Genomic DNA, 57,197 nt, shown 5'->3' on the forward strand with positions numbered 1-57,197 from the left:
GGTCTTGACGAACGGATCGCCGCCCTTCAGGGCGTACGGATCGTCGTAATCCGCCGAAACGGTCGGTTCGTCATGGAGGATGAAGCCGCGGCCCTTGCAGGTCGGGCATTCCTCGGAGAACGCCTCCACCAGACCCTGGCCGATGCGCTTGCGCGTCATCTGCACCAGTCCCAGCGAGGTGACTTCGGCCACCTGATGCTTGGTGCGGTCGCGCGCCAGGCACTCCACCAGTCGGCGGAGCACCAAATCCCTGTTGGCCGGCATGACCATGTCGACGAAGTCGATCATCACCATGCCGCCGATGTCGCGCAGACGAAGCTGTCGCGCGATCTCTTCGGCCGCTTCGAGGTTGCAACGGGTCACCGTTTCCTCGAGGCTCTTGCCGCGGCCGATGAAACGGCCCGTGTTCACGTCGATGGTGGTCATGGCCTCGGTGCGGTCGATGACGATCGAACCGCCGGACGGCAGGTAGACCTGACGTTCCATGCCCTTACGCAACTGGGAGTCGATCTGCCACTTGTCGAACACGTCCTTGCCGTCATGTTCGGCCGGATCCCACTTCTCGAGCTTGTCTTTCAGGTCGGGGGCCATCGTGTCGAGGTATTCCTCGATACGCTCGTACACGCGGTCGCCTTCCACGATCATCTTGGAGAAGTCGTCGTTGAAGATGTCGCGAACCACGCGGATGGCCACGTCCGGCTCGCCTTGCAGCAGCTTCGGACGCTTGCCGTGCAGGAACTCGTCGCGCTTGGCGGTGATGCGTTCCCACTGGCGCACCAGGTTCTCGAGATCCTTGGTGATGGCCTCTTCGGAAGCGCCTTCGGCCGCGGTTCGGATGATCACGCCCATATCCTTCGGCGCGATCTTCGACACGATGTTCTTCAGGCGGGCGCGCTCACGCTCGCTCAGCTTGCGGCTCACGCCGGTCATGCCGCCGGACGGCACCAGCACGAGGAAACGGCCGGCCAAGGTGACCTGCGAGGTAAGCCTTGCGCCCTTGTGGCCGATCGGATCCTTGGTTACCTGCACCAGCACCGGATCGCCCGACTTGAACGCCAGTTCGATACGACGCGGCTGGCCTTCCAGACGCGCGGAATCCCAGTTCACCTCGCCGGCGTACAGCACGCCGTTGCGGGCCTGTCCGATGTCCACGAACGCGGCCTCCATGCTCGGCAGCACGTTCTGCACGCGGCCAAGATAGATGTTGCCGACGGTGGCCACTTCCTGGATGTCGGACACGTAATGCTCGACGAGCACATTGTCTTCGATCACGGAGATCTGGGTGTGGCGCTCACGTTCGCGCACCACCATCAGACGCTCGACGTGTTCGCGACGGGCCAGGAAGTCCTGCTCCATGAGCTGGTTCTGACGGCTGCGTTCACGACGGTTGTCGCGGCGGCGCTGCTTCTTGGCTTCCAGACGGGTGGATCCTTCGACGTCGGTGATTTCGTCGATGTACTGCTGCTTGCGGGAGCGACGGGACATCGTCTCGTCCGATTCCTCGGCCTTCGACCCTCCACGGCGGCGGCGACGGCGACGGGTCACCGTGCCCTCTTCCTCATCGTCATCCTCATGACGGCGACGGGATTCGCGTTCGGAGGTCTGCTGCTCGTCGGCTTCCTCATGGTTGCCGCGTCCGCGACGGCGGCGACGAGTACGCGTCGGCTGCTCGTCATCATCATCGTTTCCATTGCGGGACTCGTCATCGATCGGCGCATACGTGATGCCATCGAGGACCAGGTCCTCCTCGATCTGCTCCACTTCGGCAGCGGCACGACGTTCCTGCGCGTTCAGACGACGGGAACGACGGGAACGACGGGAATCGCCATGATCATCGTCTTCGGCGTCGTTGTTGCGGTCATTGCCATCATCACGGCCGCGACCGTCATTCGAAGCGTCCGTGCGGTCCGTGTCGGCCGTGTCGTGGCTGCGACGGCGGCGGCGACGAGTCGGACGGTCATCGTCGCGGTCATCACGGCTGTCACGGGCATCGTCCGAACCTCTGCGGCCCGTATCGTCAGCATCGTCATCGTCGGACGATCCGCGGCCCGCGGGGGCGGCCGGCAGAATCGGCTCCTGGAACAGCAGCGACGTCATCGGACGCGGATTATGACGCGTCTCATGGCCTTCCGGCAGCGCGCTGACGGCGTCGAGCGCACGGTCTTCGGATGATTCGTCACGATTGCCACGATTGCCGTAATTGTCACGATCGTCACGGTCATCACGCGGCTCGTCGCTGATACGGCGACGGCGACGCGACGGGCGATCGTCCTCGTCCTGCACGTCCACGGAGGAACGACGGCGACGGCGCGGACGTTCGTCACGCATCTCATCGTCGTCATCGTAACGGGTCACGCGACGACGACGCGGACGCGACGGCTCGGCGTCATCGGCATCATTGAAATCGGCGGAATCACGCGCAGGCTGGACAGGCTCAAGCTTCGGTTCCTCAAACAAGGGGGCTTTGGCATGCTCCTCGACCTTCAGCTCCAAAGACGCGCCCGCGGCACCTACGCCACGCACCACGCGGCGACCTCCACGACGGCGGCGCGGAGCCGGATCGGCAGACACAGAACCCGCACTGCTTGCCGCATTATTGGTTGAATTATCGGATGACACAACAGCCTCGACCTGATCGAGGCCCTCATTGGTAGTAGGCACAACGCTCCTCGGCAACGCGCTGCAATCGCATCGCCTTCACTCAAGCCCCAACGGTTCTCACACCACGCTCTCACCGTGGCCGCGCATCATGGCGCCCGTAGGAAGCAACTTCCGTCAAAAGTCTTCATCATGCGACGGCGGACACCTGCGCTCGCGACTCACAGAACATTCACGCGAGGGGATCAACGCCATCGGATGCGTCGGCGGTCTTGCAGAACCACCGTCTATAAGTATGACACAAAAAACAACGGAGCGTGACAGGACGGGAAATTTATTCCCCCTACACGCTCCGTTTTCCAATGATTCGCGTTGACACGCCGTGAATGAACGTGCGCCGGCATAGTGGTTCAGCAGCGGTTCAACGGTGGACCAATAGTGGTTCTGCGGCAAGCCCGCGGCAGCGAATTACCGGCGATTCAACGGCAGCTCAGCAACGACTCAACGGCGATTCAACGCAGCCAGTCCTCCAGCAGGTCGGCCATGAGCAGCAGATCGGTCTCCGGCAGCTGCTCGTCCTGCTTGTGAGCCAGCAGCGGGCTACCCGCGCCGAGATTCACGGCCGGAATGCCCAGAATCGCGAAACGCGCCACATCCGTCCAACCCAGCTTGGCAAGCGGGTCACGACCGGTACGTTCCTTGACAAGCGATACCAGCGATTGGGCAAGCGGCGAATTGAGGCCCGGACGTGCGCTCGGCGATTCGTCCTTCATCTCGATGCCGAAGCCTTCGAACACGCCACCAGTGGCCTGATGCTCGCCGTTGCCGAGTTTCGCGCCCGCATCCGCGCCGATCATCAGCGCCTTCGCCTCGGCGAGCGACTTGTCCGGCGCGAACCGGTAGTTGACGTGCACACGGCACTCGTCGGGAATCACATTGGTACCCTTGCCGCCGGAAATCAGCGTGGCGTTCAGGCCCTCCTGATAGGTCAGGCCATCTACTTCGATGGCGCGGTTCTCATGTGCGTTCAAACGGTTCAGAATCTCGGCCGCCGCGTGGATCGCGTTCTTGCCCATCCAGGCGCGGGCCGAATGCGCGGCAACGCCGTGCGTGATCACGTCGAATCGCATCGTGCCGTTGCAGCCGCCCTCGATGCCGCAACCGGTCGGCTCGCCGATGATCGCGAAATCGCCGGTGATCCAATCCGGATGCGACTCGACCACCTTGCGCAGGCCGTTCTTCTCGGCCGCGACTTCCTCATGGTCGTAAAACACGTACGTCAAATCGTATTTCGCATCCGTCAGCGTGGCCGCCAGATACAGCATGACCGCGTCGGAACCCTTCATATCGGTGGCGCCACGACCCCAGATCACACGCTCATGCTCATGACCGGCCGCCACGTCCTCGCGAATCAGCGGATCGCCCGGCTGAAGCCATTTCGGCGGGAAATTGTCGATCACCGGCACCGTGTCGAGATGGCCGGCAAGAATCACGCGGCGCTCGCGGCCGAAATCGGTGGATGCCACCAATGTGTCGCCGTGCCTGCGCACCGTCAGATGCGGCTGTTTTTTCAAAAACACCTCGACGGCGTCCGTCAGCGGGCCCTCGTCGTCGCTGACGGAGTAGGCGCCCATGATCTGTTCCATCAGCTCGTTGAGCTGTTCCTGCTTGGTGGCGGAAGCGGAAAATCCAATCGTAAGTTCGTTCATGCCGTCCATTATCCGGCAAAAGCCGGTGACAATCGCATTTCGGGCGTGCTTTTGAGACGGTCGGCCATGCTGTCGTGCGCTTGGTGACACACTAGGTAGCGGTCCGAGGCAACGGCCGCAGCGAAAAGGAGAGTGCAATGCCGGGTCTATTGAGCGCGATGGAAGGTTTCTGCGTCATCGGCATCGTCATCGCCACCGGCTATGTGGCCGCGCGCATGCGCATCGGCGGGCCGACCGCGCAGATGGTGCTCAACAGGTTCAGCTTCTTCGTGTCGAGCCCGTGCCTGATGTTCGCCATCCTGTCCAAGGAGAAGATCTTCGAGATTTTCCACTCCTCCATCGTCGTGGCGTTTTTTTCGGCGCTGCTGGTGGGCGTGGTCTTCCTGATTCTCAACCGGCTGTTCTTCCATATGAAAGCCGCGGACGCCACCATCGGCGCGCTGAATTCGCTGTATTTGAATTCCAACAACATCGGCCTGCCGATAGCCACGTACATTCTGGGCAATCCCGCACTCGTCGCGCCGATCCTGGTCATGCAGCAGGCGGTGTTCACGCCGATCGGCCTGACCGTGCTCGACGTGACCACCAAAGGCAAGGTCTCCGCGAAGGAGATCCTGAAACAACCGTTGCATCAACCGCTGCTCATCGGCTCGCTGCTGGGCATCGCCGTGTCCGCGATTTCCGCGAAGGTCGGCTATTTCGTGATTCCGAGCTTCATCTACGACCCGATCGATATGATCGGCGATTCCGCGGTGCCGATGATTCTGATGGCGTTCGGCATGTCGTTGCACGGCACGAAGCCGTTGCAGGACAAGTCGAATATTCCGGCGGTGTTCACGGTGGCCGCTTTGAAGAACATCGTGATGCCGACCATCGCGTTCCTGCTGTCGTATTTCGTGATGGGCTTCCGTGGCGCCACGCTGTACGCATGCGTGGTGCTTGCCGCATTGCCGACCGGGCAGAACGTCTACAATTACGCGGCGCGGTACAACGTGGGTCTGTCGTTCGCACGCGACGGCATTCTTTTCTCGACGCTGTCATCGCCGATTTTCATCGCAATCATCGCGGTGCTCCTCGGCTGACCTCGCCAGTCCTCGCCGCGGTATCCACGACCGCCGCGGCGAGGCCATCAATCGTCCATACGGTAGCCGGCATAACCGAGCCCGTGCGCCGCATGATTCGCGGCACACCCTCCGAGCACCATCAGCGCATAACACAAGCCGATTCCCGCGGCCAACGTAAGCAACGAAGCCGGATTGAGCAACGACGTTGCCAGAATCGGAAACAGCAACAACACCGAGCACCCCAATGAAACGGCCATCACCGTGTTGAGCGGGGTGATCACTTCCATCATGCGTGCCTTGTCGAGCGTCGCCTCATCCGTGCCTTCCAACGCAAGCATGCGGTACTCGTCGGCCTGGTCGTAGACGTTGCCCGTCTGCATCACGCCGGAACTGACGGCGGCGAGCACCGCGGCAAAGGCGAGCGTCAGGAAACCACCCATCGCTATATCGCGCATGTACAGCATAGATGGGTCGAACGGGTCGTGGTTGCCTCCGATTCCGGTGGCAAGCAATCCGCACACCGACGTCATCCCCGCGATGAACACAGCGAGCGCCACACCGGACACGTTGCGCCAAGCACGCTTGGGATTGTCGAGGATACGGCGCATGGCAATCATAGTGGCCGCGTCCTTCGGGTGTTTCGCACGCGATCTGGCGCGCATCGCCACCACCCAGGTACCGACGACGTTCACCATGGCGAAACCGAGGAAGAAGACGCCGAAGATGATGGCGTAGACCACCATCTGACCCAAGTGCGCGAATGCGGAGATGCTGTTGAGCAGCAGGTAGCCTACGGCCAACACGGCAAGGAAAATCAGTGCGCGCCATGCGGACGGCATGGGTTGTCCGGTACGTTGCGTCACGCCAAGCGGGGTGATGGCCACGCGGCGTAGGGCGACCAGCGCGGAGACCAAGGCAAGCAGCGTGACTCCGACGGTCACGGCCGCCAGAGCAGGCAGTCCCACCCACAACTGTTCGAAGGTGAAATGCTGGTTTTGGAAGTCGAGCAGCATGATCGCCGGTATCAGCGCGAAGTAGCCGGCCATGCCGACCAGCGCGCCAAGCAGAGCCTGGCCACCCGCATCGAGCGCGGTGAGTTTCGTGACCTGCGCGGTGGTGGCGCCCGCAAGTCGCAGTGCGGCGAGACGTGCGTCCCTGCGGGAGGCCGCGAGACGGGCCGCCGAGCCGGCGAGCGCCACGAACGGCACGATGAGTAGCAGACTGGCGAATGCGGCGAGCATCACATAGCCGTCGGAATAGGTGTTCATGACGGCTGTGGCCTGGTCGGCCGTCCAATGGCCGTCGCCGACCGTGGCGACGAGCTTGTCGACATGCGCCAGGGTTTTGGACCATGTTTCGTATGTACCGGGCGCGCACCTGTTGGAATTGATCATGCAACCGAACGTGTGGTCGGCGGAGGCCCGCCAGATGAAGCCATGCAGGCCTCCGAGCACGGTTAGGAAGACGGCGGTAGCGGATGCGAAGGCAACGATGGCCAGCGCAGAGGTGCGGCTGGATGTGCCGCGGGTGCCGGAGCGGTGGAACAATCGCCATAATCGGAACATGTTCATCGTGCGCCTCCGGCGGTAGGTTGGGATTGCTGCGGCGAGCTCAGCCTGCCGTCACGCATGGTAACGGTGGCATCGCAGAATGCGGCCACGTTCGAATCGTGCGTCACCACGACCACGGCCGCGCCGGTCTGTCGTGCGGTCCGCATGAGAATGCTCATGATTTCGTGGCCGGTGGTCTGGTCGAGCGCGCCGGTCGGTTCATCGGCGAAGATGACTGCCGGCTGCGCGGCGAGCGCACGTGCGATGGCGATGCGCTGCATCTGGCCGCCGCTCATTTCGCCGGGACGTTGTTGCGCGAGCTGGCGCAATCTCAATCGTTCCAGCCATAGCATGGCCGTGTCGGTGGCCTGCTGGTAGCTTGCGCCGCCCAGCATCATCGGCAACGCGATGTTTTCGATGGCCGGCAGTTCCGGCAGCAGCTGTCCGGATTGGAAGACGAAACCGAAGGCGCTGCGGCGCAGTTTGGTGCGGTCAGCGTCGCTCAACCGCGCCAGGTTGGCACCGCGAAACATCACATTGCCGGCTGTCGGGGTGATGATGCCGGCGAGTGCGTGCAGTAACGTCGATTTGCCGGAACCGGACGGTCCCATGACCGCGATGCTTTCGCCTGCCTGGATGCCGAAATCCACGTGATTGAGCGCCAGCATGTGTGCGGCGTTCGGTGTCGCCTGTTGGGTCGAATAATCCATGACCAGATCGGTCGCGTGAAGTATGTGTTCCATGTTTCCTACGGTACGGAAACGGATTGGTCCCGGCCATCAGACGGCGGGATGAACTTACAGGTTTCCTTCCGGCATGCATCATCCGCAAGGATTAGCGTAATCGCGGACTGCGGATGAGATGCCGTATGTCAGACGAGATGCCAGGAGAGGCGGTGCAGGTCGCTGGGCCCGAATTCAGCGATGGCGTCACGGTGTGCGGCCGAACCGTAACCCTTGTTGTGGGCCCATTCATAGGGTTCATATTGGGGTTGCGCTCCCAGTTCGACCATGAGCCGGTCTCGCGTGACTTTGGCGATGACGGCTGCGGTGGCCACGGTGGCGCAGTACCTGTCGCCCTTCACTTTGGTAGAGACTTCCGCAGGAACCGGCACGTCAGGCGCGTCGAAGGTGTTCAGCGCTTTGGTGATGTAGTCGTTCGGTCCGTCGAGGATCGCACCAACCTTCACCGGCTTGCCGTCAAGCATGCCATCGCCGTCGATGCCGAGTTTCTCTTCCGCTTGGCCGAGTGCGCGCAATGCGGCGATGCCAAGCGCATAGGAGATGCCCCAATCGTCGATTTCCGTGTTGCTGGCCGAGCCGACCGCCCAGGACGCGCACCACGATTTAAGCTCTTCGAATATGGCTTCGCGGCGGTGTTCCGTCAGCATTTTGGAATCGGCCACGCCGTCGGGCACTTGCAGCGGCGACGAACCGGCCAGGTCGCACGTGCGGATTGCGGCGGCGCCGACCATGACGGGACCGGCGAGCGAGCCGCGGCCGACCTCGTCGAAGCCGACGATCACGTCGTAGCCGGAGGCCGCGATCGCCCGTTCCATATCCAGCGTGGGCACTATGGAAACGGACATCAGTCGGCAGATCCTTCCGGCACGTCCCTGAACACGTCGTGATGCGCGTCCAGCGTGCTGATGTGGTTCAGCGGCCAATACTTGACCAGACCGACGCCGACCACGTCGGAAACCGGCACGAGGCCGTGCGAGGAATCGTCCTGATGGTAGCGGGAATCAGCGGAATTGGCGCGATTGTCGCCCATGACGAACACATGTCCCGCAGTCACTTTTTCACTGAACGCGAAGGAGCTGGGGTCCACGCCGGAGCGGATGTACGAAGTTTCGTCGATGGCCACGCCGTTGACCGTGACCGGCTTGCCGGGCCCCTCGCAGGCCACGGTGTCACCGGGCAGGCCGATAAGTCGTTTGATGAGGTAGTCGCCGCCGAATCGGCCGCTGTTCTCCTGCTGCAGCCAATGGTCAGGGTCCTTGAAGACCACCACGTCGCCGCGCTGAAGCTTGAAGACTTTGGGGGTGAGTTTGCTGGTGATGACCCGGTCGCCCGGTTCGATGGTGTTCAGCATGGAGCCGGACGGAATCACGTAGAAGCCGAACAGGAACATGCGCACCAGCAGCACGATGACGATGGGTATGCCGCACCAGATCAGGGTGTCTCGTAAGCCGAAGCTTTCCTCGCTTTCGACTCTTCTTCTGGCATGCTTCATGGGATTCCTTACCGTCCGGTTTCACGCACTGGCCCCTATCATAGCGGCCCAATATAGAAAATCGGCTCCTCGACGGGTTGCCGAAGAGCCGATTTCACGCTTTATTTGCGATTCGAACTCACTTCTCGGAGTTGTCGCGGCGCTCGACGATACGAGCGGCCTTACCGCGCAGGTTGCGCAGGTAGTACAGCTTGGCGCGACGCACGCGGCCCTTGCGGACCACCTTGATGGAATCGATGGCCGGGGAGTGCAGCGGGAAGCGGCGCTCGACACCGGTGCCGAAGCTGATCTTGCGGACCACGAAGGTCTCACGGACGCCGCCACCCTGACGAGCGATCACCACGCCGGTGAAAGCCTGCAGACGGGAGTTGTTGCCTTCCTTGATCTTCACGTTGACTTCAACGGTGTCGCCAGGACGGAAAGCCGGGATTTCCTCGGCCGGCTTCAGGTGCTTGGCGTCAAATGCTTCAATAGCGTTAACCATTGTGTTTCCTCGAGTCGCCGCCGCATATCAGCGCACAGGTAAGGGCTTCGTACGGCGTTCTTGCGATTGCCGGCTCAGCCTGTTCTTCCACTCCGCAGGTCTGCCTGCGAAGGGTTGCCGATCCGCCGGAAATATTGCGATTGCGCACGTCCGCAGCTACCTGCGGACGTTCCGGCTGGACCTGAAGAAAAGCGGGATTATGCGGCGTCCCGCCTTTCGGCACAGCAATAATCAAAAATACCCCATCCGTAAGACACGGATGGGGTATGCCACGTACGCGCTAGACGCCACGTTTCGATGGAAGATCAGAACTCGCGGCATGAACGGTCGCCAGACCGTTCACCAGACAACACCGTGCGGCGCGCGCAACCGTGAGTTCTGATGCAACGCAGCGGAATCAGAACTCACGGTTGGCGCGGTAGAACTTGATCAGGGACTGGGTGGACGGATCCTGGGCGGCCAGGGCGTCGTCATCCTTGGAGATGGCCGGGGTGATTTGCTTGGCAAGCTGCTTGCCGAGCTCGACGCCCCACTGGTCGTAGGAGTCCAGACCCCACACGGTGCCCTCGACGAAGGTGATGTGCTCGTACAGGGCGATGAGCTCGCCGAGCGCGAACGGGGTCAGAGCCACGCCGAAGATGGAGGTGGTCGGACGGTTGCCGGTGAACACGCGGGCCGGGACGATCTCTTCCGGGGTGCCCTCAGCGCGCACTTCGTCGGCGGTCTTGCCGAAGGCCAGGGCCTTGGTCTGGGCGAAGTAGTTGCCCAGGAACAGCTCGTGCACGTCCTGGTCGCCGTCCTTGGTCGGGTTCGGGGTGTTCACGAACGCGATGAAGTCGGCCGGGATGAGCTGGGTGCCCTGGTGGATCAGCTGGTAGAAGGCGTGCTGGCCGTTGGTGCCCGGCTCGCCCCAGAAGATCTCGCCGGTCTCGGAGGTGACCGGGGTGCCGTCCCAACGCACGGACTTGCCGTTGGACTCCATGGTCAGCTGCTGCAGGTAGGCCGGGAAGCGGTGCAGGTACTGGTCGTACGGCAGCACGGCGTGGGAGGCGACCTTGAAGAAGTTGCGGTACCACACGTTCAGCATGCCGAGCAGCACGACCACGTTCTTCTCGAACGGGGTGTTGGCGAAGTATTCGTCGATCTCGTGGAAGCCGTGCAGGAACTCCTCGAAGCGGGCAGGGCCGAAGACCACGGCCAGGGAGGTGCCGACGGCGGAGTCGACGGAGTAACGGCCGCCGACCCAGTTCCAGAAGCCGAAGGCGTTGTTCGGGTCGATGCCGAACTCGGCGACCTTCTCCAGGTTGGTGGAGACGGCGACGAAGTGCTTCTTGATGGCTTCGGCGTTCTTCTCGTCGGAGCCGTCGATGGCGCCCTTGGCCTTGAGCTCTTCGAGCAGCCAGGTGCGGGCTTCGCGAGCGTTGGTCAGGGTCTCCAGGGTGGTGAAGGTCTTGGAGACGATGATGAACAGGGTGGTCTCCGGGTCGAGGCCCTTGGTCTTCTCGGCCAGGTCGTTCGGGTCGATGTTGGAGATGTAGCGGGCGGAGATGCCGGCGTCGGCGTACGGCTTCAGAGCCTCGTACACCATGACGGGACCCAGGTCGGAACCACCGATGCCGATGTTGACCACGGTCTCGATCTTCTTGCCGGTCACGCCGGTCCACTCGCCGGAGCGGACCTTGTCGGCGAACGCGTAGATGCGGTCGAGCACCTCACGCACGTCCTTGACGGTGTCCTGGCCGTCGACGATGTACTTGCCCTCGTCCTCGACCGGGCGGCGCAGCGCGGTGTGCAGCACGGCGCGGTCCTCGGTGTTGTTGATGTGCACGCCGGTGTACATGGCCTTGGTGCGCTCGTCGAGCTTGACGGCCTTGGCGAGGTCTGCGAACAGCTGCAGGGTTTCCGGCTTGATCAGGTTCTTGGACAGGTCGAAGTGCAGGTCGCCCGCGTCGAAGCTCAGCTTCTCGACGCGCTCGGCGTCATCGGCGAACCACTGCTTGAGGCTGATGCCCTCGGACTGCAGCTCGTCGTAGTGCTTCTGCAGCGCGGCCCACTCCGGGGTCTTGGTGGCGTCAACGGGAGGATTGATGGCCATGTTGATAGGTCCTTTCATCATCACTGTGAAGCGGAACGTGACGGTGGAATCTCGTTCGATTTTCCACGGCACGAGCCGTTTTCTTCACCTCACAAGATACTCACAAAAGCCGACAGAACAACACAAAAATGTTTCCCGAGTTAACACATTCGGTCGGAAGCGCGATATACCGCGGTTCCGACCACTTTTCAGCGGCGACATGCCAGATAAACGACGATTACTGAAATCGTATGCAACGTTCAGCGGAAAAGCTTCAACGCACGTGAAAACGGCTGTCGTATGCAACGATCGCATTACGATTACGTACGCAACTTACGCACGACCACGCACGCGGCTTACGCAAGTCAGGCGATGGCGGCGAGCAGGAAGTGCGCGCCGGTCATCATGACCAGGCCGATGATCGCGGACACGGACAGCGAGAAGCCGGCGAGTTTCGCATTGCCGAGCACTTCGTCGGTGAACAGGGTGGAGAACACGGCGATTGGCGCGAGGCAGCACATCACCACGGCTTCGCGCACATTGGCGCCGAACGGCAGCACGAACCATGCGCAGACGGCGGACAGCAGGCCGAATGGCAGTCGCAGGCCGATGATCTTCAGCAGCTTCATCACATCGTCACGGCCGGCGGGCAGGTCCATCAGCATGCCGACCATCAGCATGGCGACGAACGAGTTGGCGTTGGCGAGCGGCTCAACGAACGTGGCCACGACGGCGGGGATCTTCACATTGGCAAGCATGAGCACGATCATGACCAGGTAGGTGTCGAACGGGATGGAGCCGAAGAAGCCTTTCGCCACGTTGCGTAGCAGCGCGTGGCGTGCCAGCCGGCGGGCATCGCGATCCTTGGGTTTCGTATACGGCAGCACCGGCGCATGCCCCTGGTACTGCTCGTCCAAGGTCTTGCCGGACTGGATGTGCAGGAGGGTCTGCGTCATGACGTTCGTGCCGGCCGCCACCATCACGCAGTTGCCGATGTCGAACATGGCCGCTGGCACGATCGCCGCGGTGCCGAGAAACGCCTGTGCCACGGGGAAGCAGAAGCAGCCGATGTTGAAGCCGGAACCGTTGAGCATGGTGAACGCGCGATCCTGCACAGGCGTGTGACGTGTGGTGAGGAAGATGAGCACGGGCGGGATGAACGCGACCACGAAGCCGAAGACGGAGATCCACAGCATGCTGGAATCATGCGGGTTCGTGGCGAACGAGTAGATGATGGCGCAGGGCAGAACCAGGTTGAACAGGGCGACCTGCATGATGCGGTAGTCGCGGTTTTTGAATTTGCCGGCGCGTTTGAACAGGTAGCCGGTGAGGATGATGGCCAGCAGCGCGATTGGCTGAATTAACGTGGACATGTGCGCGAGATGGGACTTGAACCCACACGTCAAAGACACAGGAACCTAAATCCTGCGCGTCTACCAATTCCGCCACTCGCGCAATCACCATCCGCGCACGGCGAAAACCGATATGCACGAATGCACATATGCAAAACCCTAGATGCTCGGAAAACCTCCGAACATCTAGGGCAGTGGAGCCACTTGACAGAATCGAACTGTCGACCTGCTCATTACGAGTGAGCCGCTCTACCGACTGAGCTAAAGTGGCGCAATGCCCGGTAAGCATACGCTAGCCGCGCACAAGAAACAAAGCATAGCGGAAAAACCGGACGAGCACAAATCGCACGCACGCCATCCAGTGTCGCGCGCCACGGCAAGCGCCCGTCGCGGCCGTCATCCGATGTTATTTGACCAGCGCTTCGATCGATGCGACCAGCGCGCGCAGCGCCTTGCCACGATGGGAGACCACGTTCTTCTCGGCCGGCTCCATTTCGGCGGACGTGAGCTTTTCGCCGGCGTCGACCGCACGCTGCGGCTGATCGTTCGGCACAAACAGCGGATCGTAGCCGAAACCGTTGGCGCCGCGCGGGGCACGCAGCAGCACGCCCGGCATTTCGCCGACTTCGACGGTTTCGCTGGCGATCGTGTACGGCTTATCATCATCCGCACCGTCCGTCTTGCGCCCTCCCGGCACGACCAGCGCGGCGGCGCAGCGGAACCGTGCGGTGCGCTTGCTGTCGGGGATGTCGGCCAGCTGCTTGAGCAGCAGCGCGTTGTTGGCCTTGTCGTTGCCGTGCTCGCCGGCCCAGCGTGCGGACAGAATGCCCGGCGCGTTGCCCATGACGTCCACGATCAGGCCGGAATCGTCCGCGACTGCCGGGCAGCCGGTGCGTTCGGCCACGTCGCGCGCCTTGATGAGCGCGTTCTCCTGGAAGGTCACGCCGTCCTCGACCGGATCGGGCAATCCCAGGGAGCCTGCGGAGACGAGCTCGATGTCGGCGGCGTCCGCGCCGAGACGTTCCTCGAGAATGCGGCGGATTTCCGCCAGTTTGCCTTCGTTATGCGTGGCGACGATGATCTTCATGCCTTACGGTTCCTTCCGTCGTTTTCCGACTTATATCTGTTTGCGTTGTTCCATGCGCGCCGAGTCGCCGGCATCGGACCGTCAACGTCCTACATTCAGCGCATGCCGTGCCGTCGATCGGCTCAGTCGAGCGCGAGCGCGGCGCGTTGGGCGGCCTGCAGCTCCCTGTTGCCTTTTTCGGCGAGGTCGAGCAGGGTGTTGAGTTCGGCGCGGTTGAACGGACGATGCTCGGCGGTGCCCTGGATCTCGATGAAATCGCCGGAACCGGTCATGGCCACGTTCATGTCGGTCATGGCCTGGCTGTCTTCGATGTACGGCAGGTCCAGCATCGGCTTGCCGTTGATCACGCCGACGGAGACGGCGGAGACCCAGTCCTTGAGCACGCGGTCGGCGGACTTGACGTGCTTGTGTTCCTCGGCCCAATGCATCGCGTCGACGAGCGCCACGTACGCGCCGGTGATCGAAGCGGTGCGGGTGCCGCCGTCGGCCTGCAGCACGTCGCAGTCGATCTGCACCTGGTTTTCGCCGAGCGCCTTCATATCGACGACGCCACGCAGGCAGCGGCCGATCAGACGGCTGATCTCGTGCGTACGGCCGCCGATCTTGCCGCGCACGGACTCGCGGTCGGTGCGGTCGGCGGTGGCGCGCGGCAGCATCGCGTATTCCGCGGTGACCCAGCCCAGGCCGGAGTCCTTGCGCCAGCGCGGCACGCCGGCTGTGAACGTGGCGGTGCACATCACGCGCGTGTTGCCGCATTCGATGAGCACGGAGCCTTCCGGAACGTCCGTGAAATGGCGGGTGATGCGCACCGGACGCAATTCGTCCACCTTGCGGCCGTCCGCACGCACCACGGTCTGGTCGCCCAACATATCCTTAATCGCTACCATTGCTGTTCTGCACTTCGCTTTCCGCTGATTTCGGCTTTTGCCGCCGTCCGATTACTCGTCTTTTCAGCATTCGACCCTATCACCAGCCAAGCACGCCGCGCCTCGAGACCCCTCCTGCACGTATGATGGGATGCAACCAAAGATTGGCCACCGTGGGTCCTACACTTATGGTCAGTTTCACCAAAAGTCAAGAAAGGCTTTGGAAATGCTGGATTATTCACCCGCACTCATGACCGACATGTACGAATACACCATGCTTGACGCATGCCTGAAGGACGGCACCGCCAACCGCAAGTGCGTATTCGAGATCTTCACCCGGCATCTGCCGCTGGGCCGCCACTATGGCGTGGCTGCCGGACAGGGACGCATCCTCGACGCGCTCGAGAAGTTCCACCTCGACGACAACGACCTGAAATTCCTCGCCGACCGCAAGGTGGTAAGCCCGGAAACCATCAAATGGCTGGAGAACTTCCACTTCTCCGGCTCCATCAAGGGCTACCGCGAAGGCGAGATGTTCTTCCCGAACTCGCCGATCCTGCAGGTCGAAGGCACGTTCGGCGAATGCACGCTGCTGGAAACGCTGCTGCTGAGCATTCTGAATTACGATTCCGCCGTCGCCTCCGCCGCGTCCCGCATGGTCAGCGCGGCGAAGGACCGCCCGTGCATGGACATGGGAGGCCGCCGCACCAACGAATGGGCCGCCGTCGCAGCCGCCCGCGCCGCCGTGGTGGGCGGATTCAAGGGCACCGCCAATCTGCTGGCCGCGCAAATGTACGGCCTGAAGGCCATCGGCACCGCCGCGCATTGCTTCACCCTGGTGCACGACGACGAGCGGAGCGCCTTCGAATCGCAGATCGCCGCGCTTGGCAAGAACACCACGCTGCTGGTCGACACGTACAACATCGAAGAGGCCGTGAAGACGGCCGTCGACGTGGCAGGCCCCGAACTGGGCGGCGTGCGCATCGATTCCGGCGATCTCGCCTCCCTCGCGCAGCGCGTGCGCAACCAGCTGGACGCGCTTGGTGCCACCAATACGAAGATCACCGTCACCAACGATCTCGACGAGTACGCGCTGGCCTCTCTGCAGACCGCTCCGGTCGATTCCTATGGTGTGGGTACCATGCTCGTCACCGGCTCGGGCGCCCCGACCTGCGCGATGGTCTACAAGCTCACCGAACGCGAGAACTCCGCCGGCGAAATGCAGCCGGTCGCCAAGAAGTCGAAGGACAAGGCCACCGTTCCGGGCCGCAAGCTCGCCTTCCGCTCCTACGAATACTCGCTGGCCGACTGCGAACACGTCATCTCCGGCTCCGAAGACAAGCTCGCCGCATACCAGCCGGAAGACGGCTGGAAGGACCTGCTCGTCGACTACGTCACCAATGGCGAGAACCACAGCGAATACCAGGGCCACGACGCGATCGTCAACGCGCACAACTACCGCGCGCAGGCGCTCGCCGAACTGCCGATCGGCGCACAGAGCCTGATGAAGGGCGATCCGGTCATCCCGACCGAAGTCACCGTGCTGTGACGTCCGTCATGGCGTGAACCGCCCTGTACAGCGCAAAAGACATAACAAAAACCGACGCCCGGTGAATCACCGGCGTCGGTTTTTGCATAACATACGACGTTGCGCCGCACTCGGTCGCCGCACCCAGCCGCCATATTCAATCGCCACGTTCAGCCACCGCAACCGGCGGCATGAATCGGCAACATGGTCGAACGGCAATCAGAACGAGCTGTTCATCATCTCGTCATAGATGCGCTTGCAATCCGGGCACACCGGGTAATGCGTGGGGTCACGCTTCGGCACCCACACCTTGCCGCACAACGCCACAACCGGACGACCCGTCATCTTCGATTCGGCGATACGGTCACGCGACACATAATGCGCGAAACGGTCGGCATCGCCATTGCCACCGTCATCAAGCTTCGTTTCCTCTTCAGGACGTTCCAGAACGGCGGTACCGGTACCCGCATCCGGGTTGGACAGCGGCGAAACCGGATCGTCGGATCCGAACAAGCCATCGAAAATCGCAAATGCCATAATTAAGACTCCTCACACAAGCCGCGATCGCGGCCCCACTGCCTTCCATCATAGCCGAGCCGCATTGCGCCGCCACCCGTGCGCACGAACCGCGCCAACACGGGCATACGCCGATGTTGCGCACGTTCTCAACCAATCGCGGTACGCTTAAGGTTATGACAATTGCAGTTTGCCCCGGGTCGTACGACCCAGTGACCGCCGGCCACCTGGACGTCATCGAGCGTTGCGCGCGCTTTTTCGACGAAGTGCATGTGGTGGTGGCCGTGAACGCGGCGAAGACGCCGATGTTCTCCGAAGAAACCCGTGTTGAGATCATCCGCCAGGCGCTCGCCAAGCGCGGTTGCACCAATGTGAAGGTGGCGTCGACCACCGGCCTGATCACCGACTATTGCACGAAAATCGGTGCGACGGTCATCGTCAAAGGACTTCGGCAGAACGGCGATTACGAGGCTGAGCTGGGCATGGCATTGGTCAACCGCAAACTCGCCGGAGTGGAAACGCTGTTTCTGCCTGCGGCCCCGGACCTGGAGCACATCTCCAGCTCCATCGTCAAGGACGTGGCACGGCACGGAGGCGATGTGACGGGCATGGTGCCCGATTGCGTGATTCCGCTGCTCGGCGAGGCGCTCAAGAACGAAAAGAGAGCATGATGAGTGAAGAGACCAACGATTTCAAGCCGCTTGCTGACGCCGATGACGCCACGTCGCAGCAGCCGGTCACGGCGGCGGCCGATTATCCGGCTACCGGCGCTGTTGCCGGTACCGCAGCGACCAACAACTCCGCAACCGGCAATGCCGCCGATCGTGCTACGGATGAGCCGGCAAAGCCCGCGAAATCGTCGAAACCGTCGATTTCCATGTCGGACCTGCCCGACCTTCGCGCCACGTTCGACCCCAACGCACCACTCGACGACAGTTCGGATCGCAGCCGCGACGAATTCACCACCGTCTACGACATCATCGACAGCATCGAAGAGGAATTGGACGAGGCCAAGCCGATTCTGTTCGCGCCGAGCTCGGTGCGCGTGGACCGCGAATCGTTCACCGGCAAGCTCGACAAACTCAAGAAGATGCTGCCAGTGCAGCTGGAACGCGCCTCCGCGCTGATGCGCGAATCGGAACGCCGTCTGGAAAGCGCGCAAACGCAAGCCAACGCGATCATCGCATCCGCGCAGTCGCGTGCCGCCGACACCGTACGCGAAGCCAACGAGCAGGCGCAGTTCCTTGCCGGGCAGGAGAACGTGACGGAACTCGCCAGGCAGAAGGCGCGCGGCATTCTCGACCAGGCGCAAGCCAAGGCCGACAAGCTCACGCAGAACGCCGACAAATACTGCATCACCATGATGGAATCGTTGCAACAGCAGGTCGACAAGATCGGCACCGGCGTGCAGGCGGGCCTGAACGTGCTGTACGATCGTCAACGCGAAGCCGGCGCGCATCTGGACCATCTCGACGCGGACGATTATCCGGAAAACTGAACAAGACGCGTAACACGCGTGGAACGCATAGCAAGAAAGAGCGAAAGACTGAACTATGGCACGTACTGAAGATTCCCCGTGGGCCGTTTCCGTGGCGCAGGTGGCCTCGCGTCCGGGGCAAAGCAAGGAGATCGACGCCACTTTCCCCGCGCCGAGCGGCATCGGCGATGAAATCGTGGGCGTGGACGAAGGCGCGGATGTGAGCGTGGTCGGCTCGTTCGATTCGATCGTCGACGGTCTGATTCTGAACGCGCGTATCAGCGCTCCCGTGCATGCCGAATGCACGCGCTGCCTGAAGCCGATCCAGCGCGATTGGACGGTGAACGTCACCTCCTTCTTCCCGTATGAGGACAAGTCCGCCGCCGGCAAGGGCGGAAAGGCCGGCAAGAACGGCAAGGAAGAGGAAGTGGACATCATCGCCGGCGAGGACGAGGCGGAAGACACGTACCCGCTGCTCGACGGCGGCGCATGGGCCGACCTCGAGGCGCTGCTGCGCGACACGCTGGTCGAGGAACTGCCGCTGCAGCCGTTGTGCAAGCCGGATTGCAAGGGCCTGTGCTCGCAGTGCGGCATCGACCTCAACGAGAACCCCGACCATCAGCATGACATGACCGACATTCGTTTCGCCGCGCTGGAAGGGCTGAAAGCCAAGCTGGAAGGCAAGGAATAAGCCGTTCGGATGGGATGGTCCATCGTTTGTACGGAGCTCACGTTAAGATACTGAACGCTTAAGCTCAATCGTTCGAACGAAATAGAGGAAACACAATGGCACTGCCTAAGTACAAGACCTCGCGCGCGAATACCCATTCTCGCCGCGCAAACTGGAAGGCCAAGGCCGCCCAGACCGTTACCTGCCCGAACTGCGGCGCTCCGACGCTGCCGCACATGGCATGCCCGAGCTGCGGTTCCTTCCGCGGCCGCGTGTACCGCGAGGCTGTCCGCTCCATCCACACCAAGTGAGTGGTTGCCGGATAACGGTATAAAGCATCGAAACCCTGCCATCGACGGGTGGCAGGGTTTCTTTTATTATTATCAAGTGATACGGCGATTGCATTGCGATTTATTTCCGCGTGCGATCGGCGTACGACATACGTTGCTTGCGTAGCAAAACCGCCAGATCAGCTGGCGTCTTGCCATGTGCGCAACGGCCACAACCACAGACCGCGGCGGGCTCGGCCCGCCGCATGAACGGTAAGGAACATCCATGGCCAAAGAGACCAATCAGGACAACGCACAGAACAACACCCAAACCGAAAACGGCAACAATACCAACGCCGGCCGCATCGGCACGTCCATCACCCCCGAAGGCGAGATGACCGCCAATGTGTTGCTCGAGGCGCTCGGCACCACAATCGAGCCGGACCTGCTCGTCGAAGCGCTCACCCACCGCTCGTTCTCACACGAGCACGAAGGCGCCAAGAACTACGAACGACTCGAATTCCTCGGCGACGCGGTGCTCGAACTGGTCTCCACGGAAACGCTGTACAAGGTGCATCCCGACATGAACGAAGGCCAGCTGGCCAAAATGCGTGCGAAGGCGGTTTCCGAGGAATCCCTGAGCAAAATCGCCCGTGAAAAACTGCACGTCGGCCCGTACATTCTGCTCGGCCACGGCGAGGCGGAACAGGGCGGCGCGGACAAAAGCTCGATTCTGTGCGACATCGTCGAATCGCTGATCGGCGCGACGTTCATCCAGCACGGCATCGACGAGGCGCGCCGCGTGGTGCATCATCTCGTCGACGATACGCTGGCGGAGGTCGCCACCGAAGGTCCGGCGCTCGATTGGAAGACGTCGCTGACCGTCAAGGCGCATGAGATGGGTCTGCCCGACCCGCACTACCAGACGTCGGTCGCCGGACCGGAATACGCACTGGAGTTCACCGCGCGCGCGATTCTCGGCGATGGCGGCGAAGTCATCGGCGTCGGTACCGGCAGCAGCAAACGCAAGGCGCAGCTGGCGGCCGCGGAAATGGGCTGGAAGGCGCTTGACAGTCGCAAGGGCGAAATGGGCGGCAAGCAGAACGGGAAGACGCATAAGTCGCACCACAGGTCACACCGCAAGTCCAACGGTGGCACGCAGGATGCAGCGCAGGGCAAGTAACCGCGCAAACGGTAACGCAAGCGGCGGCACGGCCGGCGTCACGAAACAGCATTACAAGGCAGCGTCGCAATCGCAAAAAATATGGTCCATATCACCATGGCGCGTAACGCGCCAGAATATGGGCCTTTCCGGCGAACCAAGCTGTCAGCCGTTAGCATAGACTCATTATCAGAGAGGAATGCGGCTGCAATCCGCCACAAGCGGTTGCATAGCATTCCGTTTAAGGGGTAAAACGGCGCATGAACGACGCGACCGCGGCCCCTTACGAGGAAATTTTCCACGAACGAGCATGAGAGGGAACATGGTGTTACCTACGCCTCTGCAGGCATTCAGCGGCATGCCAAAGGCATCCGCTACCACTGAAAAGCAGACCATTGTCGACGGCGAAAAGATGACCGGCGCCGAAGCGCTGGTTCGTTCGCTGGAGGATCTGGGCGTCAAGGACGTCTTCGGCGTTCCGGGCGGTGCGATTCTGCCCGTCTACGATTCCATCAAGGACGATACGAAGTTCCGCTTCGTGCTGATGCGTCACGAGCAGGCCGCCGGACATGCGGCAGAAGGCTACGCGCTGACCACCGGACAGGTGGGCGTGTGCATCGTCACTTCCGGTCCGGGCGCGACGAACATGATCACCCCGATCGCCGACGCGAACATGGATTCCATTCCTATGGTCGTCATCACCGGCCAGGTCGGCGTGAACGCCATCGGCACGGACGCTTTCCAGGAAGCCGATATCGTCGGCGCCACCTATCCGGTGGTCAAGCATTCGTACCTCGTCACCCGCGCGCAGGACATTCCGCGCGTGCTGGCCGAGGCGCATTACATCGCACGTTCCGGTCGTCCGGGACCGGTGGTGGTGGACGTCACCAAGACCGCGCAGACCGGCGAAATGTATTATTCCTGGCCGCAGCGCATGATTCTGCCGGGCTACAACCCGACCACCAAAGCGCACGGTCGCGTGCTGTCCGACGCGGCGAAGCTGTTCGAGCAGTCGTACCGTCCGGTGCTGTACGTCGGCGGCGGCGCGGTGCGTTCCGACGCGGGCGAGCTGGTCGAGGAGCTGGCTGAAGTGACCGGCGCTCCGATCGTCACCACCCTTCCGGCGCGCGGCATTGTGCCCGATTCCGATCCGAAGGTGCTTGGCATGCTCGGCATGCACGGCACAATCGCGGCAACGGGCGCTGTACAGCGTTGCGATTTGCTGGTTGCGATCGGCGCACGTTTCGACGATCGCGTCACCGGCAAGCTCGACGCGTTCGCTCCGGGCGCACGCGTGATCCATATCGACATCGATCCGGCGGAAATCGGCAAGAACCGTCAGCCGGACGTGCCGATCGTCGGCGATGTGGCCACTGTGCTCAAGGACCTCATCCCGGAGATCAAGCGCGAGCAGGCCGTGCACGGCAAGCCCGACACCAGCCACTGGTGGGACGTCATCAACAAGTGGGTCGAGGATTATCCGATTACATGGGACGAACCGACCGACGGCAGCCTCGCCCCGCAGTGGGTCGTCAAGCAGCTGTCCGACATGGCCGATCCGGACACCATCTGGGTTTCCGGCGTGGGCCAGCATCAGATGTGGGCCACCCAGATCATCGAATTCAACAAGCCTCATTCCTGGCTGTCCTCCGGCGGCCTCGGCACGATGGGCTTCGGTCTGCCTGCCGCCATCGGTGCTCGCGTCGGCTCCGCACGCGAATTCGACGACAAGAAGCCGGTGTGGCTGATCGACGGCGACGGTTCCTTCCAGATGACTTCCGAAGAGCTGGCGGCCGCGTTCCTCGACCACGCGCCGGTGAAGATCGCCCTGCTCAACAACTCCGTGTACGGCATGGTCCGCCAGTGGCAGACCCTGTTCTACAATCACCACTACTCCGCCACGAACCTGCTGGACGGCGAGAACACGTCTGACATCGTGGACGTGCCGGACTTCGTGAAGCTCGCCGAAGCGTACGGCTGCGTGGGTATGCGCGCGTTCACCAAGGACGAGGCCATCGAATGCATCAAGAAGGCCAACGAGATCAACGACCGTCCGGTGCTGATCGACTTCCGCGTGTGGAAGGACGCCATGGTGTGGCCGATGGTCGCAGCCGGCGACTCCAACGACAACGTCACGTACATGCCCGGCGTCAAGCCCTTGCAGCGCGCCGGCGAGAACGAGTGAACGAGTAGAGCGTAAGGAAGGACATTTCGATCATGGCAAATTATCCTGCATCCCAGCCGGGTTCCAAGCGTCATACGCTGTCCGTGCTCGTCGAGAACCGTCCGGGCGTGCTGGCGCGTATCGCCGGCCTGTTCGCCCGCCGCGCGTTCAACATCAACTCGCTGTCCGTCTCCCCCACCGAGCGTCCGGACATCTCCCGCGTCACCGTCACCGCCGAAGTGGAGGAGGTGCCGCTTGAGCAGATCATCAAGCAGCTCAACAAGCTGCTGCACGTGCTGAAGATCGTGGACCTCGATCCGGAAACCACCGTGGAGCGCGAGTTGGTGCTCATCAAGGTGGCGGCCGACGAGTCCGTCCGTTCCGACGTGCTGGAGATCGTGCGTCTGTTCCGCGTGCGCGTGGTGGACGTGAATCCGGAATCGCTGACCATCGAGGCCACCGGCGCCGAAGGCAAGATCGACGCGCTGCTCGGCCTGCTGGAGCATTACGGCATCATCGAGCTGGTCCGCTCCGGCGCGGTGGCCGTGACCCGCGGTCCGAAGGCGCTGAGCGAGAAGGTGCTCGGCTCCGAGATCACTGGCCGCTGAACGGGCTGAGCGGCATTGCCTACGGCAAAGCGCCGTCCCACGATTCGTTTCGTGGGGCGGCGCTTTTTATTTCGATTCACCGCAACGCCGTATGCTCCCATTGCGACGCCCCAGGGATGCCACGAATGGAGCGGGAGCATGTCACCAGCACGGCGCTTGCCGCGAGAACGGCGAGGAACACCAGCACCGCGCCATGGAATCCAAAAACCGGGAGCAAGGTGCCAGCCACAGCACTACAGAACATCGAAAGCACCTGGGCCGGAACCGTCAATGTAACAGTAATACGCCCCTGCATGCTCGTAGGCGATTTGGCGAAGATGAAGCCGAGGAGCATCGCGTTGATCAACGGGAACGGCAGGCCAACAAACGAATTGGCAACCAGCATGACCCAATAGTTGTCGGTCAACGCCATCGGCAATACGCATAAGCAGATGAACAGGTAGGCGAGGCACACGGTTGGTCCGACCGGAACCTTATCGCTGAGTTTGCCGGCCAGCAACGATCCCACAAGCATCGTCAACGATATGCCGCCACTGATGAATCCGATGAGGGTCGCATTGGTCCCGCACGACACCAGATGCAGCTGGATGGCATATTGGATGCCGTTGACGCCGAAATTGACCAATGCCGCCACGATGAGCACGACCACCAGCGTTTTCCGATGCAACGACCATGACCAGCCTTCCAGGAAATCGCGGAAGAAACCGCCTTTCACTGCATCGCCATCCGTTTCCCCGATACGCCCGCCATCCGAACCATATTCGCGGATGCCGGTGGCGGCGACGCCGGCCACGGCATACATGCATGCCGACGCAAGGAACGGCAGCCATGGAGCAATGCTGTACAGAAAACCTCCGATGGGGCTTCCCGCCATGGCGATGGTTGCGTCACGCCCCTCGTTGAGGCTCCGCGCCTTGGGATAATAGCGGATATCGATGATCGAGCGAAGCATCGCATCCGTAGCGCTCCCAAGAAATCCGTTGATGCCGGATGCGAGCACCGCGATCAGCAGCAACACGGGGAACGACAATGCGCCGCACAGCAGCAGCACCGCGATTGCGCCCCAAGCCAGAACGCCGACGACGGCGTTCGCCACGATAAGCCGTTTGCGGTCATGCCTGTCGACGAAGGTACCTCCGAATACGCTCGCAACCTGTTGCGCGATCATCGACGACGTTCCGAGCCACCCGGCGGCGATGGTGGAGCCGGACACCGCATATCCGAGCAGACTGATCGCCAGTGCGCGCAGCGCCGCTCCGACCGCCGACGCCGTATCGGCGGTGAACCAAGAAACGTATCCTGCGGATTGCCAGAATGATTTCGCTGTTCCGTCCATGTCTTGTTTCACTTGTTTTCCCTGTTCCGCCCACACTTTTCAGATTGCCTATGGGTTCATATGCAAAACCCGCCGACTCCTTACGAAAACCACCTGAAGGCCTGCAGAATCAGAGCCACGGGTTCGACGCCCAGCTCATCGTCGCCGTGCATGCCGGCCTTGATCTGCCAGCGGCGCACGACCTCATTGAGTTCCTCGATCATCGAGCTCGTCTCCTCGGCGGTCAGGTTCAGAACATGATCATCGCTGGTGCATGAATCAGCCCATTCCCGAGGCAATTCCGGCAGCCTGTCCAGAAAACGCTCGTAGGCCATCTCGTAGGAGAGCGCCGCGGAACGCCGGAACAGATCCATGGCCTTCGACTCGTCCGTACCGTTCTTTTCTTCGGGCCTCCCCAGACGAATGGCGCTTTGACAGGCCTTCCACCAGCTCTTTCTTCGATCTCCGTCAGGAGACTCCACCTTTTTCACTAGTCCCGCATGCGCAAGCTGCCCCAAGTGGTAGCTGATGGCTCCGGGAGCCTCGCCAAGCTGCTCGCTGATGCTTCCCACGGTCTGTTCGCCGTTCACCCGCAACGTTCCAAGGATCCTCATGCGAATAGGACTCGCCATGGCCCGAAGAGTATCGGCATTGGTCACGGTCACTGCGGCGTCTTCGGGCATCCGCGCTTCGTTAGGGGTCACGTCAGTCATTGCAAAGGTCTCCTTTCCACCGCCTCCCATTATATACAAATTTTTTGTACAAAATATTTGCTTTTGAATGGGTTCGCAACATGTGTCTCACCGGTAACGCCGCGATCTATTGCAGCTGCGAAAAATGTCTATTCTGGAACGAGAAACAAACCACGGGGGAATTTATATGCGCACGATTGTCAACGATTCGACTCTAGGGATTGTGGATAATGATCCACTGGTCGCGAGCGCAATTCAAAGCTTATTGGTCGAGACATGCGCACCAATACGGATTCTATGGACCGCCACCTCAGCCGAACAAGCACTTGACGCCATGAGGGACTCTTCGCAAAGACCGCAGGTCATGCTCACCGATATCGCAATGCCTGGGATGAACGGCGTGGAATTGGCACGTCATGTCAAGGAACAATATCCAGATATTGCCGTCATCGGTATCAGCGCTTTTTTGGACAGCGAAAACGAAAAAGAGCACGGAACACAATGGCCTGATGCGTTCTATGCGATTATTCCAAAAGAAATTCCCACGATTCAACTGGTCCGAATCATCGGAAAAGCCACTGGAAACGACGAGGTTGCGTCGTGGGCGGGGAAGAGCATAAACTCCATGCGGCTTTCCGGCAAGGAATTACAGATCATTGCCAACTATGCGAGAGGATTCACCACTTCCACTATTGCACACCAACTGAATATCAGCGAAGCATCGGTAAAGACATATGCACGACGAGCTTTCGAGAAGCTCCATGCTCATAGTCGTGCCGAAGCTGTTGCGATGTGCGTAAGAAACGGTTGGATATAACGATGAGGCTGCCCCAACAAATAATGTCATTGGCAAAGGCCGTGCGCAAGCCTTACTTAGCGGGATCCATTATCTGTATCTGCTTTTTCCTGCTCGAGCTGACCGCTTGGCCAAATATGTCACCTTGGTCATGGCTATATTTGGCTCCGTACTGCATCGCTCTGTTGCTACTGACTTGGTTCCCCGTACCGGCAAGCATGGCGATTCTTGTAACACACATAGCATGTGCAATAATCCCGGCAATATGCGATGGCCCTTCGACGTTATATGGCACATGGCTTGTATGTGGAATAGTTGCTTTTGAAATCAAACGATTTGAATTTGCCATCATGGGACCGCTGCTTTGCGCACTAGCACTTCCTTTGGGCTATTGGACAGGCGGCATCGACTACAATCCAAGCATCCCTGTGCTTGCGTGCTCCTACATTGGAGCATTCTTCGTTGGCTTTGCCATACGGTGGAAGATACAGACAGAGCAACGGAAAACCGACCTGGCGATTGCACAAGAACAAGTTCGACGCCAGCAGAAAAGACTCAAAGAAATTCACATACTGCACGATTCCATCGCAGGAGCTATGACATATGCGATTCTGCTGTGTCGCAAGAAAGAGCCCTCAGAGAGCAGCGACACTTTGCCACAGATTGAACAAGTCCTCATGCAGGCATTACATGAGCTTCGCACTCAAATTATCAGCCCGATGACCGATGAGCTTAAGACAGACAAAGAAGAAGACACACACAAGCTCTTTCAACAACATATAGAAGCTCAATGCAGAAGACTGAGAATACTGGGGTTTACCGGGACACCAATAATCCGCGGGAATCTAAACGCAATGGACAAGTCACTACTACCATCGTTGCAAACGGTTTGTACCGAAATTCTCAATAACATTGCCAAACACGGGAAACCCGGGGCTTTTGCTTTTATCCTCTCTGTAGGACCAGATGCGGTCCGCATCTTCGCATCAAATCTATATAACGCCGCAATAAATAGTGCTCCAGAAAATCACTACGGGACAGCCCTCATACAAGATTTTGCGCAACAACATAATGGGACAATGACCATAAATTCAGAAAATGAAGAATGGTCATTGTCCCTAGCGATTCCGCTAACTCATCAAACACATTAAACCAGCCACCAGCATTTATTCACGGTGGCTTTCCTTTACTTCATATACGGAAACAACAAGATCCGTATTGCCGATATTGATAATGGACAATGAGGTGGCGCCAAGGAAATTCTTCGCCGGAAGAGAGACTGTTTCCACTCCATTAGACGTACAGGATTCCCTAGTGGTTAAAGTGTGCGGCTGTCCATCTTTGTAGAGGACAAGTGAGTAAGGAGCCTGCTCCTTCTGTTTGCACATGGAGACGACATAATACATATGGTTTTCGTCGACCTTTTTGGCAAATGGAATAGCACCATCGCCGTGCACGGATTTCGCGCCCAGCTTGTTCACCAGAACCAATTTGTCCGAGTTATTGAGATCATCGACGGCGACACGGTCCAAAGCGTCCACAGTAAACGTTTTATACGCTTGCTCAGCAGCATCATCGTTTTTGCTGCCGCTCTGGACAGCGTCACCTTCAGAGGTTTCGTGTACGGAATTCGCGCAACCGGCGCATGAACACAGCAACAAAGCCGACAACAAACAACAGACGCTTCTTCGCATCACTTGATTCATGAGACACCCCCATTGGTTGTTCTTGCGGAGAACAGCTCTACCTCCGTAAGAACAAGAATATGACACTGATATCTCAAGCGCTACACCTTGCTGTCGCACGAATGGCTACACACCCGAAAACGCTGGAGGAGCTGCACCGCCGCCACAACATGCACACCCTGTCCGGCAATTGGCGCGTACGGTACGAATGCCATGTCGCCAATGCCGGGGACTGGCTGGTGATCTGGTCATCGAACGATTCGGTCGCGTTCTTCGAACGTACCGGCAGCCACGACGAATTATTCCGGTAAACCGACGCTGAGCGAATCGCCAGCGTCGGTTTTGCACATTCCGTACCGCCAAACCGACGCCTACAAGCCTCTCACCATCAGTTTGCCCGACTGGGACTACTCGAGCTGTTCGGAGAGCTCCATCCATTCCATTTCGAGGGATTCAGACTCGTCCGTGACGGACTGCAACTGCTCGTTGAGCTTGCCCAGCCCCTCGTAATCGCTTGGGTCGTGCGCGGCCATCTGCGCTTCCAAATCGGCCTTCTGCTCCTCCAGCTTGGCCAGCTTGCGCTCGATGGCGGAAACGCGCTTCGACGCGTCGTGGAACGCCTTGCCGGTGAGCTTCGGCGTGGAAGCCGACGACGAATCGCCAGTGGAAGGTGAGGAAGCTGCGCCACCTACGGAAGGCGCGGTCGTAGCGGAATCGCCAGCATCGCCATTCTTCCGCGTTTTGCAGTTCTTGCCGGACTTCTCGTCGGCGAACGGATCCTTGCCGTTCTTGATGGCCTCGGTCATGTCGAGATAATCCTGCACGCCGCCGGGCAGATGGCGGATCTTGCCGCCGATCAGCGCGAACTGCTGGTCGGTGACGCGTTCGAGCAGGTAGCGGTCGTGGGAGACGACGATCAGCGTGCCCGGCCAAGTGTCGAGCAGATCCTCCATCACGGCGAGCATGTCGGTGTCGAGATCGTTGCCCGGCTCGTCCATGATGAGCACGTTCGGCTCGTCGAGCAGGATGAGCAGCAGCTGCATGCGGCGCTTCTGCCCGCCCGAGAGGTCCTTGATCGGCGTCATGAGCTGCGCGGATTCGAAACCGAGACGCTCCATCATCTGCCCCGGCGTGGTCTCCTTGCCGTCCACGATGTAGCTCGGCTTGTAGCGGCTCAGCACTTCCTTGATCTTGTATTTGCCGAGCTTCTCCAGCTCGTCGAGACGCTGCGAAAGCACCGCGAACTTCACGGTCTTGCCGATGTTCACATGGCCGGCGGTCGGGGTGATCGTGCCGTCGAGGATCTTCAGCAGGGTCGATTTGCCGGCACCGTTCGCGCCGACGATGCCGAAGCGGTCGCCCGGGCCGATCAGCCACGTCACGTCGTCAAGGATCTTGCGGCCGGTCACGGTGACCTTCTGCGCCGCGGACGTGACCTCCGGCGTGGACTCGTCGGCGTCGTCACCCGACTCGTGCGACTCCTCCTCAGCCTGCCGGGCGGCCTGCGCCGCCTGTCGCGCCTCGGGCACGCCGGCGTCCACCAACCGCGGATCGGTCAGATCGTCGACGGCGACCTCCACGCTGCCGTGCGCCTGCGGCTCGGCATACATGGCCGGCACCACGTCCACGCGCGAGGCCGAAGCTTCCATTTCCGCCACATCCGGATCGATATCGGCCTCTCCCTGCGCATGTTCGAAGATCTGCGTCACATCGATGAGATCGACCACCTGTTTGCCGAGACGCGACGTGGCCATCTGCTTCAGCTCCAACGTGTTGCGCACCGGTGGCACGTCGGCGATGAGCTCGCGCGCCGCCTTGACATGGAACTTCTGCTTGGTGGAACGGGCGCGGGCGCCACGGGTCAGCCAGGCAAGCTCCTTGCGAGCCAGGTTGCGGCGCTTCGTCTCGCGCACGTCGGCCTGGCGGTCGCGTTCCACGCGCTGCAGCATATACGCGGAATATCCGCCTTCGAACGGGTCGATCACGCCGTCGTGGACCTCCCACATCGATTCGCATACCTCGTCGAGGAACCAACGGTCGTGGGTGACGAGCAGCAGCGCGCCCTGGCTGGACGGCCAACGGTTCTTCAAGTGCTCGGCGAGCCAGTGGATGGTCACCACGTCCAAATGGTTCGTGGGCTCGTCAAGCGCGAGAATGTCCCAGTCCTTGAGCAGCAGGCGGGCAAGGTCGGCGCGGCGACGCTGGCCGCCGGACAGGGAGCCAATCTTCGCGTCCAGACTGATGCCGCCGAGCAGCGCCTCCACGATCTCGCGCGACTTAGTTTCCGCGGCCCATTCGTAATCTTCTCGCCCTTCCAACGCGGCTTCGCGCACCGTGGCGTTGTCGTCGAGCGGGTCACGCTGGTCGAGCATGCCGAACGTCAGTCCATTGCGCATGGTCACGCGACCGGAATCCGGTTCCTGCGTGCCTTTGAACAGGTGCAGCAGCGTGGATTTGCCGTCGCCGTTCTTGCCGACGATGCCGATGCGGTCGCCTTCGAAAACGCCCTGCGTCACATCGGTGAAAATATTCTTGGTCGCGAAAGCGAGCGAAACGTGTTCAAGTCCCAAATCATAAGTCGGCATAACTCACCAATGTAGCGCGTCGGCGGAACACCGCCTCCCGCACACGTATTTGGGGCTTGCTCACCAGCTGCATGATGCGAAACGTAGACAGGAGACCTTGGAATGTAGGCAACGAAAACGCCCTAGAAGATTCCGTAGGTGGTTTTCCGCTTCCGTAGGTGGTTGTCTTCGGATACCGCACGAAGAAAAGCCTTAAATTCAGCCTTTCCGAAACACTGGTCCATCACCCAACCACCTACGGAACTCAGGAACCACCTACGGAAGGCACTCAGCTGGCGATTCAGTGGGGCGTGTAGCGGGCAGAACGCTTATCAGCGCTCCAGCGTTGCGGCATAGGTGCTGCACCGGGCCGCGAATCCGGAGAAAACCTGATCGGCCATCGGCTGCAGCTGCGGATTGTATTCGGCGAAGGCGTCACGTAGCTGCGATTTCGAACCGCCGGCTGCCTTCAAATCCTTCACCATGCACGGCTCGTCCAGCCACTCGTCCAACAACGTGGGGGTGACCTCCAGGTGGAATTGCAGGCCAAGCACCGAACCGAACCGGAACGCCTGGTTCTTCGTCTTCGCGCTTTTGGCCAACGGCTGTGCGCCTTCCGGCAGGGTCACCACGTCGTTGTGCCAGTGCAGCACGTCCAACGTCTTGTTCCACATGGAGAAGTAGTCGTGCTTGTCGATGCGTTTAATCGGCGCGAATCCGATTTCCGGCTCGCTGCCCTTCTTGAGTTTCGCGCCCAGCGCGGTGGCAATGATCTGATGTCCGAGGCACACGCCCAGCAACGGTTTGCCGACGCTGACGGCGGCGCGTACGAGTTTGGATTCCGCTTTGAGACCGGGATACTTGTCGGTGTCGAGCGCGCCCATGGGGCCGCCCATAATCACGATGCCGGAGACGTCACTGAAATCGGGAAGATCGGGCTTTTTCTCTTTGGCGATGTTCATCACTTCATACGACATGCCCAAGTCGTCGAGACTATCCAAAATGCGCCCCGGTTTCTCCCACGGGACGTGTTGAAGAATCAGCACATGCGATTGCGTCATGCCACTATTTTTACATCATCTGCGTAAATGACGCTCGCGATTCGGCTCTGTGTCTGCATACGTTCGCAATACGATGCCGTGCATATGCCGGGAAAACCAAGCGTCATGTCCGATTCTGGCAATATTCTCGTGACTATGACAAACACGCAAGAACCGCAGAATACCAACACTTCCGGCGCTCTTGCGGTGGCGAAGGCCGCCGCGGGGCTGAAGCTGTACGACACCGCATCGCACGCCGTGTCGTCCTTCACGCCGATCAAACCAGGTCAGGTCGGTATCTACGTGTGTGGCGCCACCGTGCAAAGCTCACCGCATATCGGCCACATCCGCGCCGCCGTCGCGTTCGACGTGGTGCGCCGCTGGTTCGAGCGTCTGGGCTACAAGGTCACGTTCGTGCGCAATGTCACCGACATCGACGACAAGATCCTCGACAAGGCCGCCGCCGCGGGCCAGCAGTGGTGGGAGCGCGCGTATATCTACGAACGCGAGTTCACCGAGGCGTACAGCAAGCTTGGCGTGGAGCCGCCGACGTACGAGCCGCGCGCCACCGGCCACATGATCGACATGATCGACCTCATCAAGAAGATCATCGACAACGGCCACGCTTATGTGGTGCGTGACGCGGACGGCACCCCGACCGGCAACGTCTACTTCGACGTGGCGAGCTGGCCGCATTACGGCGAGCTGACGCACCAGAAGCAGACCGCGGTTTCCGACGCGGCTTCCGAAGTGACCGACGCGATGGGACCGTCCGTGGACAACGCGGGCAACGACAAGTACAATCCGGTCGACCCTGCCGACATGTCCCCCGACAAGCATGATCCGCGCGATTTCGCGCTGTGGAAGGCGCCGAAGGATTCCGATCCGCTCGACGCGCGCTGGAATACCCCGTTCGGCACGGGCCGTCCGGGCTGGCATATCGAATGCTCCGCGATGAGCCACCGTTACCTGAAGGACATGTTCGACATTCACGGCGGCGGTCTTGATCTGCGATTCCCGCACCACGAGAACGAGATGGCGCAGACGCGCGCCGCCGGTTACGATTCGGCCGCGCGCTGGATGCATTCCGCCTGGGTCACCGCGAAGGGCGAGAAGATGTCGAAGTCGCTCGGCAACGGCCTGTCCGTGCCGGCGGTGCTGGCCGAGCATTCCGCTTGGGTGGTGCGTTACGCCCTCGGTTCCGTGCAGTACCGTTCCATGCTGGAATGGTCCGACCAGACGCTTGCCGAGGCGCAGTCCGCGCACGACCGCGTGGCGAACTTCATCGAGCGCGCGGGCGCTGCCGTCGGCGAACAGCCGTCACGAGAAGAGATTATGGCGATTTCCGCCGACGCGCTTCCCGCCGATTTCGTTGCCGCGATGAACGACGACATCAACGTTTCGGGCGCTTCCGCCGCGATTTTCACGGCGATCCGTTCCGGCAACACGTTGCTGTCGAAGCTGGCCGACCGCGCCGATTCGGACGTGGCGAAGGCCGAGGTTCGCGAGGCGCTGGTGAACGTGCGTGCGATGCTCGACACGTTGGGCTTGGATCCGCTGGCGGAGCCGTGGGTTTCCGACGGTGCCGCAGGTGGTGCGGCTGGTGCCGGAGCCGATTCCGCCGAGCATGACGCGCTCGACAAGCTGGTTTCCGAACAGCTTGCGGAACGTGCCGAAGCGCGCAAGGCCAAGGATTTCGCACGTGCCGACGCGATCCGTGACGCGCTGGGCGCGGCCGGCATCGCCATCGAGGACGGTCCGCAAGGCTCCACTTGGTCGCTGAAGTAGGCAATCGCACCCATTTCATCCGCTATCCGCGTGAAACGCTAGACTGAGGAACATTATGGCAGCATTTAGTTCTTTGACAGACCGGCTCTCGAATGCGTTCAAGCATCTGAAGAGCAAGGGCAAGCTTTCCGAGGCTGATATCGACGGTACCATCCGCGAGATCCGCCGCGCGCTGCTCGACGCCGATGTGGCGCTCGACGTGGTGCGTTCCTTCACCAGCCGCATCCGCGAACGCGCGCTCGGCACCGAGGTTTCCGAAGCGCTCAACCCGGCGCAGCAAGTGGTGAAGATCGTCAACGAGGAACTCACCGCGGTGCTTGGCGCCGGTGTGGACCGCCCGTTGAACTTCGCAAAGAATCCGCCGACGATCATCATGCTCGCCGGCCTTCAGGGCGCCGGTAAGACGACGCTCGCCGGCAAGCTGGGCTACTGGCTGAAGGATTCCGGCCACACCCCGCTGCTCGTGGCGGCCGATCTGCAGCGTCCGAACGCGGTGACGCAGCTGCAGGTGGTCGGCGAACGCGCCGGCGTGCCGGTGTACGCGCCGGAGAAGGGCGTGCAGTCCGATGGCGGCGAAGCGGTCGTCTCCCCCGACCAGACCACCGGCGACCCGGTGAAGGTGGCCCGTGACGCCGTGGAGCTCGCCAAGCAGAAGCTGTATGACACGGTGATCATCGATACCGCAGGCCGTCTCGGCGTGGATGAGGAGCTGATGAAGCAGGCTCGCGACATCCGCGATGCCGTGCAGCCGAACGAGATTCTGTTCGTCATCGACGCGATGATCGGCCAGGATGCCGTGCAGACTGCCAAGGCGTTCGACGAGGGCGTGGATTTCACCGGCGTGGTGCTGTCCAAGCTCGATGGCGACGCCCGTGGTGGCGCCGCGCTGTCCGTGGCATCCGTGACCGGCAAGCCGATCCTGTTCGCCTCCACCGGCGAGGGATTGAAGGATTTCGAGGTCTTCCACCCGGATCGTATGGCGTCCCGCATCCTCGACATGGGCGACATCCTCACCCTGATCGAGCAGGCGCAGAAGCAGTTCGACGAGGAGGAGGCCCGCAAGGCCGCCGTCAAGATCTCCGACGGTTCCTTCGGCCTTGACGATTTCCTCGACCAACTTCAGCAGGTTCGCAAACTCGGCCCGATGAAGAACCTGCTTGGCATGATTCCGGGCATGGCCGCGCATCGTAAGGAACTTGAGCAGTTCGACGAGAGGGAAATCGACCGCACCGAGGCCATCATCCGTTCGATGACTCCGGCCGAGCGTCGCGATCCCTCGATCATCGACGGTTCCCGCCGCGCCCGCATCGCCTACGGTTCCGGCGTGACGGTTTCGCAGGTCAACGCGCTGCTGCAGCGCTTCGACCAGGCCGCGAAGATGATGCGCCGCATGAGCAACAAGGTCGGCGCCGGCGTGCCCGGCTTCGGAGGCCCCGCGATGGGCGGCGGCAAAGGCAAGGGCAAAGGCAAGAAGAACAAGAAGAAGTCGGGAAAGTCCGGCAATCCGATGAAGCGTGAAGCCGAGGAGAAGGCATTGCGCGACAAGCTCGCCGGCAAGGCTTCCGGCGGCGCTTCGTCGGGTGGCTCCGCGTTCGCCAAGAAGCCGCAGAATCCGGCGCTTCCTGCCGGATTGCAGGATATGCTGGGCGATTCCGGCGAGCTGCCGCCGAACTTGGGTGGTGGCTTGTCCGGTCTGCTGCACTAAGCCGCGATATGTGCGATTGCCGGCGATTACGACAACCGGCAATCGCAATACGGCATATATAACGAAACTGCCGACGTTGGAACATTTTCCAGCGTCGGCAGTTTCGTTATGCCAGCTTATTTTCGGCTTATTTCAACGTCAGCGTGGCGGCCAGAGCAAGATGATCAGTACCGTTGACCGTGAAGGAGCGCACGTCGGATGCGGTCAGACCGGCGGTGAACAAGATGTGGTCGAGGATGAGACGCGGCCACGGCAGCCACGATGGGAACGTGGCGCGGCGGCCCTTCGCCTCGGTCAACGCGGCGTCCTGGAAGCCGGCGTCAAGCAGCTTGCGGAAGCTCGGATGGTCGGTACCGGAGTTGAGGTCGCCCAATACGACGGTGATATCGCCCTGCTTCTGCGATGTGGCCAGCTCACCCAAGCCGATGATGCCGGCGGACCAGTCGCGGCAGCCGCGCATCGGCGATTTCGGATGGGCGGAAACGAAAGTGATGCCGCGCATCGCATCAATCGGGAAGCACACGCCAGGCACGTCGGCGGCGGGAATCACGGCGGTGATCGGCGACGTGTCGCTTGGCTCGATGCGAATCCAAATACCGTTGAAGCCGCCGTTATCCGTTTCCTTGCTCTCCCCTAACTGGCGGTACGGCAGCAGGTCGGACAGGCCGGCCTCGTCCAAGGCCGCGACCAGATCGTCCGTCAATTCCTGCAGCGCGAGCACGGCGACGTCGTGTTCCTTGACGGCGCTGACGATTGCGGCCGCATTGGCACGACCGTACCGGCAGTTGAGCGTCATCACGCGGAAACGGCCGTGTTTCGCGGCTTCCGCGGCAGTCGACGTATGTGTTCCACAGGATGTTTCACGCTTTTTTGCGATGTTGTCGGCCACCATCTGCGCCGTGTTGATGGACGTGAGATTGTTGTTCCAATACGCGATTTTGCGCAGCAGCGAAGCGATGCACGCGATCGCCGCGACGATGGCGAGGGCGGTGTCATGCCGTACGACACCGGCAATCGCAATCGCCAATGTTGGAATCCACAACAGCGGTGTCAGCGCAATCAGATACGGCAACGGCAAGTGGCCGTCCCAACCGGCCGGCATTTCGCTCAGAGCGATCCACAACACGCATACCAGCAGTACGATCCACAACGCAACACTCATGCAAATCCCCTTGAAATGGCCATAATCAGGCGCACGAAAACCGCCAATGAACATATCCAGCATAGCGAGTTCGTCCGATTCGGGTGATCCGGACGCCCGAGACCGCCACAACACCTCACCAATGTCCGATTCTGGAGAAACGGCCATTCAGAATGCGCAAAACGCAAGCCGAGCGTCCGAGTCAACAGAAACGGACGCTCGGGAACGCATACGGGAACGCGTCCATACCCCACGGTTATAATTGCTCAGTTATTCGCGCGCGCGAGGCCCTCTACCAATCGCGTGACGTGAGGAACACGTGGGTTTCGGATTCCGTGCCCCACACAGAACACGAAACACACACCCCTAGTTACAAGGAGAGCCATTTTGGCAACCAAGATTCGTCTGAAGCGCATGGGTAAGAAGTTCTACGCGTTCTACCGCGTGGTGATCATGGATTCCCGTACCAAGCGTGATGGCCGCGCCATCGAAGAGATCGGTACCTACAATCCGAACACCCAGCCTTCGACCATCGTTATCGATTCCGAGCGCGCTCAGTACTGGCTCGGCGTTGGCGCTCAGCCGACCGAGCAGGTGCTGAACCTGCTGAAGATCACCGGTGACTGGCAGAAGTTCAAGGGTCTTGACGGTGCTGAAGGCACCCTGAAGACCGTTGAGGCTGGCCCGGATGCCGCCGCTCGCGTCGAGGCTGTCGAAGCCCAGGCCCAGAAGCTGAAGGCCGCCAAGTCCGAAGCTGACGCCAAGGCCAAGGCTGAGGCCGAAGCCGCCGCCACCGAGGAAGCTCCGGCTGAAGAGCCGGCTGCGGAAGCCGAGTGATCATGCTCGCCCAGGCTGTGGAACATCTGATCAAGAACATCGTCGATTTTCCCGATGATGTCTCGGTGAAGTCCCATGAGAATCCGCGCGGTGAACTCATTCGCGTGCGCGTGAACCCTGAGGATATCGGTCGCGTCATTGGACGCAGCGGACGCACGGCAAATGCGATTCGCACCGTGGTGCAGGCACTGTCCGACCACAAGGTGCGCGTCGACATCATGGACGTGCGCAGGTGAGATCCTAGCGTGGTGCGTGATATGCATTCCGACGACCCTCAACAGCTTGAGCTGCTGAGGGTCTGTCGTATCGGGCGTGCGCAGGGGCTCAAGGGCGAGGTCACCGTGCAGATCTTTACGGACGAACCGGAATACCGGTTCGCTCCCGGTGCTGTGTTGTATACGAAGGACGGCGAGGAAGAGTACGTGGTGGAAAGCTCCCGTACCTTCAAAAACCGTTGGATCATCAAATTCGAGGGCATCGACGACCGTGATGCGTCCGAAGCCGCCAATGGCGTGGTGCTGTATGGCGAAGCGGACGATCCGGAGGAGATGCTTGAAGCGGACGAGTGGTACCCGAAGGACCTGATCAGTCTTGAGGCGCGCCTTGCCGAGGGCAATACGCTGGGGCTTGCGCCCGGCACTGTGGTAGGCAAGGTGGTGGATGTGATTGAAGTGGCCCAGTGGCTGCTCAAGATCCGTCTGGCCAATCCCGTCAAGGACGCCGATGGCGTGGTGGTCGAGAACAGCGCGCTCGTGCCGTTCGTGGACGAGCTCGTGCCGGACATCGACCTCGAGGGCGGATATCTGACCCTCGACCCGCCGTGCGGACTCATTCCGGGGCTCTGATCCGCTGCTTTTTCAACAAGGCGCTGGCGATTATGCCGGCGCCTTTTTCGTACGCGCCGCGCTTGGCAGGCGTACCGGTATTGTGGAACATTATGAAGATCGATATCGTGTCCGTATTCCCGGAATATTTCGAAGTGCTCAACCTGAGCCTGCTCGGCAAGGCGCAGGAGAAGGGCCTGGTCGAAGTCACCGCGCACAACCTGCGCGACTGGACGCACGACGTGCACCATTCCGTGGATGATACTCCCGTCGGCGGCGGCGCGGGCATGGTGATGAAGCCGGAAGTGTGGAGCGAATGCCTCGACGAGCTGCTGCATCTTGAGCCGACCACGGTTACTTGCGATTCCACGGCAGACGCAGACGACACGGCTTCCGCGGACGCGGCCGAATCGGCGGAATCGGCGACAGAAATCGCCGCAAATGCCGATACCGTTCCGGCGACCGACCGTCCGGTGCTGATTTTCCCGAATCCGTCCGCTCCCCTGTTCACCCAGCAGGACGCGACGGAGCTGAGCCACACCAACCATCTGCTGTTCGGCTGCGGCCGTTACGAAGGCTACGACGCGCGTATTCCGCAGTATTACCGTGCGCAGGGCGTCGACGTGCGTGAATATTCGATCGGCGATTATGTGCTGAACGGCGGCGAGGTGGCCGTGTCGGTCATGTTGGAGGCCATCACCCGTCTGCTGCCCGGTTTCATGGGCAATGCGGCCTCGATCGTGGAGGAATCGTATACGGGAGAGAACGCCCTGCTGGAGCACCGCCAGTATACGAAGCCGGCCGATTGGCGCGGTATCAAGGTTCCGGACGTCCTGCTGTCCGGCGACCACGCGAAGGTCGACCGTTTCCGCCGCGATGAGGCGCTGGCGAAGACCAACGAGCTGCGTCCGGATCTCATCGAGGCGTTGGATTGTTCCAAGCTTGACAAGGCCGATCGCAAAACGCTGATGGCGTTGGGCTGGGAGGTTTCCGGCGCGCACCCACGGCAGCGCTGATTACGCACGATTGTTCACGCCGACGGAGGGCATGCAGGTCCACCGTCGACGTTTTTAGTTGGAAAGCCCGGACGTCAGTCCGCGGATTCAACCGGCTCTGCCGGCTCGGCGGATTCGGCAGGTTCGATGTAATACACGGCGGTTTCGCCGTAATCACGCCGGTCGGTGATATCCCAGCCTTCGGGCGCGGTCGGCTCGTCGGAACGAGTGGAGCGTTCCAGCACGATCACCGTGCCCTCGCCAGTCAGTTCGCCGGACTCACGGCCCGCCAAATCGGCCAGCAGCTGGTTGCACGCCTCGGTTTCGAACGCGTACGGCGGGTCAATGAAGATCACGTCGAACGGCGCGACCGCCGATGCGGCCGCCGCGTACTTTTCCGCACGCGCCTTGACCACGCGGGCGCTCATGCCCGGCTCCCAGGAACGGTTGTGCTTCAACGCCGTCAACGTCTTTGCGATCAGCGCGGCGGCCGGTGCGGCCGATTCCACCGCCACCAGTTCGCGCGCGCCACGGCTCAGCGCTTCGATGCCCAACGCGCCGGTTCCGGCGAACAGGTCGAGCACACGTGCGTCATCCAGCACGCCCCACGAATCGAGGTGCGAGAATATCGCTTCCTTGGTACGGTCGGTGGTTGGCCTGGTGCCCGGTTTCGGCGTGGTCAATGCCATGCCTTTGAATCGTCCTGAAATTACGCGCATAGCTATCGAGCCTAGTTGCTGGTCAGGAACGTCTCGTTGCCGCGCGTGAAGTCGAGCACCGCGCCGGCAAGCTGCACGTACCCTTGCAACGTGGGGTCTTCGGCCACCAGTTTCGCGGCTTCCGCTCTGGCTTCCTCGATGATCTTCACGTCTTTGACCACGCGCAGCAGTTTCAGTCCGGATTTGCCGCCGGATTGCGCGTCGCCCAGCACGTCGCCCGCGCCGCGGAATTCAAGGTCGGCCTGCGCGATTTCGGCACCGTCCAACGTGCCGGCAATCACGTCAAGGCGTTTGGCAGCATCGCTGCCTTCCGGCGCACGTGAAATAAGGAACGCGCCCGATTCGGTGCCGCCACGGCCCACGCGTCCACGCAGCTGGTGCAACTGGGACAGGCCGTACCGGTCGGCATCGAAAATCACCATGCAGCTGGCCTGCGCCACGTCCACGCCCACTTCGATGACGGTGGTGGCCACCAGAATCGGCGTCACGCCCGCTTCGAAATCGGCCATAATCTGCGATTTCGTTTCGTCATCGTCGCGACCGGTCAGCGTGGCGATACGGATGCCGGCGAATTGCGGCAGCGATCGCAAGCGTTCCGCCATTTCCGCGACGGAATGCAACGGCGGCCGCTGTTCGCGCTGTTCGTCATCCTCGCCCAAATCGTATGTGGCGTCGAATACGGAACCGACTTCCGCATCGCCTGAACCGCCCGCATCGTCGGTATCCTTCGCGTCGGCGTCGATGCGCGGGCAGACCACGTAGGCACGTTCCCCCGCGTCGATACGCTTGCGAATCAGACCGAACATTTCCGCCATCAGCGGGCCGTTCGCTTCGGGCACGACGAATGTGCGGATCGGCTTGCGGCCGCCGGGCAGTTCGGTGAGCCAGGAGATGTCGAGGTCGCCGAACCAGGTCATGGCAGCGGTGCGCGGGATCGGCGTGGCCGTCATGACCAGCAAATGCGGTGCCGTGGAGCCTTTGGCATTCAACGATTCGCGCTGTTCCACGCCGAAACGGTGCTGTTCGTCGATGACCGCCAGCGCGAGGTTGGGCGCTTGGAAGGTTTTGGAGAACGCGGCGTGTGTGGCCACCACGATGCATGGTTTGCCGGAGGCCGCTTGCGCGAGGACGCGTCGGCGGGCGGCGAGTTTCATGCCGCCGGTGAGCAGCAGTACGGGAATGTCCGGCAGGCTGTTCGATTGGCCGTCCAGCAGTTTCTCCACCTGGCCGCCATCCGATTGTCCACCGTTTTGCGGTTCCGGCGCGTTTCCCGACGTGACTTGTCCACTTTCATCCACAACCGCATGGTGCGTTGATTTTGTCTGCGATTCCCCTGATTTCGCGTTTTCGTCAGCCTCTTCGCCGGTACCACACATCCGATCCACCATGCCGCGGATGCTGCTGTAATGTTGTTCCGCCAACACTTGCGTCGGCGCGACGAGCACCGCTTGTTTGCCGGAGCCGACGGCCTGCATCATAGCCGCCACCGCGACCACGGTTTTGCCGGAGCCGACCTCGCCCTGCAGCAGGCGTTGCATGGGGTAATCACGTGCCATATCGTCGGAAATATCGGCGATCACCTGCTGTTGCCCGTCCGTCAGCGAGAACGGCAGCGACTCGACGAAATCGTCTTTCAGCCGCGTGTCGGCGCAGGCTGTGGCCGTGGCCTTACGCGACGAATCACGAGACTGCACCAGCGCGGTTTGGCAGATGAGCGCTTCCTCGTAGCGCAGTGTACGCAACGCCTTGTTGAAACCGTCGCGGTTTTGCGGATCGTGAATCGCCATGAACGCTTCGGCTCGGTGCATCAGCCCATGTTCCATACGAAACGCTTCCGGCATGATGTCGGGAATGGCGGCGGCAAGCGCTTCCGTCCGTGCCTGCCGGTCGGCTTGCGGCGCGTCGAATTCCCCATGTTGCGCGTCGCTGGCATCGGCGCCATGCAATGCACGGGCTGCCTGTGCCGCAGCGTATTCGTCACCGCACAGCCGGTCCATGCATTTTTCGATCGACTCGTGGATGTGTTCGCTGGAGATGCGCGAGTTCGCGTGGTAGACGGGACGTGGGCGGCATACGTGGCGCATCGCCTCCGGTACGGAAGCCGCATCGTATTTGAGATTCGGCATGGTCGGCGATTGCGGGACTGCCGCCGGTTGTTCCGTGCCGAAGCCGTCATCCCATTCGGCGGTTTCCTCAGGTGAGCGGCTGCGCAATTGCTCGCCGGCTGGATCGACCGTCAGTATGTCGGGATGGGTGAATTGCAGACGGTCGTTGTATACGCTTGGCTCGCCCGCGACCACCAGCAACGCGCCTTCGTGCAGTTTGCGTTGGATCCAATCGACGTACGACTTGCGATAGGAGAAGAACACGAGAGACGCCATGGAAGCGTCCATGTGCCGGCTGCGTGCGAAATCGCCGTCATCAACGTCGGCGATCAGCCGGAATCCGCGACGGGCCATCGGAAAGACGCGCACGCCACGCACGTGCGCGGCGAAGGCCATGTTCTCCCCGATTTTCGCTTCGCGCAGGGCGCGTGCCGGCACCGGCTCGGTGACGCGGAACGGATAGTAGGTCAGCGCGTCGCCCACGGACACCACGCCCAGCGATTTCAGCGCGCCGACTCTGCGGCGGTTCGTTTCGAACGAGGAAATCGGGGTTTGCCATGTGGTGCTCATAACACTCCATTGTGGCACGACCGGATGATTGTGCGGCGGGCTGAATTCCCCATTATTCGTGGCGGCGCCATTCGCCGCAACACGGCTTGTGGACGGCCAGATAAAGCAAAACCCCGGCGGCCATTCGGCTTACCGGGGTTTCAAGCTGTTATTTCGCGATTCACGCTTCAACGCGCTGGACCTTGCCAGCCTTGATGCACTTCACGCAAACGCGAACGCGAACGTTCTCGCCGTCGATGGTGGTGCGAACCGGCTGCAGGTTCGGGCGGAAGGTGCGCTTATTGCGAATATGTGAGTGCGAAACGGTGAAACCGGTCTGCGGTCCCTTGCCGCACACTGCGCAACGAGCTGCCATAATGGACTCCCTATAATTACTATTGACTTGCAAGTCTGCGCGTTCGACACCACACAACGAAGTGCATGGCAGAACACACAACTTCTCAACTATACAACCAGCCCCGGCCAATCGCAAACTTGTGGACGAAAATCGGCTTGCATTCCCCATATTCCGCCGTTTTTGCCATGTCTCGACAGCACGCGTATGCGGCCCGTACGGGCAGAACATGCTTGTTCATGCGCTGTTCATGTCGAATGGTCTGTTACCACCCGCCACGCCCGTACGATGAAGTAATGGAATAAGATGAGCCATAAGATTGACATTTAGCCGAAAAGAGTCAACATTGACCGACACAGCCGAGCCGCAGACCCAACCGTCCCAGCAGAACGCGCAGGCCCAGCAGCCGCAGCAATCCAGCCAGCAATCCAAGCATATGATGACGCCACGCGAGAAGAAGTGGATCGTCTACGACGTCGGCAATTCCGCGTTCGTGCTGCTGTCCACCGCCGTCGTGCCGATCTACGCGAATTCGCTGCTCAAGGCGGCCGGCGAGACGAACATCGTGTCGACGTGGGGCTACGCGCAGACCATCGCATCGCTCGTCATCGCCGTGCTTATGCCGCTGCTCGGCTCCATCGCCGACGTGCAGGGCATGAAGATCCGCTTCTTCACCGGCTTCTTCCTGACGGGCGTGGTCATGTGCTGCGCGATGGCGATGCCGCTTGGTTGGCTCGCGTTCATCATCGTGTACGTGCTGGCCACCATCGGCCTTAATGGTTCGCTTACGTTCTACGACTCCATGCTGGTGGACACGACTTCGAACGAACGGATGGACCGCATTTCCTCACACGGCTACGCATGGGGCTATATCGGTTCGACCGTGCCGTTCATCGTCTGCATCGCGCTGATTTTCGGAGGCCCCGCGCTGTTCGGCTGGTCGACCACAGCCTGCACGCGCGCCTCGTTCGTCATCACCGCGCTGTGGTGGGTGGCGTTCACCATTCCGCTGCTCACCAGCTATAAGCAGGTGCATTACCGCGCCACCGCGGGGCAGGCAGGCGAGGCCATCCGCGGCACGTTCGCCGAGCTCGGCTCCACGTTCCGCGCCATCCGCAAGAACAAGCCGCTGTGGATGTTCATGATCGCGTTCTTCTTCTACATCGACGCCGTCAACACCGTCATTTCCATGAGCACGTCGTATGGCACGCAGCTGGGCATCGACTCCACGCAGCTGGTCGTGGCGCTGCTCGTCACGCAGTTCGTGGCGTTCCCCTGCTCCATCATCTACGGCAAGCTGGCAGGCCGGTTCGGCTCGAAAACCATGATCACCGCCGCCGTGGTGGCGTACATGTGCATCGTCTTCTTCGCCGCGTTCTTCCTGCGCGCCGCACTTGAATTCTGGATTCTGGCGATTCTGGTCGGCATGTTCCAAGGTGGCATCCAGGCGCTGTCCCGCTCGTATTACGGCAAGATCATTCCGAAGGACCATGCCAACGAGTACTACGGCTTCTACGATATTTTCGGCAAGACGGCGTCGATTATCGGCACGTTCCTCGTCGCTACCACGACGTCGCTGACTGGCAACGCGTCGATCGGCGTGCTGTCGATAGCCATTCTGCTGGCCGTCGCGCTCGTCTTCCTGCTTCTGCAGAAGGATCCGACCAAGGGTTCGACGGAAGCCGCAACCGTCGACTGACAGCTGCCGTCCGACAGCGTTCCGCTCGACAGCGATCGCTCGATAGCATTCCGCCTGACAATCGTCGTTCGACGGAATGCGCTGTGCCGGCCTGCGGGAAACCGCGTAGGCCGGCACAACTTCGACAGTTACCATCTGGTATGTTATACTGGCATCGTTTGCACACCGTGGCGCAACGTAGCGCCGCTCCAGCAATGACGCAGAGAGAGGTAAACGATGTCATTGGCAAATGAACTAGTCGAAGCAGTGTCCGCATGGCCGGAAGTCGAGGCCATCACGTTGGGTGGGTCACGCGCCACCGGCGATAACGATAAAAAATCCGATTACGACGTCTACGTGTACGTCACCGCACCCGTGTCTGCCGAACGCCGCCGCAGGCTGCTGCGCAACTATTGCAGCCATATGGAAATCGACAACGATTTTTGGGAGACCGAAGACGACTGCACGCTGAACGACGGCACCAATATCGACGTGCTGTACCGCGATCTGGACCAGTTCGCAGCCAATGTCGCCGACGTGGTGGAACGGTTTCAGGCCAACAACGGCTATACGACGTGCATGTGGCACAACATGCTCACCAGCAAGGTGCTGTTCGACCGCGACGGCCAGTACGCCGCGACCCGACAGCGGTTCGACGTGCCGTTCCCCGAGGAACTGCGCCGCAACATCATCAATCGCAACATGCGTCTACTTACCGGCAACCTGCCGTCGTACGACGCACAGATCCGCAAGGCCGCGAGCCGAGGCGACAAAATCGCGGTCAACCATCGCATGGCCGCGTTCATGGAATCGTATTTCGATGTGCTATTCGCGCTGAACCGCCGCACGCATCCCGGCGAGAAGCGTCTCGACAAGCTCGCCGAACGCGACTGCGCCATTCTGCCGAAGGATTTCCGCAAAAACATCGATACGCTGTTCGATTCGATGTACGCCGATCAGGCGGTGTTCAGCGAGACTTTGGGCGAAATCGTTGACGACCTGCGTCAGACGGTCGACGCGAACCTGTGATTTGACCGCGAATCCGGCGGTTCGACGCCGGTAGCGATTGGTTTTAGAAGAAGTTGAGCGCGCGGGCCACTTCGTCGACGATGTCGAACATGGCCTTGCGCGCACGTTCCGGATCGCCCTTCGCTATCGCGTCGGCGACCGCATCGTGCGCGTCGAGCGCGGCCGGCTTCGGCTTCATCGGGTATTTGCCGAGTTCCACACGGCCGCGCAGCACGGTGGCGATGGTGTCGGCAAGCGCGGCGAACAGTTCGTTGCCGCTTTCGCGCAGTATCAAAGTATGGAATTCCACGTCCAGATCGTGGAATTTGGTCAGGCCGACAGCCCCCTCTTCGTTTGATTCGGCGATTTGGCGCATCTGCGCCGCGTAGACGGGGAATTTCGCCTTGACGTCGATGGAGGCGAGGCGTGCCGCCGAGGCCGCCGCAGCCGGTTCGACCGCCAATCGCAATTCGGTCAATGACGACAGCTGCCGCTCGCGCTGCGTGGAGTGGAGTCGCCATTCGATGACCTGATGGTTGAGCGCCTGCCAGTCGGAGAACGGCCGCGCCACCAATCCGACGCGTCGGCGCACCGTCACCGCACCCATGGATTCCAACGTTTTGGCGACTTCGCGCGCCACGGTACGGGAGATGCCGAAACGGTTCTGCACGTCTTCCAACGTCAAGCTTTCACCGGCCGGCCATTTGCCGTCCAGCATTTCGATGGCCAGCGTGCGGCACACTGCATCCTGCAGCAGTTCGCCGCCGTTTTCGTTTCCTGCCATCCACAATTCCTCTCGTTGTGCGTGCAAATCTTTTTTCAGGTTTTTGCGACACGCCGTATACGATTGCCGTTCGCGTGACGTCCGAATAATTACCCCCGCACGATTCGCGCGATTTGCCGCCGATTTGTACTACCTACAGCATAGCAAGTCGCATGATTATTTTTATTCGTAGTACTTTTAACTTGACTAGTACTACCTTTCATAGCTATATTGATGTCATCGCCGATGCGAAGTGGCACTGGCAATACAGCAGAGTTCAAGGAGGACAACATGAGCATTCACGTAGTGGTGATGGGTGTTGCAGGATGCGGCAAATCCACCGTGGCAGAAGCCATTCACGAACGTCTCGGATACGTGTACGCGGAGGGCGACGACTTCCATCCGCAGGCCAACATCGACAAGATGAGCGCAGGCATTCCGCTGACAGACGAGGACCGTTGGCCGTGGCTCAAGGTCATCAACACCTGGATGGTGGCTCGCGAGGCGCTGGACGAGAACACCGTGGTCTCCAGCTCCGCCCTGAAGCGCAGCTACCGTGAGGTGCTCGCCCAGAACGTTCCCACCTTCTTCGTGCATCTGACCGGCTCGCAGGAACTCATCCAGCAGCGTCTCAACGAGCGCAAGGGCCACTTCATGCCGCCGGCACTGCTGCCGAGCCAGTTCGCCATTCTTGAGCCGCTCCAGCCAGACGAGAACGGCGTGGAAGTCTCCATCGAAGGCAGCGTCGAGGAAATGGTCGAACGTGCCGTCGCCGCAGTGAACGAGTACGCGGCGAAGGTGGCCTCGCAATCGCAGCAAGCCGAGTGAACGGCGCAAGCCGCAACACAGCGCAAAATAATCGCACATAACTAAAAATCGAAAGAGAAATTCAACGAGTCAAGGAGGATTCATGAATCTCATCGCAGCGGCGATCATCGGCATCGCCGTCATCGTTCTTCTCATCGCGGCATGCAAGGTGCATCCGTTCCTGTCCCTGCTCGCCGGCTCATTCGTCATGGCCGTGTGCGCGGGCGTGCCGTTCGACAAGGCGTTCGATAGCTTCACTTCCGGCGTCGGCGGCACGATTTCCAACGTGGGCCTGCTTATCGCGTTCGGCTCGATCATCGGCACCATCCTGTTCAAGTCGGGCGGTGCGGACACCATCGTCGACACCATCATGGCCAAGACACCGTTGCAGCGTCTGCCGTGGGCCATGGCACTGATCGCGTTCATCGTGGGCATCCCGATGTTCTTCGAGGTCGGCGTGGTCATCCTCATCCCGGTGGTGCTGTTCGCCGCCCGTCGTTCCAAGTCCCCTGTGGTGCTGCTCGGCATCCCGGCCCTCGCCGGCCTGTCCACGCTGCACGCCTTCGTGCCGCCGCACCCCGGTCCGCTGACCGCCATCGGCGCGCTGAACGCGAACCTCGGCATCACCCTGGCCCTCGGCCTGATCGTGGCCATCCCGACCGTCATCATCTCCGGCCCGCTGTTCGGCAGGCTCGCCGCCAAGTGGGTTCCGATCGCAGCTCCGGAGAACGAGGCTGAGGCCGAAGCTCCGAAATCCGCGGAAAACCGCCCGTCCTTCGGCACCGCCCTGTCCGTGATCCTGCTGCCGGTCGTGCTGATGCTCGCCGCGTCCATCGTGGATCTGACCGGTCAGAACACCACCGCCTGGGGCCGTGTGATCGCGTTCCTCGGCACCCCGCTCGTGGCACTGCTCATCACCACCGTCTTCGCCATGGTCGCCCTTGGCTACATGCAGAAGTTCTCCCGTGACGCCGTCAACGGCATGGTCGGACAGTCCTTCGGCTCCGTGGCCGGCATCATCCTGATCGTCGCCGCAGGCGGCGGCTTCAAGCAGACGCTGGTCGACTCCGGCATCGGCGACGTGATCGCCAACTCCATCACCGAATCCGCCATGAACCCGCTGATCGCAGGCTGGCTGGTGGCCGTGCTCATCCGTCTCGCCACCGGTTCGGCAACCGTGGCGACCGTCACCGCCTCCGGCATCATGGTGCCGCTCGCCGCCGGCATGAGCCCGACCCATCTGGCACTGCTGGTGCTGGCCATCGGCGCAGGCTCCGTGTTCTTCTCCCACCTCAACGACGCCGGCTTCTGGCTGGTCAAGGAATACTTCGGCATGAGCGTGGGCCAGACGCTGAAGACCTGGTCGCTGATGGAAACCATTCTGTCGGTGGTCGGTCTGGGCTGCGTGATGCTGCTCTCGCTGGTGCTTTGACGCACTGAACGCAGCAATCGCAACCACACTCACATAACCCAAAACATAACCAAAACTTGCCGCCCGCAAAGCTTGCCGCAACCTTCTTTTCTGCGTTGCGGAAGGCGCGGGAAGCCAACGGGCGGCATCAATCCTTATTCAAAATCGCAAAAACTTTTCAACCATTTTTAGAGAAAGAAGCACATCATGCAGTTGGGAATGATCGGCCTGGGACGTATGGGCGGCAACATGGCGAAGCGCATCGCGGCGGCAGGGCATGAGGTGGTCGGCTACGACCACTCCCCCGAGTCGGACCGCACCGTGGCAAGCCTGAAGGAACTGGTGGCCGCGCTGAAGGCCCCGCGTCTGGTGTGGGTCATGGTGCCGGCCGGTGAAGCGACCGACAGCACCATCAACGAGCTTGCCGAGCTTCTTCAGCCGGGCGATATGATCATCGACGGCGGCAACTCCCGTTACACCGACGACGCACGCCACGCGGCCGAACTGGAGCCGAAGGGCATCCATTTCATGGATTGCGGCGTCTCCGGCGGCGTGTGGGGCATCGACCGCGGCTACGCGCTTATGGTTGGCGGCAGCCAGGGGGACTTCGAGAGCGCGCGCCCGATTTTCGAGGCACTTAAGCCGGAAGGCGATTCCGGACTGGTGCTGGCCGGCCCGGTGGGCGGCGGCCACTTCGCCAAGATGGTGCACAACGGCATCGAATACGGCATGATGCAGGCCTTCGGCGAAGGCTTCGCCACCATGGTGAAGTCCGATCTCGTTGAGGATCCGGCGGCCGTGATGAGCTCCTGGAGGGACGGTTCCGTGGTGCAGTCCTGGCTGCTCGACCTGCTGGCCATCGCCTTCAAGTCCGACCCGACGCTCAAGTCCATGCCACCGGTCGCCAACGAGTCCGGCGAGGCGAAGTGGATGATCGAGGCGGCTCTCGAACTCGGCGTGCCGACCCCGGCCACCGCGGCCGCACTGTACGCACGTCAGACCTCGCGCGGCGGCGCCGACGACATTCTGCGCGTCGTGTCCACCATGCGCGCCCAGTTCGGCGGCCACGTCACCAAGATCGACGAGATCGCCACCCACTGACGGATTCACGCATTAACCGATTCAGATTCCTTCCTTCCCCATAACAGACTTCGCCCGGAGCTGGACCCCACCAGCTCCGGGCGAACCTGTATCAACGCACACGGTCCCGTCAGACAGTCGGCTTGCCGCCCCACAATCCTGCACTATCTCGCTTATAGATGGCGGATTTTCCAAATCGCCCCACGGTATCTCGCTTATAGATGGCGGGGTCCTACAGCAAAAAGCCGGTTAGGGGCAATATCCATACCCTCCAACCGGCTTTTCCCCGCATCATCCGCCATCCATAAGCGAGATGGCATCAGGCACGAGAGCGAATCCGCCATCTATAAGCGGAATATAGGCGAAATACGCGAGCGGCTCAGCGGCCGTACACCTCGTGCACGAATTTCTCAAGCGCCGCGATGGAACGCTCCACCTTCTCCGTGTCGATGCAGTAGGCCATGCGGAAGTAGCCGGGCACGCCGAAGCTGTCGGACGGCACGAGAATCAGGTCGTAATCCTTGGCCTTCATGCAGAACGCGTTCGCATCCTCCTCAAGCGCCTTCGGGAAGATGTAGAACGTGCCGCCGGGGCGCACCACGTCGAAGCCCAGACGGGTCAGCGCGTCATACAGCAGGTTCATGTTGGTTTCGTAGACGGACAGGTCGCTCGTCTCGTCCACCACCTTGGCCACGGCCAGCTGCGCGGTGGAGGACGGGCAGTTGTGGCCGGTGCCACGGCTGATCTGGCCGCACATCGGCACGATGAGCTTGGCGTCGGTGGCGCGCGGATTCACCGCCACATAGCCGATGCGCTCGCCCGGCAGTGACAGCGACTTGGAGTACGAGTAGCACGAAAGCGTGTTGTCGTAGAACTTGCTCGGATACGGCTGCTCGCCGCCGTCGAACACGATCTCGCGGTACGGCTCGTCGGAGATCAGGAAGATGTCGTGGCCGTATTCAGTCTGCTTGGCGTTGAGCACCTCGGCCAGGCGGGTCAGCGTTTCGGCGGAATAGACCGCGCCGGACGGATTGTTCGGGGTGTTGATGAGCACCGCCGCGGTTCCCGGGTTCAGCGCCTTTTCGAAGGCCTCAAAGTTGATCTGGAAGTTCTCAGTGTCCGCGGGCACCACGGTCAGGTGCGCGCCGGTGCCGTTCACATACGGCTGGTATTCCGGGAAATACGGGGCGAAGGTGATCACCTCGTCACCCGGCTTGGTCACCACGCGCAGCGCGTGCGCCAACGCGCCCGCCGCACCCGTAGTCGGGAAGATGTAATCAGCCGTGTAATCCATGCCGAAGCGGCGGTTGAGGCTGTCGGCGATCGCCTTGCGCACCGACGGAATGCCCAGGGAAGGCGAATAACCGTGCAATGCCACTGGCTCGGCCGTCTTGTACAGGTCGATCACGGCGTCCGTGTAATCCTGCGGGCACGGCACGCTCGGGTTGCCCAGCGAATAGTCGAACACGTTCTCATAGCCGATTTCGGCGCCGCGCGCGGTCGCGTATTCGCTCAGCTCGCGGATCACGGATTTGCCGCCGAGCATGGCCTTGTAGGCTTCGTTGATCATGGAACAACCTCCCTGTCGTGCTGTTGTATGCGTCTGACGCGCCCCGAAAGAGCGCCGCTACAGACGTTTCTACCACCGAAAAGTCACGACATGTGGCACACGGCTCACTGTGCGGCGGATTGCGACGCCTGGTCGTCCTGAGACGTCTGCCCCGGCACGAAACCGCTGCTGAAGATGCGCTTCCAATACCCCAGCATGTCGGTTTTGGACATGGACATGAACATGCCCGTGGCCAACACCGCCAAGTCCTCGTTGAACACGGCGTCCATCGGCAGCTGCTCATGGAGCTTCGGCCAACGGCGCAATACCGCCAGCATGCCCCCTACGGTGAAGTCGAGCATGAGATCGGTTTTAAGGTCGAGGTGGTCGGCGTCAAGCCCCAGCACGGAGATCAACGTGAGCCTGCCGAAGTCCCGCAGGGATTCGACGAGTTCCGGCGAGCTGTGCGGTCCGGCGAGCAGCGCGAGCCGGTCAAGACGCCGACGCTGTTCGGGCTCGCGTAGCAGCGCGGTGACATGCTTGCGCCATTCGTTGTCGGGATTGAAATTCGCGTTGGGCGCGCTGGGAAGCGGTGTGTTTTCCACGGCGTGCAGAATGGCGGAATCGGCAAGTTCCGGCAAGCCCGTGAAATGGTAGTAGAAGGAATTACGATTCACATCCGCCGTACGTACGATGTCGGTGACGGTGATTTTACGATATTCACGTTCGGATAGCAGTTCCCAGAACGCGTTTTCGAGACGTTCCTTGGCTGGCAGGATCTCCGAATCCCGGCGTGGACGTGGCATGGCTCCCCCTATTTTGTACCGTCGATTTAAAAGCGCAACGCGAATTACTATACAAGTTGTCTAGAACAAACTGCACAGCATGTCGCATTAATAGCGATTGCCACCCACCGCAACGCTTCACCGCACACCACTGCGTCACGACCTCCGCGCTACGTCTACTTGCGCCGCACTTTCGGATTGCGGGCAAGAGCGGCCTGCAACATAATCGCCAGCGCCTGGTTGAGATTGCGTCGATCCTCACCGCTCAACCCAACGTACGTGCCAAGCATTTCGGGAATGACTTTCGGCCCGGCCGCCATCATGGCGGAAATACTGCCCGCACCGGACGCTTCGAGCACGGCAAACAACGCGTCCACCGCACGCTCGCGCTGCTCCTTGGACAGGTTGGCAAGCCACTTGTTCAGCGCTTTGTTGAAGGTCACCGAACTGCTGGCCACATCCTCGACTTTGTCGAATTCACCGCCGTGCATCTGCCAGGAGAACACGAAATGCTGCATGATGCCTTCCACGTCGGATTTGACCACCATGCACCGTTCGGGGGTTTCCAGCACCATGCCCACCACCGACGAATCCGGAACGATTTTGACGATGCGGTCGCTCACGCTTGCATATTCGAAGCTGTTCACCACAGATTCGGGGAATCCCGGCCCGTCCAGCGAGTAGATGCGTTCGACGCGGTCCTTCACCTCGTCCGATGCGTTCATTGCCGCGTACACGGCCAGATTGCCGCCCTTGGAGTGGCCGGTGAGCACGATCGGCGCGTCCTTCCACAGCGCGGCGACTCTGGCCAGATAGTCGGCGGCGGTCGCTTGCGCCGGCACCGGATACTGGAAGGCCATGTTGAAATCCTCCTTCCAGCCGACCAGCGAATCGTCGGTGCCCCGGTACGCCACCACAAGCGCGCCGGACGGCAGCAGGTAGGTCACCGCGGCGAACTGCGTCTGCTCTTCGCCGTCGAACTGCTCAAGAAACGCCCCCATTTCAATGTCGGAGAACCGCGGATTCGAGGCGACGGCATGGTAGAAGTCGTGCGTCACCTGCGGATCGACCAGTCCCACGTTCTCGACGTCATGGTCGGGCACCGCCTGGTCGTGGTTCAGTTCGTCATCGGCGCGTGCGATGGTCACGCCGTTGAACGGGAGCTTACGCAACATATGCAGCGAACGGATCGGCCGGCGTACGTCGAACTGCTTCACGCGATCGCGCAACGTGCCGTATTTCGATTCGACGTCATCCAATCGCGGCACACATTCCGGCACGTCGTCGTACGATAGCTGCGCGAGCACGAGCGCGTCGGCTTCGCGGAACGGACGTGCGTCGAAACCGCGCGTTTCCGTACGCGCGTAGTCGATGATATTGCCCATCGCACACCCCTTTTCCGCAGCCGTCATTATTCCACGTTCCATTATGCGCCAGTTCTGCACTGTCCTGCGTCAGCGAACGGGATAATCCTCAAACCAGCGACCCCCCACCCTTTCCACGTGCCACGATTTCACATTTTCTACGAACATTTGCGAATCGCGACGCTTCAGAAGGCCTTCGGGCTGGTCAGCCTTCACGCACCACCCTCGCCGCACTCGCCGGAATCGCCTTGACTACGGCTTTGATAAGCTCCCGAGTCTCCCGGTCGGTACCGCGCGCGGCCGCCACGATCTTTGGCAGCGAATCCGTCCAATTCGCCATCAGATCAGCGATATTGCCATAGCCCGCAGCCGCGAAGATCTCGTAGATCTGGTCAATAGCCCGCTCACGCTGCTTCTGCCCCACAGTGTCGAGCCAATCGTCGAGCGTCCTCTTGATGAGCTGCGCAGTCACCGTCAACTCGTTCTCACGCTCGAAATCGCCGTTTTCCGCCACTTGCCAGCTATTGCCCATATGTTGCATAATGCCGACGGCGTCCGCCTTGACAACGATTACTTTCGCATTCGATTGCAGCAGCATGCCCACGACAGACGATTCGGGCACGGTTTTGCGGATCCGCGATTCCACCGTCCGATACGCCTGACCGCGCACCATCGATCCCGGCAGGCCCGGCCCATCATGGGAGAAGATACGGGCGATCCGCACGTTGCGTCCCGGCACCGGCCCACCCAAGGCTGGCAGCAGCCCAAGCCGCCGCGCACGTTCGCCGGCGGCCTCAATATCGTCATGAGCCACCTGCATGGCCGCATATACGGCCATGTTGCCACCTTTCGAATGGCCGCCAAGCATAATCGCAGGCGATCCTTCCGATGACAGGAAACCTTCCGACCTGTCCAGAATCGAATCCACATACCGATACGCGGATTCCTGTGACGGTACCGGACAGCGCACTGCCATATTGAAATCCTCCTTCCATCCGACAAGCGTGCCGTCGGTGCCTCGGAAGGCGATATACAGCAAGTCGGGTGAACCGCAGCCCACGTCGAACGTCATCGCGGCGAACTGCTGCTGGTCGCGCTCGCTCAATCGTTCCGCGTATTCGCCAACGCGTAACGCGCGGAATCGCGGCGATTCGCAGACGGCGTGCAGCAACGCGAGCCGGTAATCGTTCATATCGGAGGAATTCGAAACGAACATCTCGTCATAGCTTTCGGCGCGCAGCAATTCACGAATCGACACCGTCGCCACCGACTTCGCCTCACCGAACGTGGGCACCAGATCCGTCAATCGCATGTAGGACAATTCGGACAGCACCAGGGAATCGACGTCGCCGAACGGCAGCTCGGCGAACCCACGGAATTCACGGCGCACATAATCCAACACATTGCCCATCGCGCAACCCTTTGATCAACCATAGCGATTTCGGATTCCATTATGCGGCACAATCCACGGACGCGGCAATCAGACAATCACAAGTTTCGGGCAATATCCCATGTGTAGACTAGGCAGCCATGGATCCAGTTGAATTTTTCACACAATGGCTTGCCCGAAACTACGGCAAGCTCATTCTGCTCGCCGTAGTGCTTGTCGTCGCAGCGCTCATCGACAAAGCACTCACCAAAGTAGTGCGCCGCATCCTTGACAAATCACAGGTGCCGAACGCCTCCATCTTCGTCAACATCCTGCGTGTGGTGGTATGGGCATTCGCCATCGGCACGCTGCTGCAACCGGTGTTTGGAATCAACCCGACCACCCTGTTCACCGCACTCGGCATCGGAGGTCTTGCGGTGTCGCTTGGTCTGAAAGACACAATCGCCAATGTGATCGGAGGCTTCGGCCTTATGCTCGGCCGCGTCATTCAACCGGGCGACTACGTCAAAGTCGCAGGTATCACCGGCACCGTCAAAGACATCAACTGGCGTCAGACCATCGTCCGCGAACGCAACGGCAACGAAATGGTCATCCCGAACTCCATCCTCAACACTGCATCACTGGAAAAGCTCGATCCATCGAACGAATGCCTGGTGTCAGTACCGTTCACCGCCAAAGCCGGCGTCGACGTGGAACATATGAAGGCCGACATCATCGAAACCGTGCAACAGGCCACGGCAAGCCTTGCCAATCCGCTGTACAAACCGGTGGTGAAGCTCAACGGATTTACCCCGTACGGCATTGACGGCACGATCTACGCGTTCGCGAAAAACGACCTGCTGCTGTCCACGATGGTGGACGCGGTGGCGCAGGCGATCGCGCACGCCGACTATCTTGAGCATCGCGCGGTCAGCGGCAGCGCGGAATAGGACAGCATAGAAAACGGCATTGAACGGTTGAAGGCCGGTCAGAGGAACGTATCCTTGACCGGCCTTCATCATCTCCATGCAGATGTCCGCATCGTTCACGTCGCCTGCGTCGCCGTCGTCGTCCGGCAAGCAGTCGTCTACATAAGCAGATTGACGGCCGTCAGCATGCAAGTGACCATGATGAACATAATCATGCCAACGTTGCCGCACACGGTTTTGGCACGGGTGCCGCGAGGCAGCTCCTCCGGCGCGGTATAGAATTCAAATTTTTTGAAATTGCGGATAAGTAGCACAAATCCAGCAAGGATCACAGCGCCGTACAACACGAAATAGACAAGCATGATCGCCAATCCTTCGACATTCTGCGACGCCCACTGTTCCATCGCCGCCGCATTGCCGTTTTCCGCGGCCTCGGACACCTTCTCCAGCTGGTCCAGATCGACGCGTGTCAACACCCATGGCGCGAGCACGCCGCCGTTGAAGTTGATGATCATGTGCATCGCCGTCGAATAGCGCAGCTTGCTGGTGCGCGTGTAGACGTAGCCGAACATGAGCCCCAGTAGGAACGCGTAGAAGAACTGGAACAGGTTCATATGGAACAGACCGAACGCCAGTCCGGACAGCAGAATCGCCGTTTTCTCGCCGTATTTGCGGGTGTGGTCGATCAGCTGCTTACGGAACAGCCATTCCTCGAAAATCGGTCCTACGATTACCAGAAAAACAACGTTCCAGATGTTCGTCTGCATGGCGAGGTCGGCCACGCGGTCCGTCGCCTCGCCGTTGGAAAGCGCCATCGACAGCATGCTGCCGAACACACTGCCGGCCCACATCATCGGCAGGCACATAAGCAGTAGTTTGAAGAACAATCCCGGTTTCATGTCGAATTTACGGGTTTCAATGACAGTCGATTTGCCCATGAGCATCACCGCAATCGGCATGGCGATCAGGTACAGCGGTACACCCGAACCCACATACGTAACCCAATTCGGCGTTTCGCCCTTGCCGCCCACGGCCGCGTACAGCGCGCCTTCCAGCACCGTGGCGAGCGCGTACCAGACGACCACCATCAGACACAGGCTCGCGCCGATACGCGAGAAGTCGCGTCGCGCCTGCTTCAACCATTCGAAGAATGGATTGCGATTGGCGATCGGCGGCTGCGGATATTGAGGCATGGGCTGCATCGGATACTGCGATTGCGGACCATTCGGCTGATATTGCGGAGCCGGCCCCTGTGGTCGCCCTTGCGGTTGCTGCGGATATTGAGGCTGCTGCGGAAACGTCATAGTCACCTTACGAAACTTCGGAAAACAAAAAAGCTGATATTCAGCACTGTACTACCAGTCCGCTGAATATCAGCTTGAGATCTCACCGTAGGTGGGTGTCGATCAGCGCAGCACGCCTTCGATGAGCATGGTGATCAGGTCGGTGTAGCGCACGCCGGTGGCCTCCCATGCCTTGGGGTACATGGAGATGGACGTGAAGCCCGGCATGGTGTTGATTTCGTTGACCATCACCTTGCCGTCCTTGGTCACGAAGGTGTCCACGCGGCTCAGACCGGCACCGTCCACGGCGACGAACGCCTTCTTGGCGGTTTCGCGTACAAGGTTCAGCGTCTCTTCCGGCAGATTGGCGGGCACTTCCACGTGGCTTGCGGCGGCGTCCATGTACTTGCTGTCGAAGTCGTAGAACTGGTCGTCGCCTTCGGCGCGCTTGTCGAGTACGATTTCGCCCGGCCAGCTGGCCTGCGGCGCTTCGCCGGCCTTCGGGCACAATACCGCGCATTCGATTTCGCGCGCGTCGATGCCCTGTTCCACGAGGATGCGCCAATCGTGGTGGGACGCCTCGTACACGGCGGCCGCGAGTTCGGCCGCATCGCCCTCATGCTCCACCTTGGTCACGCCGAAGCTGGA

At 60.9% G+C, this 57,197-nt stretch carries 52 protein-coding genes and 2 tRNA genes (2 of these 54 cut by a window edge); 24 read left to right on the plus strand and 30 right to left on the minus strand.

The features are described from left to right. Positions 1–2,661, minus strand: the 5' portion of a protein-coding gene (locus tag Q5H31_RS01545; RefSeq protein ID WP_302457408.1) for an Rne/Rng family ribonuclease. The gene continues 138 nt to the left of window position 1, outside the view; only the first 2,661 of its 2,799 coding nucleotides appear in the window; it begins with the start codon at positions 2,659–2,661; the stop codon falls past the left edge of the window. Between the two features lie 449 nt (positions 2,662–3,110). Then, positions 3,111–4,316 (minus strand): succinyl-diaminopimelate desuccinylase, encoded by a 1,206-nt coding sequence (gene dapE, locus Q5H31_RS01550; protein ID WP_179129909.1) that lies wholly within the window; start codon positions 4,314–4,316, stop codon positions 3,111–3,113. Positions 4,317–4,444: 128 nt separating this feature from the next. Between dapE and Q5H31_RS01555 the strand changes: the two genes are divergently transcribed. Continuing rightward, a complete protein-coding gene (locus Q5H31_RS01555; RefSeq protein ID WP_080863422.1) occupies positions 4,445–5,389 on the plus strand; it encodes an AEC family transporter in 945 nt (314 codons plus the stop codon). Between the two features lie 47 nt (positions 5,390–5,436). Here Q5H31_RS01555 and Q5H31_RS01560 read toward each other — a convergent pair whose 3' ends face one another. The 11 genes from Q5H31_RS01560 to rph form a co-directional block, all read right to left on the minus strand. Then, complete coding sequence (locus tag Q5H31_RS01560; RefSeq protein WP_302457409.1) at positions 5,437–6,942, minus strand: ABC transporter permease; 1,506 nt, start codon at positions 6,940–6,942, stop codon at positions 5,437–5,439. Then, on the minus strand, positions 6,939–7,664 hold the full coding sequence (locus tag Q5H31_RS01565) for an ABC transporter ATP-binding protein (protein WP_217730049.1): 726 nt from the start codon (positions 7,662–7,664) through the stop codon (positions 6,939–6,941). The genes Q5H31_RS01560 and Q5H31_RS01565 overlap by 4 nt, the downstream gene beginning before the upstream one ends. A gap of 128 nt (positions 7,665–7,792) precedes the next feature. Beyond that, entirely contained in the window at positions 7,793–8,509 is a 717-nt protein-coding gene (locus tag Q5H31_RS01570; RefSeq protein WP_003807723.1) for a ribonuclease HII, read from the minus strand. Continuing rightward, the gene (gene lepB / locus Q5H31_RS01575; protein WP_003807722.1) at positions 8,509–9,156 is read right to left on the minus strand and encodes a signal peptidase I; all 648 of its coding nucleotides are present in this window, start codon (positions 9,154–9,156) and stop codon (positions 8,509–8,511) included. The genes Q5H31_RS01570 and lepB overlap by 1 nt, the downstream gene beginning before the upstream one ends. A 118-nt stretch (positions 9,157–9,274) precedes the next feature. Beyond that, positions 9,275–9,640, minus strand: a complete 366-nt coding sequence (rplS, locus tag Q5H31_RS01580; RefSeq protein ID WP_033499339.1) for a 50S ribosomal protein L19 — start codon at positions 9,638–9,640, stop codon at positions 9,275–9,277. A gap of 397 nt (positions 9,641–10,037) precedes the next feature. Then, entirely contained in the window at positions 10,038–11,735 is a 1,698-nt protein-coding gene (pgi, locus tag Q5H31_RS01585) for a glucose-6-phosphate isomerase (RefSeq protein ID WP_302457410.1), read from the minus strand. 344 nt (positions 11,736–12,079) lie between these two features. Further along, positions 12,080–13,087, minus strand: a complete 1,008-nt coding sequence (locus Q5H31_RS01590) for an AEC family transporter (protein ID WP_195570022.1) — start codon at positions 13,085–13,087, stop codon at positions 12,080–12,082. A 1-nt stretch (position 13,088) separates the two neighbouring features. Next, positions 13,089–13,169 (minus strand) — tRNA-Leu (locus Q5H31_RS01595). A gap of 92 nt (positions 13,170–13,261) precedes the next feature. Beyond that, a tRNA-Thr gene (locus Q5H31_RS01600) sits at positions 13,262–13,337 on the minus strand. A gap of 135 nt (positions 13,338–13,472) precedes the next feature. After that, on the minus strand, positions 13,473–14,153 hold the full coding sequence (locus Q5H31_RS01605) for a non-canonical purine NTP pyrophosphatase (RefSeq protein WP_302457411.1): 681 nt from the start codon (positions 14,151–14,153) through the stop codon (positions 13,473–13,475). A gap of 122 nt (positions 14,154–14,275) precedes the next feature. Continuing rightward, positions 14,276–15,040, minus strand: a complete 765-nt coding sequence (gene rph, locus Q5H31_RS01610) for a ribonuclease PH (protein ID WP_003807709.1) — start codon at positions 15,038–15,040, stop codon at positions 14,276–14,278. Between the two features lie 130 nt (positions 15,041–15,170). Here rph and Q5H31_RS01615 point away from each other — a divergent pair, with 130 nt between their 5' ends. Next, complete coding sequence (locus Q5H31_RS01615) at positions 15,171–16,568, plus strand: nicotinate phosphoribosyltransferase (RefSeq protein ID WP_085381642.1); 1,398 nt, start codon at positions 15,171–15,173, stop codon at positions 16,566–16,568. A gap of 198 nt (positions 16,569–16,766) precedes the next feature. On the opposite strand, the gene Q5H31_RS01620 is transcribed toward Q5H31_RS01615, so the two are convergent. Next, entirely contained in the window at positions 16,767–17,084 is a 318-nt protein-coding gene (locus Q5H31_RS01620; protein ID WP_021913440.1) for a DUF3039 domain-containing protein, read from the minus strand. A 155-nt stretch (positions 17,085–17,239) separates the two neighbouring features. Here Q5H31_RS01620 and coaD point away from each other — a divergent pair, with 155 nt between their 5' ends. The 7 genes from coaD (at position 17,240) to ilvN (ending at position 23,413) form a co-directional block, all read left to right on the plus strand. Then, the gene (coaD, locus tag Q5H31_RS01625) at positions 17,240–17,734 is read left to right on the plus strand and encodes a pantetheine-phosphate adenylyltransferase (RefSeq protein WP_021913439.1); all 495 of its coding nucleotides are present in this window, start codon (positions 17,240–17,242) and stop codon (positions 17,732–17,734) included. Beyond that, positions 17,731–18,561 carry a cell division protein gene (locus Q5H31_RS01630; protein WP_033499340.1) on the plus strand — a complete coding sequence of 277 codons (831 nt, stop codon included), beginning with the start codon at positions 17,731–17,733 and terminating at the stop codon, positions 18,559–18,561. The genes coaD and Q5H31_RS01630 overlap by 4 nt, the downstream gene beginning before the upstream one ends. A gap of 55 nt (positions 18,562–18,616) precedes the next feature. Then, complete coding sequence (locus Q5H31_RS01635) at positions 18,617–19,231, plus strand: DUF177 domain-containing protein (protein WP_011742749.1); 615 nt, start codon at positions 18,617–18,619, stop codon at positions 19,229–19,231. Between the two features lie 95 nt (positions 19,232–19,326). Next, positions 19,327–19,521: a 50S ribosomal protein L32 gene (gene rpmF, locus Q5H31_RS01640; RefSeq protein WP_003807696.1), complete on the plus strand. Its 195-nt coding sequence runs from the start codon at positions 19,327–19,329 to the stop codon at positions 19,519–19,521. Positions 19,522–19,873: 352 nt separating this feature from the next. Then, positions 19,874–20,662 carry a ribonuclease III gene (gene rnc / locus Q5H31_RS01645; protein WP_011742747.1) on the plus strand — a complete coding sequence of 263 codons (789 nt, stop codon included), beginning with the start codon at positions 19,874–19,876 and terminating at the stop codon, positions 20,660–20,662. A gap of 301 nt (positions 20,663–20,963) precedes the next feature. Next, positions 20,964–22,826, plus strand: coding sequence for an acetolactate synthase large subunit (locus tag Q5H31_RS01650; protein ID WP_151263210.1), 1,863 nt, complete (start codon positions 20,964–20,966; stop codon positions 22,824–22,826). 32 nt (positions 22,827–22,858) lie between these two features. Then, complete coding sequence (ilvN, locus tag Q5H31_RS01655) at positions 22,859–23,413, plus strand: acetolactate synthase small subunit (protein ID WP_046998986.1); 555 nt, start codon at positions 22,859–22,861, stop codon at positions 23,411–23,413. A gap of 76 nt (positions 23,414–23,489) precedes the next feature. Here ilvN and Q5H31_RS01660 read toward each other — a convergent pair whose 3' ends face one another. Together Q5H31_RS01660 and Q5H31_RS01665 are read right to left on the minus strand one after the other, a co-directional pair. Continuing rightward, entirely contained in the window at positions 23,490–24,761 is a 1,272-nt protein-coding gene (locus Q5H31_RS01660; RefSeq protein ID WP_302457412.1) for an MFS transporter, read from the minus strand. A 68-nt stretch (positions 24,762–24,829) separates the two neighbouring features. Then, the gene (locus tag Q5H31_RS01665) at positions 24,830–25,441 is read right to left on the minus strand and encodes a transcriptional regulator (protein ID WP_270294159.1); all 612 of its coding nucleotides are present in this window, start codon (positions 25,439–25,441) and stop codon (positions 24,830–24,832) included. Between the two features lie 166 nt (positions 25,442–25,607). Between Q5H31_RS01665 and Q5H31_RS01670 the strand changes: the two genes are divergently transcribed. Together Q5H31_RS01670 and Q5H31_RS01675 are read left to right on the plus strand one after the other, a co-directional pair. Further along, positions 25,608–26,237, plus strand: coding sequence for a response regulator transcription factor (locus tag Q5H31_RS01670; RefSeq protein ID WP_270294158.1), 630 nt, complete (start codon positions 25,608–25,610; stop codon positions 26,235–26,237). Positions 26,238–26,260: 23 nt separating this feature from the next. Further along, positions 26,261–27,367 (plus strand): sensor histidine kinase, encoded by a 1,107-nt coding sequence (locus tag Q5H31_RS01675; RefSeq protein ID WP_302457413.1) that lies wholly within the window; start codon positions 26,261–26,263, stop codon positions 27,365–27,367. Between the two features lie 15 nt (positions 27,368–27,382). Here Q5H31_RS01675 and Q5H31_RS01680 read toward each other — a convergent pair whose 3' ends face one another. Then, positions 27,383–27,922, minus strand: a complete 540-nt coding sequence (locus Q5H31_RS01680) for a hypothetical protein (protein WP_270555662.1) — start codon at positions 27,920–27,922, stop codon at positions 27,383–27,385. A gap of 101 nt (positions 27,923–28,023) precedes the next feature. Between Q5H31_RS01680 and Q5H31_RS01685 the strand changes: the two genes are divergently transcribed. Beyond that, a complete protein-coding gene (locus tag Q5H31_RS01685) occupies positions 28,024–28,212 on the plus strand; it encodes a type II toxin-antitoxin system YafQ family toxin (RefSeq protein ID WP_070122281.1) in 189 nt (62 codons plus the stop codon). A gap of 96 nt (positions 28,213–28,308) precedes the next feature. On the opposite strand, the gene Q5H31_RS01690 is transcribed toward Q5H31_RS01685, so the two are convergent. Next, positions 28,309–30,486, minus strand: a complete 2,178-nt coding sequence (locus Q5H31_RS01690; RefSeq protein ID WP_302457414.1) for an ABC-F family ATP-binding cassette domain-containing protein — start codon at positions 30,484–30,486, stop codon at positions 28,309–28,311. A gap of 311 nt (positions 30,487–30,797) precedes the next feature. Then, positions 30,798–31,526: a type 1 glutamine amidotransferase gene (locus Q5H31_RS01695; RefSeq protein WP_302457415.1), complete on the minus strand. Its 729-nt coding sequence runs from the start codon at positions 31,524–31,526 to the stop codon at positions 30,798–30,800. Between the two features lie 135 nt (positions 31,527–31,661). Between Q5H31_RS01695 and cysS the strand changes: the two genes are divergently transcribed. Then, complete coding sequence (cysS, locus tag Q5H31_RS01700) at positions 31,662–33,293, plus strand: cysteine--tRNA ligase (protein WP_302457416.1); 1,632 nt, start codon at positions 31,662–31,664, stop codon at positions 33,291–33,293. Between the two features lie 55 nt (positions 33,294–33,348). After that, positions 33,349–34,998 carry a signal recognition particle protein gene (ffh, locus tag Q5H31_RS01705; protein ID WP_215661902.1) on the plus strand — a complete coding sequence of 550 codons (1,650 nt, stop codon included), beginning with the start codon at positions 33,349–33,351 and terminating at the stop codon, positions 34,996–34,998. Positions 34,999–35,125: 127 nt separating this feature from the next. Here ffh and Q5H31_RS01710 read toward each other — a convergent pair whose 3' ends face one another. Next, complete coding sequence (locus tag Q5H31_RS01710; protein ID WP_117320326.1) at positions 35,126–36,160, minus strand: endonuclease/exonuclease/phosphatase family protein; 1,035 nt, start codon at positions 36,158–36,160, stop codon at positions 35,126–35,128. 366 nt (positions 36,161–36,526) lie between these two features. Between Q5H31_RS01710 and rpsP the strand changes: the two genes are divergently transcribed. The 4 genes from rpsP (at position 36,527) to trmD (ending at position 38,816) form a co-directional block, all read left to right on the plus strand. Beyond that, the gene (gene rpsP, locus Q5H31_RS01715; RefSeq protein WP_022244614.1) at positions 36,527–36,976 is read left to right on the plus strand and encodes a 30S ribosomal protein S16; all 450 of its coding nucleotides are present in this window, start codon (positions 36,527–36,529) and stop codon (positions 36,974–36,976) included. A gap of 2 nt (positions 36,977–36,978) precedes the next feature. Beyond that, positions 36,979–37,212, plus strand: a complete 234-nt coding sequence (locus Q5H31_RS01720; RefSeq protein WP_011742734.1) for an RNA-binding protein — start codon at positions 36,979–36,981, stop codon at positions 37,210–37,212. A gap of 21 nt (positions 37,213–37,233) precedes the next feature. Next, complete coding sequence (gene rimM, locus Q5H31_RS01725) at positions 37,234–37,821, plus strand: ribosome maturation factor RimM (protein ID WP_302457428.1); 588 nt, start codon at positions 37,234–37,236, stop codon at positions 37,819–37,821. 92 nt (positions 37,822–37,913) lie between these two features. Beyond that, positions 37,914–38,816, plus strand: a complete 903-nt coding sequence (trmD, locus tag Q5H31_RS01730) for a tRNA (guanosine(37)-N1)-methyltransferase TrmD (protein ID WP_033499348.1) — start codon at positions 37,914–37,916, stop codon at positions 38,814–38,816. A 74-nt stretch (positions 38,817–38,890) separates the two neighbouring features. On the opposite strand, the gene rsmD is transcribed toward trmD, so the two are convergent. From rsmD to rpmB, 3 genes are all read right to left on the minus strand, one after another. Then, positions 38,891–39,514, minus strand: a complete 624-nt coding sequence (gene rsmD / locus Q5H31_RS01735; protein WP_033499349.1) for a 16S rRNA (guanine(966)-N(2))-methyltransferase RsmD — start codon at positions 39,512–39,514, stop codon at positions 38,891–38,893. A gap of 11 nt (positions 39,515–39,525) precedes the next feature. Further along, positions 39,526–42,189: an ATP-dependent DNA helicase RecG gene (locus Q5H31_RS01740; protein ID WP_302457417.1), complete on the minus strand. Its 2,664-nt coding sequence runs from the start codon at positions 42,187–42,189 to the stop codon at positions 39,526–39,528. Positions 42,190–42,349: 160 nt separating this feature from the next. Continuing rightward, positions 42,350–42,544, minus strand: a complete 195-nt coding sequence (gene rpmB, locus Q5H31_RS01745) for a 50S ribosomal protein L28 (protein WP_003807649.1) — start codon at positions 42,542–42,544, stop codon at positions 42,350–42,352. Between the two features lie 415 nt (positions 42,545–42,959). Here rpmB and Q5H31_RS01750 point away from each other — a divergent pair, with 415 nt between their 5' ends. After that, positions 42,960–44,222, plus strand: coding sequence for an MFS transporter (locus Q5H31_RS01750; protein ID WP_033499412.1), 1,263 nt, complete (start codon positions 42,960–42,962; stop codon positions 44,220–44,222). A gap of 216 nt (positions 44,223–44,438) precedes the next feature. Further along, on the plus strand, positions 44,439–45,230 hold the full coding sequence (locus Q5H31_RS01755) for a DUF4037 domain-containing protein (RefSeq protein WP_302457418.1): 792 nt from the start codon (positions 44,439–44,441) through the stop codon (positions 45,228–45,230). 43 nt (positions 45,231–45,273) lie between these two features. On the opposite strand, the gene Q5H31_RS01760 is transcribed toward Q5H31_RS01755, so the two are convergent. Continuing rightward, a complete protein-coding gene (locus tag Q5H31_RS01760) occupies positions 45,274–45,993 on the minus strand; it encodes a FadR/GntR family transcriptional regulator (protein WP_038443977.1) in 720 nt (239 codons plus the stop codon). Between the two features lie 270 nt (positions 45,994–46,263). Here Q5H31_RS01760 and Q5H31_RS01765 point away from each other — a divergent pair, with 270 nt between their 5' ends. The 3 genes from Q5H31_RS01765 to gnd all read left to right on the plus strand — a co-directional run bounded on the left by Q5H31_RS01765 (position 46,264) and on the right by gnd (position 49,291). Next, positions 46,264–46,800, plus strand: coding sequence for a gluconokinase (locus tag Q5H31_RS01765; RefSeq protein ID WP_011742729.1), 537 nt, complete (start codon positions 46,264–46,266; stop codon positions 46,798–46,800). Positions 46,801–46,882: 82 nt separating this feature from the next. After that, entirely contained in the window at positions 46,883–48,211 is a 1,329-nt protein-coding gene (locus Q5H31_RS01770; RefSeq protein WP_011742728.1) for a GntP family permease, read from the plus strand. Positions 48,212–48,397: 186 nt separating this feature from the next. Continuing rightward, positions 48,398–49,291, plus strand: coding sequence for a phosphogluconate dehydrogenase (NAD(+)-dependent, decarboxylating) (gene gnd, locus Q5H31_RS01775; protein ID WP_038443975.1), 894 nt, complete (start codon positions 48,398–48,400; stop codon positions 49,289–49,291). Between the two features lie 358 nt (positions 49,292–49,649). Here the strand turns inward: gnd and Q5H31_RS01780 are convergent, their stop codons facing one another. The 4 genes from Q5H31_RS01780 to Q5H31_RS01795 form a co-directional block, all read right to left on the minus strand. Then, positions 49,650–50,840, minus strand: a complete 1,191-nt coding sequence (locus Q5H31_RS01780; RefSeq protein WP_302457419.1) for a pyridoxal phosphate-dependent aminotransferase — start codon at positions 50,838–50,840, stop codon at positions 49,650–49,652. Positions 50,841–50,944: 104 nt separating this feature from the next. Next, positions 50,945–51,625 (minus strand): TetR/AcrR family transcriptional regulator, encoded by a 681-nt coding sequence (locus Q5H31_RS01785; RefSeq protein WP_302457420.1) that lies wholly within the window; start codon positions 51,623–51,625, stop codon positions 50,945–50,947. Between the two features lie 155 nt (positions 51,626–51,780). Continuing rightward, positions 51,781–52,989: a DUF2974 domain-containing protein gene (locus Q5H31_RS01790; protein ID WP_302457421.1), complete on the minus strand. Its 1,209-nt coding sequence runs from the start codon at positions 52,987–52,989 to the stop codon at positions 51,781–51,783. A gap of 184 nt (positions 52,990–53,173) precedes the next feature. Beyond that, entirely contained in the window at positions 53,174–54,379 is a 1,206-nt protein-coding gene (locus Q5H31_RS01795; RefSeq protein WP_039774699.1) for a DUF2974 domain-containing protein, read from the minus strand. 119 nt (positions 54,380–54,498) lie between these two features. Between Q5H31_RS01795 and Q5H31_RS01800 the strand changes: the two genes are divergently transcribed. Further along, positions 54,499–55,287: a mechanosensitive ion channel family protein gene (locus tag Q5H31_RS01800; RefSeq protein ID WP_039774698.1), complete on the plus strand. Its 789-nt coding sequence runs from the start codon at positions 54,499–54,501 to the stop codon at positions 55,285–55,287. Between the two features lie 137 nt (positions 55,288–55,424). Here Q5H31_RS01800 and Q5H31_RS01805 read toward each other — a convergent pair whose 3' ends face one another. After that, positions 55,425–56,570: a CPBP family intramembrane glutamic endopeptidase gene (locus tag Q5H31_RS01805; RefSeq protein ID WP_118234871.1), complete on the minus strand. Its 1,146-nt coding sequence runs from the start codon at positions 56,568–56,570 to the stop codon at positions 55,425–55,427. Between the two features lie 102 nt (positions 56,571–56,672). Further along, positions 56,673–57,197, minus strand: the final stretch of a protein-coding gene (locus Q5H31_RS01810) for a D-alanine--D-alanine ligase family protein (protein ID WP_003807608.1). The gene runs 612 nt beyond the window's last position; the window shows 525 of its 1,137 coding nt (coding positions 613–1,137); its start codon lies beyond the right edge, outside the window; the stop codon is at positions 56,673–56,675.

The organism is uncultured Bifidobacterium sp. (assembly GCF_959020155.1).
Classification (GTDB): Bacteria; Actinomycetota; Actinomycetes; order Actinomycetales; family Bifidobacteriaceae; genus Bifidobacterium.

What these genes read in the sequence shown, in the direction of transcription:
- Q5H31_RS01680 (WP_270555662.1), bottom strand. Translation starts at nt 27,922, where the DNA reads ATGAATCAAGTGATGCGAAGAAGCGTCTGTTGTTTGTTGTCGGCTTTG.
- Q5H31_RS01620 (WP_021913440.1), bottom strand. Translation starts at nt 17,084, where the DNA reads ATGGCATTTGCGATTTTCGATGGCTTGTTCGGATCCGACGATCCGGTT.
- Q5H31_RS01750 (WP_033499412.1), top strand. Translation starts at nt 42,960, where the DNA reads ATGATGACGCCACGCGAGAAGAAGTGGATCGTCTACGACGTCGGCAAT.
- Q5H31_RS01695 (WP_302457415.1), bottom strand. Translation starts at nt 31,526, where the DNA reads ATGACGCAATCGCATGTGCTGATTCTTCAACACGTCCCGTGGGAGAAA.
- Q5H31_RS01630 (WP_033499340.1), top strand. Translation starts at nt 17,731, where the DNA reads ATGATGAGTGAAGAGACCAACGATTTCAAGCCGCTTGCTGACGCCGAT.
- Q5H31_RS01740 (WP_302457417.1), bottom strand. Translation starts at nt 42,189, where the DNA reads ATGAGCACCACATGGCAAACCCCGATTTCCTCGTTCGAAACGAACCGC.
- Q5H31_RS01665 (WP_270294159.1), bottom strand. Translation starts at nt 25,441, where the DNA reads ATGACTGACGTGACCCCTAACGAAGCGCGGATGCCCGAAGACGCCGCA.
- Q5H31_RS01685 (WP_070122281.1), top strand. Translation starts at nt 28,024, where the DNA reads ATGGCTACACACCCGAAAACGCTGGAGGAGCTGCACCGCCGCCACAAC.
- Q5H31_RS01615 (WP_085381642.1), top strand. Translation starts at nt 15,171, where the DNA reads ATGCAACCAAAGATTGGCCACCGTGGGTCCTACACTTATGGTCAGTTT.
- rph (WP_003807709.1), bottom strand. Translation starts at nt 15,040, where the DNA reads ATGGTAGCGATTAAGGATATGTTGGGCGACCAGACCGTGGTGCGTGCG.
- rnc (WP_011742747.1), top strand. Translation starts at nt 19,874, where the DNA reads ATGACCGCCAATGTGTTGCTCGAGGCGCTCGGCACCACAATCGAGCCG.
- Q5H31_RS01785 (WP_302457420.1), bottom strand. Translation starts at nt 51,625, where the DNA reads ATGCCACGTCCACGCCGGGATTCGGAGATCCTGCCAGCCAAGGAACGT.
- Q5H31_RS01570 (WP_003807723.1), bottom strand. Translation starts at nt 8,509, where the DNA reads ATGTCCGTTTCCATAGTGCCCACGCTGGATATGGAACGGGCGATCGCG.
- Q5H31_RS01670 (WP_270294158.1), top strand. Translation starts at nt 25,608, where the DNA reads ATGCGCACGATTGTCAACGATTCGACTCTAGGGATTGTGGATAATGAT.
- rimM (WP_302457428.1), top strand. Translation starts at nt 37,234, where the DNA reads ATGCATTCCGACGACCCTCAACAGCTTGAGCTGCTGAGGGTCTGTCGT.
- gnd (WP_038443975.1), top strand. Translation starts at nt 48,398, where the DNA reads ATGCAGTTGGGAATGATCGGCCTGGGACGTATGGGCGGCAACATGGCG.
- Q5H31_RS01635 (WP_011742749.1), top strand. Translation starts at nt 18,617, where the DNA reads ATGGCACGTACTGAAGATTCCCCGTGGGCCGTTTCCGTGGCGCAGGTG.
- Q5H31_RS01805 (WP_118234871.1), bottom strand. Translation starts at nt 56,570, where the DNA reads ATGACGTTTCCGCAGCAGCCTCAATATCCGCAGCAACCGCAAGGGCGA.
- Q5H31_RS01650 (WP_151263210.1), top strand. Translation starts at nt 20,964, where the DNA reads ATGGTGTTACCTACGCCTCTGCAGGCATTCAGCGGCATGCCAAAGGCA.
- Q5H31_RS01560 (WP_302457409.1), bottom strand. Translation starts at nt 6,942, where the DNA reads ATGAACATGTTCCGATTATGGCGATTGTTCCACCGCTCCGGCACCCGC.
- Q5H31_RS01720 (WP_011742734.1), top strand. Translation starts at nt 36,979, where the DNA reads ATGCTCGCCCAGGCTGTGGAACATCTGATCAAGAACATCGTCGATTTT.
- Q5H31_RS01795 (WP_039774699.1), bottom strand. Translation starts at nt 54,379, where the DNA reads ATGGGCAATGTGTTGGATTATGTGCGCCGTGAATTCCGTGGGTTCGCC.
- lepB (WP_003807722.1), bottom strand. Translation starts at nt 9,156, where the DNA reads ATGAAGCATGCCAGAAGAAGAGTCGAAAGCGAGGAAAGCTTCGGCTTA.
- Q5H31_RS01605 (WP_302457411.1), bottom strand. Translation starts at nt 14,153, where the DNA reads ATGAAGATCATCGTCGCCACGCATAACGAAGGCAAACTGGCGGAAATC.
- Q5H31_RS01555 (WP_080863422.1), top strand. Translation starts at nt 4,445, where the DNA reads ATGCCGGGTCTATTGAGCGCGATGGAAGGTTTCTGCGTCATCGGCATC.
- rpmF (WP_003807696.1), top strand. Translation starts at nt 19,327, where the DNA reads ATGGCACTGCCTAAGTACAAGACCTCGCGCGCGAATACCCATTCTCGC.
- dapE (WP_179129909.1), bottom strand. Translation starts at nt 4,316, where the DNA reads ATGGACGGCATGAACGAACTTACGATTGGATTTTCCGCTTCCGCCACC.
- Q5H31_RS01780 (WP_302457419.1), bottom strand. Translation starts at nt 50,840, where the DNA reads ATGATCAACGAAGCCTACAAGGCCATGCTCGGCGGCAAATCCGTGATC.
- pgi (WP_302457410.1), bottom strand. Translation starts at nt 11,735, where the DNA reads ATGGCCATCAATCCTCCCGTTGACGCCACCAAGACCCCGGAGTGGGCC.
- Q5H31_RS01565 (WP_217730049.1), bottom strand. Translation starts at nt 7,664, where the DNA reads ATGGAACACATACTTCACGCGACCGATCTGGTCATGGATTATTCGACC.
- trmD (WP_033499348.1), top strand. Translation starts at nt 37,914, where the DNA reads ATGAAGATCGATATCGTGTCCGTATTCCCGGAATATTTCGAAGTGCTC.
- Q5H31_RS01765 (WP_011742729.1), top strand. Translation starts at nt 46,264, where the DNA reads ATGAGCATTCACGTAGTGGTGATGGGTGTTGCAGGATGCGGCAAATCC.
- coaD (WP_021913439.1), top strand. Translation starts at nt 17,240, where the DNA reads ATGACAATTGCAGTTTGCCCCGGGTCGTACGACCCAGTGACCGCCGGC.
- ffh (WP_215661902.1), top strand. Translation starts at nt 33,349, where the DNA reads ATGGCAGCATTTAGTTCTTTGACAGACCGGCTCTCGAATGCGTTCAAG.
- Q5H31_RS01710 (WP_117320326.1), bottom strand. Translation starts at nt 36,160, where the DNA reads ATGAGTGTTGCGTTGTGGATCGTACTGCTGGTATGCGTGTTGTGGATC.
- rplS (WP_033499339.1), bottom strand. Translation starts at nt 9,640, where the DNA reads ATGGTTAACGCTATTGAAGCATTTGACGCCAAGCACCTGAAGCCGGCC.
- Q5H31_RS01760 (WP_038443977.1), bottom strand. Translation starts at nt 45,993, where the DNA reads ATGGCAGGAAACGAAAACGGCGGCGAACTGCTGCAGGATGCAGTGTGC.
- cysS (WP_302457416.1), top strand. Translation starts at nt 31,662, where the DNA reads ATGACAAACACGCAAGAACCGCAGAATACCAACACTTCCGGCGCTCTT.
- Q5H31_RS01790 (WP_302457421.1), bottom strand. Translation starts at nt 52,989, where the DNA reads ATGGGCAATATCATCGACTACGCGCGTACGGAAACGCGCGGTTTCGAC.
- Q5H31_RS01675 (WP_302457413.1), top strand. Translation starts at nt 26,261, where the DNA reads ATGTCATTGGCAAAGGCCGTGCGCAAGCCTTACTTAGCGGGATCCATT.
- Q5H31_RS01590 (WP_195570022.1), bottom strand. Translation starts at nt 13,087, where the DNA reads ATGTCCACGTTAATTCAGCCAATCGCGCTGCTGGCCATCATCCTCACC.
- Q5H31_RS01690 (WP_302457414.1), bottom strand. Translation starts at nt 30,486, where the DNA reads ATGCCGACTTATGATTTGGGACTTGAACACGTTTCGCTCGCTTTCGCG.
- rsmD (WP_033499349.1), bottom strand. Translation starts at nt 39,514, where the DNA reads ATGCGCGTAATTTCAGGACGATTCAAAGGCATGGCATTGACCACGCCG.
- ilvN (WP_046998986.1), top strand. Translation starts at nt 22,859, where the DNA reads ATGGCAAATTATCCTGCATCCCAGCCGGGTTCCAAGCGTCATACGCTG.
- Q5H31_RS01770 (WP_011742728.1), top strand. Translation starts at nt 46,883, where the DNA reads ATGAATCTCATCGCAGCGGCGATCATCGGCATCGCCGTCATCGTTCTT.
- Q5H31_RS01755 (WP_302457418.1), top strand. Translation starts at nt 44,439, where the DNA reads ATGTCATTGGCAAATGAACTAGTCGAAGCAGTGTCCGCATGGCCGGAA.
- Q5H31_RS01800 (WP_039774698.1), top strand. Translation starts at nt 54,499, where the DNA reads ATGGATCCAGTTGAATTTTTCACACAATGGCTTGCCCGAAACTACGGC.
- rpmB (WP_003807649.1), bottom strand. Translation starts at nt 42,544, where the DNA reads ATGGCAGCTCGTTGCGCAGTGTGCGGCAAGGGACCGCAGACCGGTTTC.